The sequence below is a fragment of the Treponema pedis genome, assembly GCF_017161325.1.
Classification (GTDB): Bacteria; Spirochaetota; Spirochaetia; order Treponematales; family Treponemataceae; genus Treponema_B; species Treponema_B pedis.
In genome coordinates, this window is record NZ_CP045670.1 from 2,076,172 (window position 1) to 2,133,842 (window position 57,671).

Genomic DNA, 57,671 nt, shown 5'->3' on the forward strand with positions numbered 1-57,671 from the left:
AACACGGCGATTTATTTACGCAATATGATTTTTCCGTTTTAACATACAATACCGAAGAAGAAGCAAAAAAAATGCTTGTTTCGCTAAAAAACGGAGATATAAAATTCGATGAGGCCGTTATATTAAATACGTCTAAAACTTTAACTACGGATTCCGGAAAACTTATTTCAAACTATAGAACCGATATAAACAGACTGTTCCCGGATAACGAACATCTTAAACAAATCTTGGAGCTTAAACCTTCGGATTTAAGCGGTGCCGTTAAACTGAATAACGGAACATTTGCAATTGTACGCTGCGATTCCGAACCGACAAAACCCGATTTTTCAAGTGAAGCCGTAGTCGCAAATATACGAAGCTATATGAATCGAAGCGAAAAAGGTATTATCGAAGATTATCTTATAAAAGCGGCGAAAAGATTTGCCGAAAAAGCGCGTACGGAAGGTTTTGAAAAAGCCGCAAAGAATTTCACCGAAACGAATCTGACGGTAGAAACTACATCTTCTTTCGGAATCAATTACGGAAATGCCCGGCTTTTACAGCCTCTTCCTTCTCAAACCGTATTTAATATACTTGCGCAAAATGAAAATTTTTTCAAAACCGTCTTTGCATTAAAATCCGAAGAAATTTCGGAGCCTATTACGGCAGGTTCCGAAGTTGCCGTCTTTAAAGTTAATGAAGAAAAAGAAATAGATGAATACACTTTAAACAGCACAAAAACGGGATATGAAGCACAAGCCGGCTCTTGGCACCCTTATTACAACCTTGCAATGATTATGGGAATCAGCGGTATAAACTACCCTCTTCCGATTGCCCAAACAACCTTTATTAACTATATTTTTGACAGTCCCAAGTTTGAAAACAACTTCAGCAAAATTTTTAACTGATGGACAGCGGAATGGAAAAACCCGAACTTATTTCTACAAGCTCGGGTTTTTCGGTTTTTTATAAAAATAAGTACCTTTATTCGCGGTATGCTCCGAAAAAAGCAATCCTCAGTTTAATTGACGGAATTACAATTCCGCCTGAAACATTGGTTTTATGTGTTTCCCCTCTTTTAGGCTACGGCTTATCCGAACTTTTAAAAAAACTGCCTTCTTCTTCTTTTGCCGCTGCAATAGAATACGATAAGGCCTTAATGGATTTTTCTCTTAAAAACATCGACCCTTCGATTTTTAAACACGAAAATTTTTTTTATGCCCGAACCGAGTCGGTACATCTTTTTTTAAAAAAAATAGAAAAAGATACCGCAGATAAAAAATTAAAAAAAATTATACGCCTGGATTTTTCCGCAGGGGCGGCTTTATACGGCGATTTTTATAAAACCGTTGAAGACTTTACTTCGGAATATATTTCCCGTTTTTGGATTAACAAATTAACCCTAATACAATTCGGAAGAAACTACGCGCGCAATGTTTTTAAAAATTACATAGAAATTTTAAAAAATAAAGACAGAATTAAAAAACTCAAACCGAACGGTATTTTTAAACCCATACTTACGGTAGGAGCCGGCCCCTCATTGGACGGCTCGATAAAATTCATCGAAGAAAATAAAAACAATCTTTTTATTTTAGCTGTAGATGCCGCAGCGGCGCGGTTATTGCCTAAAATAAAACCCGATGCAATAATTGTTTTAGAATCCCAATATTGGATACAAAAAGCTTTTATAGGCTTAGCGAATTCGAAAATCCCGATAATTGCCGATTTAACTTCCAATCCTTATGCGGTACAAACCTTAAAAGGAATTTTTACATTTTTTTTTACGGAGTATACGAGTTCATCTTTTTTCGATAAACTTGCGGAAAAAAAACTTTTACCTCCGCTTATCGAACCGATGGGTTCCGTAGGACTTTCCGCATTAAGTATTGCAAAAATTCTTGCAAGTCCAGGTATACCCATTTTTCATACGGGCTTGGACTTTTCATGGGGTACGGGCTTTACACATTCAAAAATAAGTTATCAAGTAAATGAAACATTTTCATCATGTACACGTTTAAAACCGTTATACAGCCTGTCAAGTATTACAGGCGAAAAAATAGAAAGGGTAACGGGTAAAAACGGAAAAAAAGTTCTTACTTCTCCCAATTTAAAAAATTATTCGGAAATTTATAAACGTGTATTTTCACATACCCCCAATATCTTCGACATAGGAAAACACGGACTTTTAATAAATTCAAATATGATAAATGAAAATACCGCAAAAGAAATTATAGATAAAGCAAATAAATTAAATAAAAATAAAGGCTTTCATTTTTATGAAAGCCTTTCTCAAGAATACCATGTAGAAATTTACAATGTTATAAAAACCGAAAAGGAAAAGCTCCTTACTTTAAAAAATATTTTTACGCACAAGGTAAAAGCCTCCGATACGGAAATAGAAAATTTACTGAACTCCGTACCCTATCTGTATTTACATTTTGCAGATTTTTCCAAACGGAATCTTTTAACTGCGAATTTTTTAAACCGTATAAGAATAGAGCTTGAATATTTTTTAAAAATTCTATACCGTATACAAAGTTAAAATCTTTAAGGTAAATCTTTTAAAGCAATCAATTCGGGATTTTCGTTTTCGCCTTCAAGTTCGGATATTTCTTTAAGTAAACTCTTCGATTTTGAAGAAAGCTTTGTAGGAATTTGCACTTGAATTTGAATATAAAGGTCTCCCTTTCTGCCTATCCCCGTAGGAACACCCTCGCCTTTTACCCTCAAAAGCTTTCCGTTTTGAACTCCTGAAGGAATTTTTACCTTTATAGTTTTTCCGTCAAGGGACTTTATATTTACCTCTCCGCCCAATACTGCCTGTGTCATCGAAATAGGCACGGCGCAATAAAGATCTTCGCCGTTTCTTTCAAAATGAGGATGGCTTTGTACAAAGATAAATACAAATAAATCTCCGTACTCTCCGCCGGCCTGTCCTGCATTTCCTTGACGCGGAATAGTTATGCGTTTTCCGTTTTCAACACCCGGAGGAATCGTTACAATAATACGTTGTTTTTTACGCTCAATACCCGAACCGCCGCATTTTGTACAGGGTTTTTCTATTATGGAGCCCTCTCCTCCGCAGCGCGGACATGTAGAAGCAATAGAAAAAAAACCGGTACTTCTGCGTACCTGTCCCGTACCCTTACAATCGGGGCACATCTTACGTCCGCTGCCTCCCTCGCTTCCCGAGCCGCCGCATTGAGTACATTTTTCATTACGCGTATAACTTAACTCAGCTTTTTTCCCGTAAACGGCATCTACAAAGGAAATTTGAAGGTCATAGCGCAAATTGGAACCTCGTGCGGGCCCAGAATGTCTTCCGCCGAAACCCGACGAAGAAAAACCTCCGCCTCCGAAAAGGTTTTCAAAAAAGTCCGAAAAACCTCCGCCTCCGAAAATATCTTCAAATCCCTGAAATATGGAAGAATCAAAACCGCCTGCGCCGGCCATTCCGTCAACGCCCGCATGTCCGTACTGGTCATACATACCGCGCTTTTTTTCATCGATAAGAATTTCATACGCTTCGGTAGCTTCTTTAAATTTATCCTCGGCTTCTTTATTTCCGGGATTTTTATCGGGGTGATATTTAATAGCCAATTTTCTATAGGCTTTTTTAATTTCATCATTGGAGGCGTTTTTTTCCACGCCCAAAACTTCATAATAATCTCTTTTAGATGACGGCACCGGTTTCTCCAAAATAAAAAATTTAATATGCTTTATAAAGCACTTTATAAAATCGGCACCGAATTATCTTGCCGGGAAGCAAAGGATTATTCAGTGCCTAAATTAAGCGGAAAGACTTTAAAATACAAAGGCTGTCCGCCGGTTAAAAGTTTTAAAAACCCTTCTTTATATTAAATAGGGTTTTACCGCTTATTTATCGTTTTCATCGTGTACAACTTCATAATCGACATCATCGGCAGTACCGCTTCCGTTAGCTGAAGAACCTGCATTAGTATCGCCGCCTTGAGCGCCGCTTCCGGGTTGAGCTCCGCCAGCACCCGCATTAGGTCCCTGCTGTTTATACATTTCTTCCGCAATCTTATAAGCAGCCTGCTGTAAAGCTTCGGTTTTTGCCTTAATATCGGCAGTGTCATCGGTGGAAACCGCTTGGCGAAGAGCCGCAATGGAGTCCTCAATTTTTTGTTTATCGGCGGCATTTATTTTATCGCCCATTTCTTTCATTGTTTTTTCGGTTTGATAAATTAAAGAATCGGCGTTGTTTTTAGCTTCAACCTTTTCCTTTTCCAATTTATCACTTGCCGCATTGGCTTCGGCTTCTTTAACCATTCTGTCGATTTCGCTTTCGCTTAAGCCGCTTGAGCTTTCAATACGTATATGCTGTTCCTTTCCGGTACCCAAATCCTTTGCCGAAACGTGAACAATTCCGTTTGCGTCAATGTCAAAGGTAACTTCAATTTGCGGCACTCCGCGCGGTGCCGGAGGAATACCGACAAGGTCGAAATTGCCGAGCGTTCGGTTTTGATTTGCCATTCCGCGTTCTCCCTGCAAAACATGAATGGAAACAGCCGTTTGTCCGTCAGCCGCAGTGGAAAATACCTGACTTTTTCTCGTAGGAATTGTCGTATTTCTGTTGATAAGAGGTGTAAAGACGCCGCCCATTGTTTCAATACCCAAAGAAAGAGGAGTAACATCAAGAAGGAGAACATCTTTTACGTCTCCGCCCAAAATACCGCCTTGAATTGCGGCACCCATAGCTACGGCTTCGTCGGGGTTTACACTCTTTGAACCTTCTTTTCCGAAAATTTCTTTTATAATTTGAAGAACCTTCGGCATTCTTGTAGACCCGCCTACCAAAAGAATATCGTCTATTTTATCCGGAGTAAGACCTGCATCTTTTAAGGCTTTTCGGCAAGGTTCCTTTGTTCTCTCGAATAGGTCTTCAGTCATTTGCTCAAACTTGGCCCGAGATAAACTCTTTTGCAAGTGCTTAGGCCCGTTAGCATCCGCAGTAATAAAAGGAAGATTGATATCGGCATTTGCAACGGAAGAAAGTTCTATTTTCGCTTTTTCGGCAGCTTCACGTAAACGCTGTAAGGCCATTCTGTCTTTCGATAAATCTATCCCGGTGTCCTTTTTAAATTCGTCTACAAGCCAAGTTACTATGCGATTATCAAAATCGTCTCCGCCCAAGTGAGTATCTCCGTTTGTCGATTTTACTTCAAAGACACCGTCGCCCAATTCCAAAATTGAAATATCAAAGGTTCCGCCTCCCAAATCGTATACGGCAATTGTTTTTTCTTTTTTAGAATCCTTATTAAAACCGAAAGCCAAAGAGGCTGCCGTAGGTTCATTTATAATACGCTTTACGTCCAAACCGGCAATTTTTCCGGCGTCTTTTGTAGCTTGACGTTGTGCGTCGTTAAAATAAGCGGGAACGGTAATAACCGCTTCCGTTACGGTTTCGCCCAAATAATCTTCCGCAGTTTTTTTCATTTTTTGTAAAATAAAGGCGGAAATTTCCTGTGTGGAATAATGCTTTCCGTCGATATCGATTCTGACATCATCGCCTTGCGGGATAATTTTATACGGAACCCGTTTTAACTCTTCCGTAAGTTCATTATAGCGGTGTCCGATAAAACGTTTTACCGAATAAACCGTGCGGTCGGGGTTTGTAATCATCTGGTTTTTTGCGGGCTGTCCTACAACGCGCTCGTCTTTTGAAGTAAAACCTACAATGGACGGAGTCGTTCTTCCGCCTTCGGAGTTTTGGATAACTACCGGCTCTCCGCCTTCCATAACTGAAACACAAGAGTTCGTCGTTCCCAAGTCAATACCTATAATCTTTCCCATATTAAAATTCTCCTATCTTATTGTTCGTTTTGTTTATCGACGGTCGAGTTTTCTTCCGCCGTTTTATCCTGCCCTTCCGCAGGCATTAACACCATTACCTTACTGGAACGTATTACCCGTTCCTTAAGCTTATACCCCTTTTGAAGCTCCTCGCCTACAACCGCTTCTTTTACATCCGGCGATTGAATCATCGATACCGCTTCGTGAATGTTAGGGTCGAATTTTTCACCTTTAGCGGGGTAATATAACAGCCCGTATTTCGAGCTTAACATAGACGTCATTTGATTTTTTATCATCATAACGCCTTCCAAAAAAGCATTTTCGCTTCCGTCCGCTTTTTGAACCTTATCCCCGTTTAAAGATGCTTTACCGGCATCGATTGCACGGTCAAAATCATCTAAAACTTGAATTAAATCCAACAGCAGATTAGTGTTCGCATAATCGATAGCTTCCTGCTTTTCTCTAATCATACGCTTTCGGTAATTGTCGAAATCGGCAGCCTTTCTTAAATACTGGTCCTGCCAATCTTTACACTTCGTTTCAAGTTCCGCAAGTTTCGCGGAAAGCTCGAAAGCCTCAACATTTTCCGATTTTGTTTTTTCACCGTCTTCCGTATGGGAAGAGGTGTGTACTTCCCGATGAACCTCGGAAGAAGAGGCGTCCTTCCGTTTGCAGTCATCACCGCATTGTTCATCTTTCTCTGCGGAAGAGCCCTTTTTAAGTTCCTCACCCTTGCAAGGCTCTGTTTTTTTTGAATGCTTTTCCGCATGTTTTTCGTGGTTCTTGCTCACCTTAAACTCCAAATACTGTTCTAACTTTTTAATATATCTTAAATACAAGATAATAACAGATAAAAAAACGGTCAAGAGGTTTTAGATAAAAAAGTAATAATTTCGATAATTTTAAAAATATTTATTCCGACAAACCTCTTGCAACATAAAGATTTTAATAAGTTTTTATTTTTGTGTCATTTAACAATTTTTCAATATTGTTTATACAAATTTCAAGATACCGTTCAGGCACCTCGGAATTTTTCCATGGACAGGTAAGAGAACTTGAACTGTTTATTCTTACCAGACGTAAATCATATCCCGCATTTTCTAAAATGGAAATTACCTCTTTCGCACTTCCGCCCTGAGAGCCGACTCCCGGAATAAGAAGAGGCACATTGCCTTTTTTTGCATAAATTTTTGCAATTGCCGCTAACTCTTCCGTACCCGTAGCTCCCACAACGGCACCGGCTCCCGCATATTTTTCGGCATATTCGGCAATTTTTTCCGCAGTCTTTTCGTAAAGAAATCGGGAAGAACTTAACTTTAAATTTTGAAAATCCGCAGCACCGCCGTTACTTGTTCTGTTTAAAATATATGCACCGTATCCCGAATACCTTTCCGACATAAACGGAAAAACCGAATCGCTTCCCATATACGGGCTTACAGTAACCGCGTCCGCTTTCCAACAATCGAAGGCTTCAATTGCATAGTTTAAACTTGAGCGGGCAATATCGCCCCGCTTGGAATCAAGAATTACGGGAATTCCTTTAAACTCTTTTTCAAGTATATCCATAATTTCGGAAAGAGCAGCCGAACCGTCAAAATTATTTTCTCTCGGCTTATCCGATGCGGTATAGTAGCCTATATTAGGTTTAAATGCCGCAGGATAAAGTTTTTTTTCTTTCATAGATAAAAAAAGCTCTTTAAAAAAACAGGTTATATCTTTTTTTATATTTCCGGTTTTATTGGGAATAAACTCTATTTGCGGGTCAAGCCCCATACAGGCACAATTACCCGTTTTTTCGGCTGAGGTTTTTAACAACTCAAGATAGTTCATATATAAAGTATTATTTTAACGAAAATTTAAAATTATGTCAATCGAAGGCGTTTTTTATTTTACAAACCGTCTTTTTAAGCACTACCCAAATACTTTAAAATATGTTAAGATAAACAAATAAGGAAAAGGATATGGAAACCAAAACGGATAAAAGCTCGGTTTACAGTGCTTCAGGCGTGAATATAGACGCGGGAAACGAAGCGGTAAGGTTAATGAGTTCCGCAGTAAAATCGACTTATACGAATCAAGTGCTTTCGGAACTGGGTTCTTTCGGAGGACTTTTTTCCGCTGCGGAGCTGTTAAAAATGAATAAACCTGTTTTAGTAGGTTCTACCGACGGTGTAGGCACAAAGGTTAAAATAGCGGCTCAGGCGGGAATATACGACACTATCGGGCAGGATATAGTAAATCATTGCATAGACGATATTCTTGTACAGGGAGCGAAACCTCTTTTCTTTTTGGATTATGTTGCAAGCTCGAAGTTAAATCCCAAAATGATTGCCGATATAGTGGGCGGAATGGCAAAGGCGTGCAGGGAATCCGGGTGTGCCCTGATAGGAGGGGAAACCGCGGAAATGCCCGGAGTCTATATGGAAGGAGAATTCGATATTGCAGGGACAATTACCGGGGTTGTAGAACAGGATAAAATTCTTCCTAAAAAAAATATTCAAGCAGGAGATGTTTTAATAGGTTTAAAATCTCACAGCCCTCATACAAACGGTTACTCTCTTATACGCAAGGCTTTTAAGGATATCGATTTAAATACTGTTTATCCGGAATTGGGTAAGCCCCTTTTTGAAGTTTTACTTACTCCTCACCGCTCTTATTTAAATATCATTTATCCCATTTTACAAGAACACCCGGAAATTATAAAAGCTCTCGCTCATATTACAGGCGGCGGTTTTCTCGAAAATATTCCGCGTGTTACCGGAGACGGCTTTATAATAAAGGTGAAAAAAAACGCTTGGCCTGTTCCGCCTCTTTATCCTCTTATTCAAAAATTAACGGGTGCCCTTGAAGATGAAATGTACAGAATTTTTAACATGGGTATAGGAATGATTGCAATAGTTTCACCGGAAAACGTACATTCCTATCAGAGTCTTGTAGGCGAAGAATCTTGGGTTATAGGCGAAATTAAAAACGCTTCAAACCGGCATGAAAAAACAATTACGGTTTTAGAATAAATATGGCTGCAAAGGTTTGTCTTGTTTTAACCGAAAAAACAATCGAAAAAAATCTTTCGGTATTGGAAAAGCATAGGGCTTATATAGACATGGCGGAATTAAGAGCCGACTGTTTAAACCAAAGTGAAATCCTGTATTTACGTAAATTTCCTGAACGGGCAAAGATTCCTTCCATTCTTACGGTGCGCAGAAAAGCCGACGGAGGTTTTTTTACGGGTGGAGAAGGAGCGAGAATGACTATCTTTGCCCGAGGTTTGGCGTTTGCCAGTTCGGATACGGAAAAAAAATTTGCATACCTCGATTTGGAAGGCGATTTTCAAGCTTCGGGAATTGAAGAAGCGGCAAGAGCTTTGGATATAAAAATTATAAGAAGTATGCACAGCAAAACTCCGATAAAAGACATTGTAAAAACCGTAAACGGATTAAGACAAACCTCAGGCGATATTCCCAAACTTGCCTTTAGGGCGGCCTCTTTACACGAGGCGGCGGAAGTTTTTAAAGCCTCAAAAAAAATTGAAGAACCTTTTATTATAAGCGTAATGGGTTTTTTCGGAACACCTGTACGGATTCTTTCAACTAAAATCAATTCGGAAATTGTTTATACCTTTACACAGGAGTACATAAAAAAACACTCGCTTGAAAAAGAGCTTATTGAGCCTGAAACCCTTCAGTCTTTGTACAGGTTTAAAAATATAGATGAGGATACGAAAATTTTCGGAGTTATAGGAAAAGACGTTAATGGAAGTCTGAGCCCCCAGCTTCACAATAAAGAATTTGCAAAACAAAATATAAACGCCGTTTATGTTCCCATTTCGGCGGATAATGCAAAAGAAGCTTTGGAGTTTGCCGAAGCGGCAAACATTCAGGGGCTGTCTGTAACGGCACCTTTTAAAACCGATGTTATTTCCGAAATAAATTCCGTAAGTAACGACTCAAAATCGATAGGAGCGGTAAACACTCTTTTATTGCAAAATAAAAAATGGACAGGATATAATACCGATGTGGACGGCTTCAGACAAGCCTTATTGGAGTTTTTAGACGGAGATAAATTAAATCACTATAAAATTGCAATTATAGGAGCCGGAGGAGCCGCCAAGGCCGCAGCTCATGTTATAAAGTCGTTAAACGGAAAGGCGTGCATTTTTAACCGCACCGCAGAAAGAGCTCAAACACTTGCAGAGCAATACCGCTTTAAATGGGCTCTTCTTGACCCGATAAATATAAAACAGCTTTATTCCTACTCCGATTTAATTATTCAAACTACGGTTGCGGGTATGGAGCCGGATATAGAAACCGACCCTTTAAGTTTTTATACGTTTAAAGGGAAAGAAAAAATATTCGATTTAATTTACAGACCGGAAACTACAAAACTCCTAAAGAGGGCAAGGGCGGCAGGCTGCGAGGTTTGCAACGGTTATAAAATGCTTGAGTATCAGGCACATCACCAATTTAAATTATTTACAGGAAAAGAATATGAAAAAAACAATCAGTATTGAAGAACAGAAAATTCTTGCCGCAAGAAGTGCGGTAGATACTCTTTTTTCGGAAAAGAAAATATTTGACGGAATAAAGATAGGACTTGGAACGGGGTCAACGGCAATACCTGCAGTGCGCCGCATTGCGGAACTTTTAAATGAAGGAAAACTTAAAAATATTTTTGCAGTTCCTACAAGTTTTCAAACTTCAATAGAATGCGAAAATTTAGGCATTCCCGTTTATTCTTTAAGCTCAAAAAAAATAAAAGGAGAACTTGATTTAACGATTGACGGAGCTGACGAAATCGACTGTGAAAAAAATTTAATAAAAGGAGGAGGCGCGGCTCTTCTTCTTGAAAAAATAATTGCATATAATTCAAAGAAATTAGTTATAGTTGCAGATGAAAGAAAAAAGCTAAATTCACTCGGAACATGTTTTCCTCTGCCGGTAGAAATCATTCCGGAAGCAAGATTGAGCATAACAAAACTTTTAGAAAAAAAAGGAATAAGCGTTGTTTTACGTGAAGGCATAAAAAAAAATGGGCCCTGTAATAACCGATAAGGGAAATTTTATTTTAGATATAAAATGGAGTAAAAACGATTTACCGGAACCTAAAAAAGCGGAAATCGAATTAAATAAAATTGTGGAAAACGGCTTTTTTACAAAAAATAAACCTCGTATCTTTATTGCACGAGCTGACGGAACGGTTATTGACTTATAATAAAAACCGTAATGCATTAAAATACATAAACCGTTTATTTTTATTTTAATATAACATTACACGGGAAAAAATTATGAATAACAAGGTAAATTCAATTTTGGAAAACGGAAATTGGTATCCTCAAAATAAGTTATGTTTGGAAGCCCTAATAAAAGAAAAAGCTTTTTCGGATAATTACGCGGTTTTCGATTGGGACTATACTTGTATTTTTTACGATACACAGGATAATTTATTTATATATCAATTGGAAAATCTTTGCTTTAATTTAACTCCGGAAAACTTTTCAAAAACAATCAGAGCCGGGATTCCGCAAAATATTCCCCTTAAACATTGTGTAAATCTTCATGGGAAACAATTAAAGGCTTGTGAACTTTCGGAAGACTTGGACAGAGACTATGAGTTTCTTTATAAAAATTATAAAGGTTTAGCCGGAAACAAACCTCTTATAGAAGTTACCTCTACCGAAGAATACATAGACTTTAAAGCTAAAATGATTTTTTTAATGCGCGGAGCCGCTCCCGCTTGCGGAGTGGATATTGCCCAATCGGTAAGTACGGGAATGACTATAAAAGAATTGGAAGCTCTTACGGGAAAGGCTATAGATAAAGGCCTTTCCGATAAAATTAAAGAGTATACGGTGTTTTCAAGTGAAAAATTAACCGGTAAATCGGGCCGCATTCAAACCGTATACAGAAAAGGAATCCGCGCTCAGACTGAAATAAAAAACTTAATTAAAGTATTAAACGAACACGGTATTGAACCTTACATTTGCTCCGCTTCACAGGAAGATAATGTGCGCGTCTTCGCATCAAACCCTAAATACGGATATAATGTAAAATCCGAGAATGTTTTCGGAAGACGCAGACTTTTAGATAACTTTAAAAAACTTACATGCGAAAATGACAGTTCAATTCCGGCAACACGGAAAGAAGGTAAGGCCGAAGCAATAAAAAAAGTAATAAGAAGTAAACACGGTAACAAGCCTCCCGTACTTATTGCGGGAGACGGAGACGGTGATTTTTTTATGATGAGCGAATTTAAAAATGATGCCGTTATCTTATTATTTAACCGCAAGCCTAAACCCGAAACAATGATTTATCCCTTTTTAATTAAAGGGCTTGAACAAAGAAAAAATAAAACTATAAGTTTAGAGGGTACGGTTTTAGTCCAAAACAGAAATGACGCCACGGGAGAGTTTTCTCCGGAATAGAATTTATAAGTTATTTTTTCTTTATCTTTTTAAAATTTATTATTTAAATCGGAAATACCGTACATATAGATGATATGGAAAAGGCGGTTAATCTTATTTTAAACTATTTACAAAGCCTATAAAAAACATCTCCGCTTGAAATTTAGATTTCAAGCGGAGATATATAATTTTAAAACTATTTTTCAATCAGTTCCGCAAGTTTTTCCGCAGTAAAACCTAAATGTTCGGCAACTTTGCTTCCAGGGGCGGAAGTTCCGAATTGCTCAATCGAAAAATTATCGCATTTACACTTAGTCCAGCCTTCCCAGCCTTGACGTATTCCGGCTTCCGCGGTAATAATTCTGATATCTTTTTTACAACCGCCCAAAACCGAATGAATCGTATCTTTACAGGAATTTTCAAAAAGCTCTTTTGAAGGCACCGATACAACCCTTACCTTTTTGCCGTTTACAAGACTTGCAGCTTTTACCGCAGTGCTTACTTCGGAACCCGTAGCCAGTACGGTAATATCCGGTACACCTTGAACGTCTTTTATTATATATGCGCCGTTTTTAAAATGTTCACGCCAAGCCGAATCGGCTTTTTCCAAGACGGGTAAATTCTGTCGGCTTAAAATTAAACATACGGGGCCGTCAGTATGTTGAAGAGCCAAAGCCCACGCTTCTCCCGTTTCTTCCGCGTCGGCAGGACGTAAAACCAAAACATTCGGAATTGCTCTTAAAGAAGCAAGCAGCTCTACAGGCTGGTGGGTCGGGCCGTCTTCCCCTACATAAACCGAATCGTGAGTAAGAACGAAAATAGAAGGAAGTTTCATAAGAGCTGCAAGCCTTAATGAAGGTCTAAGATAATCTGCAAAGACTAAAAAAGTAGCACAAAACGCTCTAAAGCCTCCGTGAAGCTGAATGCCGTTCGTAATTGTGCCCATTGCAAATTCCCTTATGCCGTAGCGTAAATACCTGCCTTGAGGAGTTTCGTCCGTAAATGAAGGAATTCCGTCTAAACCTACGGCGTTAGGCCCTTCCAAATCGGCGGAGCCTCCTACAAGGTTTGTAAGAGTTTTTGCAAATTCGTTTAAAACTTTTTTTGAAGCCGAGCGTGTTGCAACCGCCTCTTCCTTTTTAAACTGCGGCAAAACAACGCTTTTAATAAGCTCTTTTGAAATTCCGCCCTTAGAAAAAAACATATCCCATTCTTTTCTTTTTTCGGGATATTTACAACTCCATTGCTCAAAAGTGTTATTCCATTCATTTTCGGCACGGGATAATTCTTCCCGTCTTTTTTTAAAGAACGAGTAAGCTTCTTCAAAGACGAAAAATTCTTTTGAAGGGTCAAGTCCTAAATTCTTTTTAGCTTCCGTAATTCCGTCTTTTCCTAAAGGAGCACCGTGAGCCTTGTTTTTTCCCGCAACGGTAGGAGCGCCCTGCCCTATTACGGATTTAAGCATAATAAGAGTCGGCCGCTCATCTTTTTTCGCTTCGGCGGTAAGATGTTCGATATCCTCATAAGAATACATTGAGCCTTGCAAAACCTGCCAGCCGTAAGCCTTATAACGCGCTGCAATATCTTCCGTAAAAGTTATATCGGTAGAACCGTCTATTGTAATTTTATTTTCGTCGTAATAAACAATTAATTTTCCCAGTTTTAAATGCCCCGCCAAACTTGAAGCTTCCGAAGCGACACCTTCCATTAGGCAGCCTTCCCCTACAAGTACATAAGTATAATGGTCTACGATTTTATAACCGTCTTCATTAAATTCGGATGCAAGCATTTTTTCGGCAATTGCCATACCTACGGCAGTTGCAATACCCTGCCCCAGGGGACCTGTTGTAGTTTCCACTCCGGGAGTATCTCCGTATTCAGGGTGCCCCGGACATTTCGAGCCAAGCTGTCTAAAACTTTTAATATCTTCAAGCGAAACATCATAACCTGAAATATGCAAGATTGAATATAAAAGCATAGAGCCGTGTCCGGCAGATAAAACAAAGCGGTCTCTATCCTTCCATTCGGGATTTAATGGATTATGTTTTAAAATTTTTCCGTAAAGAGAAGCTGCAAGCTCGGCAGCTCCGAGAGGCAAGCCGGGGTGTCCCGAATTCGCTTTTTCGATTGCGTCCATCGAAAGACTTCTAATTGAAAGAGCAACGGCATCAAGCTCGTTTTTCATAAAATACCTCCAAGGTGTTGTATTTAATCGTTTTTTTAAGGCATTAAGCCGGTAAGTATTCCCGCAGCGGATTTTAGCATAATAGAATTTTTTTTTCAATACCGGGCTTCCGAATGTTTAAACTTGAAGTAAGGCCTTTAAATGAGTTTAAGGATAATCAAAACTTAATTCCCCAGAATAGTAAACGGTTCACCCTTTTTCGGTTTCTATTATAACGGCCCCTTTTTCCGTAATGCCGGTTAAAACACCCTCTACAGGTATATCGGCATTTTGTCCTTGCATAAATTTAACCGTTTCGTTTTTTTTCCATAATTTTCCGTTTACCTTGTTATGCCAATCTTCCATATTTAAAACGGAATATAAGGTTTTTAAATAACATTTAATAAATTGCTCTACGCTAGGAGCCTTTCCTGCAGCCGAAGCAATTGAAACGGCCCTATTTTTAATATCTTCGGAAAATTCCTTTTGAAGAATATTAACTCCCGTACCTGCCAATAAACAGCCCTTATAAGTCTCGCATAAAATACCGGCAGCTTTTTTTCCGTTTATTAAAATATCATTGGGCCATTTTATTGCGGTTTTAAGTTCTTTCGGCAAAAATATGTCGGCAGTTAAAGCTACGGCAAGCCCTATTTTAAGAGGCACAGAAGTTTCAAAATTTTGTTTAAGCAATACCGTTCCCAGAAGATTTTCGTTAAAATTTGAATACCAAACCCTGCCCTTTAATCTGCCTCGTCCCTCACTCTGTTCTCCCGCATAAATAAAGGTTCCGAACGGAGCCCCTTTATCAACAAGAGTTTTCGCATCATTCATAGTAGAACAAGTTCTTTCAATATAATAAACGGGTGCGTCAAAAATATTTTTAATATCGGCTTGTTTATACATCGTCCTATTCGGAAAAACAGCCTACGGCATGTATTTTTTTCTTTCGGTATTTTACCAATACAGAAGGGTCCCGCTTACATAAATCGGTTATATCATGCAATATTTGAGAACGCATTGCTTCCGCCGTTTTTTGCGGGTCCGTATGTGCTCCTTCTTCAGGTTCATCTATTACCCCGTTAATCATTTTTAAACCTAAAACTTCACGGCTTGTGATTTTAAGCATTACGGCCGCATCTTTTGCCCTGCTTGAATCGCGCAATAAAATGGAAGCACAGCCTTCGGGAGATATAACCGAAAAAATGGAGTTTTCAAGCATATAGATTTTATCTCCTACACCTATCCCCAATGCTCCGCCCGAACCGCCTTCTCCTATAATAAAACAAATAACAGGGGTTTTTACACGGCTTAACTCTCGTAAATTTACCGCAATGGCTTCTCCTATACCGCGTTCTTCAGCCCCGAGTCCGGGGTATGCTCCTTGGGTATCAATGAAGCTTACTATGGGCCTACGGAATTTTTCAGCCTGTTTTATAAGCCTAAGAGCCTTTCTGTAGCCTTCGGGATTCGCCATGCCGCCGTTTCTTTCAATGGTTTCTCTCAAGTTTTTTCCCTTTTGGTTTCCGACAACGGTAACGGGTATTCCTTCGATAAATCCTATTCCTCCTATCAAGGCGGGGTCGTCCCCGAAAAAGCGGTCTCCGTGCAATTCGATAAAATCATCAAATATCATATCGATATAATCAAGGGCGCGCGGACGGTCGCTGTTTCGTGCAAGTTCCACTCTTTTCCATGTTTTAGAGGCAGAAGAACAATTTTGAAATTTTTCGTTTATTTGCTTCAGCTCTCCGCTTATATCAAGGCCGTATTTATCCGCAATATCCTGAAGTTCGTTTAATAATTCTTTTTGCTCTATTTGATTTTTCTCTTTTTTAGCCATAGTTATTATCTCCTATTTTTGCATTTTTATAAGGTACAACCTTAAAAAGGCATAAAATTAAGTCAAGCCCGGTAATTTTTCAATTACACAGATTGATGATTTTTATTTTATTCCGGCGGATTTTTTCCCGACCGGACTTTTTGTATGAGCGTCAATCATAAGTGCAAAAAAATGTTTTTGCTCGGAACGCGGGACAATACAATCTACAAAACCTTTTTTCAGTTGAAATTCCGCACGCTGAAAACCTTCAGGTAGCTGCTGGCGTATCGTTCCCTCTATAACGCGCGGTCCTGCAAAACCGATAAGAGCATTGGGTTCCGCGGCAATGACATCTCCCAGCATGGCAAAACTTGCGGTAACACCCCCGGTGGTAGGATCGCAGAGCATTATAAAAAGCGGTACACCCTTATCGTCCAATTCCGCAGCGGCACTTGAAGTTTTAGCCATTTGCATAAGAGAAAAAAGACCTTCCTGCATACGGGCACCGCCCGATGTAGTATAAATAATGACGGGAATTTTTTCTTCAGCCCCTTTCAACATAAGACGTGAAATTTTTTCTCCTACAACGGAGCCCATTGAGCCTCCCATAAAATCGAAGGACATTACTGCAAGCAGGGCTTCCCTTCCCTCTATTTTGCACAGTCCGGTAACTACGGCTTCGTTCATAGAAGTTTTTGCTTCCGCTGCGGAAACTTTCTCTTCATATCCTGCCATTTGTATCGGATTTTTTGTTTTTAGAGTTTTATATAATTCTTCAAATGAATTTTCATCCGCCAAATAGGCTATTCTGCCGGCGGCATCTATCCGCAAATGGTATCCGCAATTCGGGCAAACCATTAAATCGGCGGCGAGAGTTTCCGGGTCATATTGTGTTTTACAATGAGGACAGTCCATTATTTTTCTCCTGTATTAAATAGTTGCTCATATAATCCGGTACCGAAGGTACCCGATTGAAATTGAGACGAATTTAAGATAAATTTTTGCTCTTCAATATTGGTTTGTATTCCTTCTATTTGTAATTCGTCAAGAGCACATAAGAGTTTTTTTATTGCAAGTTTTCTGTTTTCATCATGAACGATGAGTTTAGCCGTCATGGAATCATAAAACGGAACAACCGTATATCCTTGGTACAAAAAGCTGTCGAATCTTATTCCGTTGCCGCCCGGGACATGCAGCTTTTTAATAAGCCCCGGAGTGCGGGCATTTATACGGGCTTCAATTGCCCAGCCCTTTACGGGTAAAATACCGGACGGAAAATTCATTTTTCCTCCCGTACATACGTTAATCTGTTCTCGTATAATATCCGTGCCTGTTATCATTTCGGATACGGGGTGTTCCACTTGAATACGGGCGTTTACTTCCATAAAATAAAAATCTTTACCGGAAACAAGGAATTCTATTGTTCCCGCTCCGCAATATTTAAGTGAAGAAAAAAGTTTTTGAGCACCCTTACACATTGCGCCGCGCATTTCTTCGGTAACGGCGGGAGAAGGACTTTCTTCTATTAACTTTTGGTGATTACGCTGTACGGAACAATCCCTCTCTCCTAAAACGGCTACACAGCCCTTTCCGTCGCCTACAATTTGTAATTCTACATGCCGGGGGTCGCAGAGGTATTTTTCGATATATACGGTTCCGTCGGCAAAATTTGCCAACGCTTCCGAAGAGGCTATGGTAAAGTTTTCAGCCAAATCCTCTTCTTTCCAAACTACGCGCATTCCCTTTCCTCCGCCTCCCGAAGCGGCTTTTATTATAACGGGATAACCGCATTTTTTTGCCGTTTCGGCGGCTTGGGCGGCATTTTTTATAGCGCCTTTAGAGCCGGGCGTTATAGGTAGACCGCTTTTTTCCGCAGTTTCGCGAGCTCTTACCTTATCACCGAGCATTTCTATAGTATCCGGTTCAGGCCCTATCCACAACATACCGGCTTTTATAACCTCACGAGCAAAATCGGCATTTTCGGATAAAAATCCTACGCCGGGGTGTACTGCATCGCAGCCCGTACAAAGCGCCGCCGTAATAAGGGCTTCTTTATTCAGATAGCTTTTCGCCGAAGGTGCAGGCCCTATACAAACCGCTTGGTCCGCCAATTTTACATGAAGACATTCTTTATCCGCCGAAGAATATACCGCTACGGTCTTTATTCCCATTTCGCGGCAAGAGCGGATAATACGTACCGCAATTTCACTGCGGTTTGCAATAAACATTTTTTGTATCATTATTCTATCCTGATAACAAAAAGAGGCTGGTCGAATTCAACTAAATCGCCGTTTGCAACAAGAATATCTTCTATAATTCCGTTATATTCGCACTCCAAGGTGTTCATCATTTTCATAGCTTCCAAAATACACAAGGGCTGCCCCTTGGATACTTTTCCGCCTTTTTCAACATAGGCCGGAGCGTCCGGAGAAGGAGAGCGGTAAAATGAGCCTACAATCGGGCTTTTTACCGTAACAAGCTCTTTGGAAGTATCGCCGCTTATTCCGCTTTCCGTTTTAACTCGGTTTTCGGAAGACGCTAACCCGCTTACAGCGGAAGGATTTTGAACTTGCTCCGTAATGCTTGTCTGCTGTAAAACAGGCTGAGTTTGAATATATTGCAAGGGGTTTTGTAATCCCTGTATATTTTGCCTGTAGGCTTCTTCTTTTTTAAGCGTTAACTCGGCCTCTCCGTTTTTTATATGTAAAAATACCGAGGGACTTTTTTCAAAGCGGTCAATTAAATTTAAAATAAATTCTTCTTTCATATTTATACCTTACCTTATTCGTATCCCGTCTTTGTCAGGAAACTTCAGTTTAATTTCAGGAATTTGTTTTAAATTCCGTCACAACGTTCAACATCGCAGTCATAGTCTATACCATCAATGTCAAAACCGTTTGCCGCTAAAAAGTCGTGTCTGTATCCTGCCAAGTCGGTTAAAGTTTCGCTGTTATCATCGGTAACTTTTTCCATTATCTTATCAACGGCAGCCTGTACTTCATCGTCCAATTCCCAATCATCTATACGTATACGGTTTTCGCCGTCTACAGGTATTTTACCGTCTTTAGTATATAGCCTTTCGCTGAAAAGCCTGTTTATCTGTTCTATACAACCTTCGTGGTTTCCTTTTTCTTTCATTACTTTAAAAAGACTTGCCAAGTATAAAGGAATAACAGGAATTACGGCACTTGCACGGGTAACCAACCCCTTATTTACGGAAACAAAGGCTTTTCCGTTAAAAGTTTTCATCTTATCGTTAAGAATATGCGCCGTTTTTTCAAGATGTTCTTTCGCCTTACCTATAGTTCCTTTTCTGTAAAGAGCCTGAGTGGCTTCAGGACCTATATAAGAATATGCCGCCGTAATACAGCCTTCCGCAAGAACACCGGCTTCGGAAAGTTGTTCTATCCAGCGCTGCCAATCTTCTCCGCCCATAACTTTTACCGTAGCGGCAGCCTCTTCTTCAGTTGCAGGCTCCGCAGTAATTTCGGAAAGTTTACCTGTAAAAGGGTCAAGGGTTTTTCCGGTAAACGCTTTTCCGAACGGTTTTAATACGGATTTATATGTAACTCCCGTATCGGGGTCGATGCGCAATGGACTTGCCAAACTGTAAATAACCAAATCAAAGTTCATTCCGTGCTCTTTAGCTTTTTTTATAACTTCAGCTTTTACAGCATCGGAAAAGGCGTCTCCTTCTATTGTTATTGAAACCGAGCCTTCAGCCTTTGCAGCGCCGTCAAAGGCAAGATTATTATACCAGCCGGGTGTTCCCCATTTTGTTTCGGAACCGGCTTTTTCAAAAGACACTCCGATTGTAGCGGCTCCGTATCCGAAAGCGGCCGTTATTCTGCTTGCAAGCCCGTATCCGTTTGAGCAGCCTAAAATAAGAGCATTTTTCGGTTTAACCGTTCCTGAGGAAAAATCCGCCGACCTTTTTTTTGTATAAGCTATTTGATGTTCTACAGCTTTTTTACATCCTTTAGGATGAGAGTTTAAACATACGTTTCCGCGTACCATAGGTTTTATAATCATTTTATTTTTCCTTATTTCTTATATTTTTTTAAATATTACAACTCCGTTGTGCCCTCCGAAACCGAGAGAACCGGAGGCGGCGCAAGTAATTGTGCCTGAAACTCCCTTATTGGGAACATAATCCAAATCGCAGCCGGCTTCCAAATCCGGTTCCGTCAAGTTAATTGTGGGCGGGAAAAAGCCGTCTTCCATTGCTTTAATACAGAATATAGCCTCCAGAGCTCCGGCCGCTCCGAGACAATGCCCTATCATAGATTTTGTAGAAGATATTTTCATTTTATAGGCATGTTCTCCGAAAGCCTTTTTTATCATTGCGGTTTCTGCCGGGTCGTTTATAGGTGTGGAAGTTCCGTGTGCATTGTAATACTGAACATCTTCCGGTTTTATGCCGGCATCATCCAAGGCTTTTTTCATTGCGGAAGCTCCGCCTTCACCTGTAGGGTCCGGACTTGTAAGATGATAAGCGTCCGAAGAGCCTCCGTAACCTGCAAATTCGGCATATATTTTTGCTCCGCGTTTTTTTGCATGTTCATATTCTTCCAAAATAAGAATACCGGAACCCTCTCCCATAACAAAGCCCGAACGTTTTTTATCGAAAGGACAGCAAGCCTTTTCAGGATTATCGTTATGCTCAGAAGCCAGTGCCTGTAAAACACTGAATGAGCCTATACCGAAGCCTGTAATGGCGGCTTCAGTTCCGCCTGCAAGACAAACGTCCAATCTGCCTGAGCGGATTATATCGAGAGCATTGCCCAAAGCGTCCGTTCCGGAAGCGCAAGCCGTTACTACAGTCCATGAAACACCGCGTATGCCGAAGTGCATATTTATATTTCCCGCCGCTTCGTTGGGAATAAGAAGAGGTATTGTCATAGGCGGAATACGGGCAGAGCCGGCTTCAAAGTATTTTTTAAAAGAGCTCTCATGTACTTCAAACCCTCCTATACCGTTTCCGAGTATAATTCCGGTACGGTCCGGGTCTATAGTTTCTTTTGAAAGCCCCGCATCCTTCATCGCCTGTACGGCCGCCGCCACTGCAAATTGAGTAAAACGGGCCATTTTGCGGGCATCTTTTTTGTCCATAAATTCCGCAGGGTCGAAATTTTTGATTTCGGCGGCTATTTTTACCTTATGCTCCGAAGTGTCATAATGGGTAATTTTTCCTATGGCACAGCGGCCTTCTTTTATACCCTGCCATGTTTCGTTAATTGTATTTCCTAAGGGAGTTACGGCTCCTATGCCTGTAACAACAACTCTTCTCATATTATCCTCCATAAAAATTTGAAATTTAAGCTCCAAGTCCTCCGTCTACTCCTATTACCTGAGCGGTAATATACAAAGACAAATCGGAGGCCAAGAATACGGCGGCATTTGCAACATCAACAGGTTTGCCGGCCCGCTTTAGGGGTATTCCTTCTACCCATTCTTTGCGCATCTCTTCTTTTACCGCAGCGGTCATATCGGTTTCGATATATCCGGGCGCTATGGCATTTACACGCACACCCCTTCCTGCGGTTTCTTTGGCAAGGCTTTTTGTAAGACCTATAAGCCCGGCCTTGCTGGAGGCATAATTAACTTGTCCGCCCTGACCGTGTAAACCTACTATACTTGTCATATTTATAATGGAGCCCGTTCTCTTTTTTATCATATCCGAAGATACGATTTGAGAAGCTATAAAAGCTCCGGTAAGATTAACGCTCAACACGGAATCCCAATCCTCCCGTTTCATACGGAAAGAAAGGCCGTCTTTAGTAATGCCTGCATTATTTACCAAAATATCAAAACCGCCGGATTTTTCCAAAGCGGATTTTATTGCGGCAGTAAGCTCTTCGGCATTACCGCAGTCGGCATATATTTCACAAAACACTCCGTTTTGCGATTTTGCAAAAGCTTCCATTTCTTCTTTAGCTTGTGAAGGTTTTGTACACAAGCCCCAAACCTCAGCGCCTTCCTCAAGAAAACGGCGGACAATTTCCTTTCCGATACCTCTCGAAGAGCCGGTTACCAATGCTTTTTTTCCTTTTAATAACATATAAACCTCATTTATAAAATTATATGGAAACCGTTAAACTTTAAAAGTTTTAATAATTTCCGACAAATGTTCCGACGTTCCCGTAGGAAGACAAGTTCCGGCATAACCGCTATCCCGCCATAAATTACAAAGCGTATTACCCGGCCCTATTTCCAATAAGCGGCTCTCTTCTCCGGCTGCAAGTTCCGAAACTTCTTTTTCTTCGTTTACCCATAAAACGGGATAAGTTAAATGAAGAACGGCATTTTTTTTAGCTTCGGCTCCCGTTAAAATTCTTTTTCCGGTAACATTGGAAAAAAGAGGAATTTTAGGGTCTTCAAAGGTAACGCTTTCAAGCACCTCGGCGAATTCTTTTGCAGCATTACGCATAAGAGGCGAATGAAAGGGGCCTGCAACCGAAAGCTTAACAAAACGCTTTGCTCCGGCTTCTTTACATATTTTTTCGGCAATATCCAAGCCTTCGGCAGTTCCCGATACAACCGTTTGTGCGGGACTGTTCATATTTGCGGCAAATACAATACCCTTTTCAGTATCCGAATATGGCTTTAAAAGTTCGCACACTTTTTCGGACGGTAATTTTATCACGGCCGCCATACCGCCTGCGCTATCTCCCGCAGAAATTTTTTCGCACCATTTTTGCATAATTTTACCGCGGCGCATAACGATTTCGGTCATAGTTTTAAAATTTAAAACTCCCGCCGCATATAATGCGGAAAATTCGCCCAGACTGAAACCTGCCGCGGCGGAAGGCAAAATACCGTTTTCTTTTAACACGGCACAAATTGCCGTTTCTACAGCGGTTATCGCCAATTGACTTTTATCGCTGCGGGCAAGTTCCGCATTTTCAGTATTCCATAAAAAAGACGCTATATCTTCTCCGGTAATGGAGCTCATCTCATCAACGACGGAACGTGCGGCGGGATACAGTTTGCAGATGTCTTCCGCCATACCCTTAAACTGAGCGCCTTGTCCCGAAAATAAAAAAACAAATTTCATTATTCCCCCAAGTAACAAAAGTAAAATACACTTAAAATCTTACAACACAGCCGCCCCATGTAAGACCGGCTCCGAAGCCCGCCATAATGACGGTCATACCTCTTTTTATTTTTCCGCAACGCATAAGGTCATCAAGGGTAATGGGAACTGAAGCGGCAGAGGTGTTACCGTAATTTTCTATATTGCATACAAACTTATCGGTACCGCTCCCGAGCCGTTTTGCGGCAGCTTCCAATATTCTTTCATTTGCCTGATGACATACGACAAAGTCCACATCGCTTATACGTAAATGCTCTTTTTCAAGCAATTGTTCTACCGTTTCGGTTATAACGCGCACGGCAAAATTATATACCGCCCTGCCGTTCATACGTATATGATTATATTCGTCTAAGTACAGTTTGTCTACACCTTTTCCGTCGGAACCCAAAACGACCTCTCCTATTCCAATCTTATCGGAAGTAAAGGTATTTTCAAGTAAAACGGCTCCGGCTCCGTCTCCGAACAAAACACAGGTAGAGCGGTCATTCCAATCTACAATGCGGCTTAAAACTTCGCTGCCGCAAACAAGGGCAAATCTCCAATTATGCCTTTGCATCATAGCCGCCGCAGTATCCAACGCATACAAAAATCCGGAACATGCTGCCGATACGTCAAAACAAACGGCCTTTTCCGCATTTATACCGCTTTGAATAAGGCAGGCATTTGAAGGAAAGCCGTTAAATTGAGGCGTGGCGGTTGCACATAAAATTAAATCGATTTCATTTGCAGATACGGGAGTATCTTGAGTATTTTTCAATGCTTCTTCGCAGGCCTTACAGGCTAAAGAAGCGCTTGAATCTTCCTTACCGGCAATCCGCCTTTTGGAAATTCCGGTATGGCTTTTAATCCACTCATCGGAAGTATCAAGCTCCGCAGGAAAATCGGCATTTTCCATTTGTTTTATGGGAAGCGCTTTTCCCGTTCCTTTAATCAAAATAGACATTTTTATCTCCGAGGCGGTATGTTATAACATTTTTTGCTTTTATGTCAACAGTGCTAAAACAAGATATTTTAAATTTTGTATGGATTAATATTTTAAACCGTACAAAAGAACTGCCGCTTTCGACGAAATCATATATTTTAAAAGGTTAAATTTTATCGGTTAAAATTTGAGATAAAATTTCGGTATCAGTATCTTCTTCAATTGTAATATTAAAGCCGTTTTTTAAAAGCAAGGATATTTTTCCGTTATCCTCCGTTTTCCAAGAATGAATTTTATCCCAATACAAATGGTCGCCGTAAATAATTCCGTTTTCATATACGCCGGCGGATTTGGAATACTTATAAAGTATGCATAACAGGGTAAGTATTTGTAAACCTAAAGCCGTAAAGGCTAAAATCTTATTTTCCTGTATTATTAAAGAAATATACATTATTAAACATGAAATAAGTGAAAGAGAAATATTTTTCTTATTCATTATCTTGGCAGATTTAAATGAAAGCAGTTTTTTCCCCATAGGCTTTTTTAATTTACCTATCGGTTCCCTGCAAAAATACAAAGGGAAAATATATAAAAAACCCATTAAAGCATAAAATAATACATTAAGTATAATAAATAAAACTATAGAAGTATTCATTCTTTATATCCTCCAAACTTATAAAGATTACTTATTATAACTTTTATACAAATATATTACAAGACACAGGCTCTTAATTCCCTATTGAACAGCTTACCGTTTTTAATTATAATACCTCATTATGGAAAAAATGCAAAGAACCGTAACCTGCGGCGGCTTAAATAAAAATTTTGCAGGAAAAACCGTTGTGTTAAACGGCTGGATTCACCGTAAAAGAGACCACGGAGGAATTACTTTTTTAAATTTGCGCGACCGCTACGGTCTTACTCAAGTTGTTATAGACGATGATGCTTCCGAAGAATTAAAAAACCTTGCCGCCTCTTTAAAGCAGGAATTTTGTATTGCGGTTGAAGGAACGGTACGTTGCCGTCCCGATTCTATGATAAATAAGGAAATGCCTACGGGAGAAATTGAAGTAAAAGCTCTTAAAATAGAAGTACTCTCAAAAAGCGATGTACTCCCGTTCCAAATAGATGAAAAAACAAATGCAAGCGAAGAGCTTAGATTAAAATACCGCTACCTGGATTTACGCTCCCAAGCCATGCAGGAGCATATTATTTTACGCTCAAAGGTAAGTTTTGCCGTAAGGGAATATTTAACTTCAAAAGAATTTTTAGAAATTGAAACACCGACTTTTATAAAATCTACGCCGGAAGGTGCGCGGGACTATCTTGTTCCTTCCCGTCTTTATCCGGGAAAATTTTATGCTTTACCGCAATCGCCTCAGATTTATAAACAAATTTTAATGGTTTCAGGCTTTGACAAATATTTTCAAATTGCACGCTGCTACCGTGACGAAGACGCCCGCGGGGACAGACAACCTGAGTTTACTCAAATCGATATTGAGATGAGTTTTGCCTCGCGCGAAAATGTTCTTAATTTAACCGAAGGTATGATGCAATATGTTTTTAAAAAAACTATGAATGTAGACATTCCTAAAGAATTTATAAGGCTTTCTTATGACGAAGCAATCGACTTATACGGAACGGATAAACCCGATTTGCGTTTTGAAATGAAAATGCAGGACGCTTCTTTTATGGCGGAATTGGGAGACTTTACCGTATTTAAAGATGCCGTTTCTCAAGGCGGAGCCGTTAAGGCCTTGGTAGTAAAAGCGCAAGCGGAAAACTATAGCCGTAAAAAAATTGAAGAGCTGGAAGCCGCCGCAAAAATCTACAAGGCAAAGGGGCTTGCCTGGCTTAAAATAACGGACGGAAAATTCGAAGGCGGCATTACAAAATTCTTTGAAGGAAAAGAAAATGAAATCAAAACCCGGCTGGGAGCTGAAACGGGGGATTTAATTCTTTTCGTTGCGGATAAATATAAAATTGCCTGTACGGCCTTAGGCGCCGTACGCAGTAAACTCGGAAAAGATTTGGGACTTTTAAACCCTTCCGAATTTAAATTCGTGTGGATTATAGACTTTCCTCTTTTTGAATGGAGCGAAGAAGAAAAAAAATGGGAGCCCGCTCATCATATGTTTTCCGCTCCTCAGGAAAAATATATTTCGACGATGGAAGAAAACCCTGAACCTGTAAAAGGAGACCTTTACGACCTTGTTTTAAACGGATACGAAATTGCTTCAGGCTCAATAAGAATTCATAATCCCGAGCTTCAAAAACGTATTTTTAAAATAGTAGGTTTCGACGAAGCGGAAGCCGAAAAGAAATTCGGCTTTTTAACCGAAGCCTTTAAATACGGGGCGCCTCCTCACGGCGGAATAGCACCGGGTCTTGACCGCATTGTAATGATTATGGCGGGAGAAACTTCAATAAAAGAAGTTATAGCCTTTCCGAAAAATACCTTTGCCGTAAGCCCGATGGACGACAGCCCCAGCGAAGTGGACCAAAAACAGCTTGATGAACTTCATTTAGCGGTTAAAAAATAAAACCGCAAAGCGAAACTCTTTATACTCATACGGAAAATAAAGGGGCGGCAAAACTTTGCAAAGTTAATCTTGCACCCGACGCTCGGGCGGCTTTTTAATTTAACCGCCGGAAGAAGTTATAGGAAATATTAAAGAGTTTATCTTTTATTCACATAATAAAAAAGCCCGTTATTATTTTAAAATAATAACGGGTCTTGTTTTTATATCCCAAGTTCAGCTCTTATTTACGGATAAGACTATAGTTTCCAATAAATTTTGCATATTTTTCAAAACGGCGGAATCTTTTATTCCGTATCTTTTTGCAATAACCGCCGTCTTAGTAAAAACTATTCTGACGGTTTTATCCTTGTTTTCAATAACACCTATTTTCATCGGCAGCTCCAGTGCCGCTAAAGGCTCTTGCAGCATTAACTGCGTTCCCGCCTTGGGATTACCGAACACGATTATTTGTGAGGACGGCATTGAAAGCCCTACTTCTTCCGCATTTTTCCTGTGGTCAAAATCCGCAAAGACGGTAAGATTTTTTTCTTTTAAAACGGCTTTAATTTTTGTAACCGTAGTTTTAAAATCGTACTTGCTGGTTACGACAAACAAGTCATCCGATACATTCTCCGCAAACAATGATGTTCCTAAAATAAGCAAAGTTGAAAGAATGAATATCTTTTTCATAAAAACTCCTTACGGGCGGGCATTACACAATGCCTGCCATAAATTGATATGATTTATAAACAAAAAAGATAGGCCTAGGTAACAATTTAAAAAGAATAAGAAGACTACTGCTCTGCCGGCTCCAAGTCCCATTCTTTGTACAGCAAGGTTAAAAAGGATTTCATAATATATTCTCCGCCTGAAATCGTATAGTGAGTTCCGTCATCGCGCATAAGTTTTATTTTCGTTCCTTCGGAATTTTGTACCGTATCCGTATACGGAACCCCTTCTCCTGGAGCTGCGGCGCTTAAAGAAAATTTAACCAATTGCTCATTTGAATATTGCAGGGCAATTTTAGTTTGCACTTTTTCTATATAATTTAAATCTTCGTTATAAACCTTATTGCGCACCACAGGCATTCCGAGCCAATATATTTTTTTTGTGTTTGCAAAAAGAATATCCAAGTGTTTTTTTATTTTTTCGGCATAAGCCTCTTCCCATTTCGGAGTTTCTTTAACTAAGATTTTTCCGTCGGCACCGTAAAAGTTTTGATAATCGTTCATGCCCAAAAAAATTACCGTAATATCAAACGGCGTTTGTTTGTTTTCGGCAAAAACCGATTTAAGTTTTTTAGGCCAATTATAATAATCTCCCCGAATAAAGCCTGAAGACGGTACTGATATTTCAGTTATTTTTACGGAAGAATTTTCCCCCGTAAGCCGCATAAAGCCCCCTGCAATACTCCGCATCTGAGAATCACCTATCATCAGCACACGTAAAGGTTTTTCTTTTGTATATGTGTACTTAACTTCTTTAATTTCGGTAACGGGCGGTAAAGAGTTTTCCGCAATTTCAGTTTCCGCACCGTCCTCTTCCTTTTTTTCCTGAACTGACACTTCAATTTTTTCTTCTTCTTTAATGTCTTTATTCCGAACCTTTTCTTCATCGATAAAAAGCTCTTTTTGCAATAAAACTTCCTCTTTAGCTCTGTCTTCCGCAATCCGCAATTTATTTAAAACATTTTTTAAAGCGTCAAGTTTTTTCTCAAGAAGAGCAATATCGGAACTGAGCCTTGCGGCTTCATTTTTATTTGTCTGAGCGGAAAAAACCGAATCCGAATTTTCCGTCTCATTTTCGGTTACCGTATTCATATAATAAAAATTATCCCAATCGCTGTGGTTTTCAAGCTTTGCCGCACTTAAAAAAAGAGAGCGTATTTTCGGAACTACGGAATCTATCCCGTATTTTGATGAAAAATCGGAAACGGGTTTTATACATTCAAGGTATATTTTGGAAAGGTATACGTTATTTATTTTTACCGCAGCCGCATTTAAAGAGCTGCCGAGTAAAATACTTATACAAATAAGCGTAATTAAAAAAAAGAGTAAAGTTTTATTTGCGGAATAATATCCCCATTTTATTTTGCTTAAAAAAGAGAAAGAAAACATTTTTTTTTCTTTTAGAAGTTTTTCCATTTTATTAACTCCTTTTTAAAACCCGAAATAAATAAACTGCGGTACTCCCGAAGTTGAAAGCGTAAAAATTAAAGCGATAACGGCAGCGGAAAAAACGGCTTTAAAAACCAAGGGAACACGGATATAAATTTCAAATACTTTTTTTCTCAAATTTTTTGAAGGAAGCTGCATTGTTAAACCCGCAAAAAAGACAATCAGAATAAACGGGTTTATAATTTGAAACGGTTTAAAAAAATTCTTTAAAGAATTCAAATACAAATTAAATTCCGAAAGGCTTCCGGAAAAAAAAATAAGCCAACTTATGTTTATAAAAACAAATACAAAAGAAATTTTTAACGCATTTACGAATTTATTTTTATTTTCCATATTTTCAATAGGAATTGTATTAAAGTCTTTTTCAATTTCTCCGTTTTTCTTTATCGTGCCAAAAAGACGCTCAATAACAAGCATTAGCCCCTGTAAGCACCCCCAAATAATAAAGGTTAATTTTCCGCCGTGCCAAAGGCCTGCAATAACCATTGTAAAAAATAATGCAAACAGGGTGCGCGGAAGGCCGAAACGAGAACCTCCCAAAGCAAAATAAAGATAATCTCTAAGCCATGAAGAAAAACTTATATGCCACCTTCTCCAAAATTCGGTTACCGACTTTGACAAATAAGGACGGTTAAAATTATCCGGTGTATTAAATCCGAAAAACAAGCCTACGGAAACGGACATATCGCTGTAACCTGAAAAATCGGCATAAATTATAATTGCGGTACAAAGAATACCGAAAATCAATTCCGCCGTATTATAAAACTGCGGATTTGCAAAAATCTTATCCGTAACAAGTACCGTTAAAAAATTTGCAATTATAATTTTTTTATAAAGCCCGGAAAGAAAAAGTAAAACGGCCCTATCAAGCTCTATAGGCTTTGCCTTTTTTTCTTCATCGCAATTAAGCGCTTTAGGCAGATTTTTTAAAAAGTATTCGGCCTGAACTATAGGACCTAACGAAATTTGCGGGAAAAACGAAACATATAAAAGAATATCCCAAAAGGATTTCGTATGGCGAATTTTACAAAGATAAATATCGAAAATATAACTCATACAACGGAAGGTATAATAAGAAATACCCACAGGCAACAAACACGAGTATATTTTAATTTGTGTCAAAAACGGCGAAGCACCGTACATGTCAGGAAAATATTTATTAAAAACTTCAAGTATTCCGTATAAATATTTAAAAAAACAAAGATACAGAATATTTAAAACGGTTATAATTATAAAAATAAATTTACGAGGATTATAATTTTTTTCTTTTTCTAGAAGAAACCCGTAAAAATAATTTATGGCGGTAACCGAGAACAATAAAATACAAAAACGCCAATCCCAAAACGAGTAAAAAATATATGAGGCAAAAACCAAAAGAATTTTACGCTGCCTTTCCTGCCTAAAAATATACCAGTATAAGAAAAACGTAATGAGAAAAAAAACTGCAAATTGAAATGTAGGAAAAAACATCTTAAGGTTTACGGAAAAGTCTTAGGTTTGTTCGCCATTTTCCGCTGAATTTCCGCAGCGCGTGCAGGAGGCATAAGCGAAAACCAATAAGACACTGAACTTGTCTTTTCTTCTTGAGCCGCTATACTTTCCGCTGCACGCAAAACATCAATTATATCCTGGTCGTCCATTTCCAAAAGATTCGCCACCGCCTTTGCAGGCACCATACCGTTCATATATTTTGCAATCTGAATAATATTGGCATTTCTATCGTTGGTTTCGGTTAATATCAAGTTAAAGTTTTTTTCTTTTCTTCAACCGCACTTTGTCTTGCATCAAGTTCTTCCGCAATTTGTTTATTTTCTATTTGTTTTGCTTTAAGCTCTTCTTCCTGTTTTGCCAATTCTTGAGCTTTTATTTCAAGAGCCATAAGCCGTTTTTCATACCTGTCGTTCTCAAGCTCGGCAAGTTCATCTCCGCTTAAAGGCGTAACTCCCTGCGGGGTTTGTAAGCCGAAAAGAGAGTATACGGGAGAAAACATTCCGCGCGTATTGATTAATCCTAAATAATCGAACCACAAAAGCCCGCCGAAAACAAGCAGAATTATCAAAATTAAGAGAACAATTATCCTTCCGATGGAACCGCCGTGTCTCATCTTAATACCTCCATACACCCAACATAAATTATCGGCATACCGCCCTTTTACTTAAATCGGGCGGATACATAAATTTTTCTTGCTTTAATGCTGGTATAAATATTTAAAATACTCCATATCGGTGGAAAGAATTTTTTCGGTCTTGGGTAAAGAAGTTTTATACATTTCTATACTTTTCCAAAAACTGTAAAATTCCGGAGACTTGCCGTATGATTGCGCATAAATTGAAAGAGCCTTTGCATCGGCATCACCCTTTATCTTTTCCGCTTCCGCATAAGCCTTTGAAAGAATATTTTTCTTTTCGTTTTCCAGTTTACCGAGCCATTCAGCCTTTTTACCTTCGCCCGTCGAACGGAAAGTTTGAGCTATTTGATTTCTATCTTTTATCATTCGGTTAAAAACCGAATTTTGAAGCTCATCGGAGTATTTAATTTGTTTAAAAATAACATCTATTACTTCAACTCCGAATTCTCCAAGCTGGTTATTCGCTCTTTGTAAAATTTCATAAGCTAAAGTATCTCTTCCTTTTTCTATATCCGCAATTTTATTTTTTTCGTTAGGCAAACTCGTAATATCCACTTCTTCCGTATTTATATCGAATTTTTCTTTGTGTTTACTTTCCTTTATAATGTTTGAAGTTCTGACTACATTGTCCAAACTGTTTATACTTATAACGTCTCTTACGGCGGAATCTATAATATCGGAAAGTTTGGAAAAAGCTCCTTCATAAGTTACAACCGATTCATAGAATTTGCGTATATCAACAATACGCCAGCGGCTTGTAGTATCCACTTCGATAAACTGTTGTTCTTGAGTAAGGACTCTTTGAGGGTCTCCGTCAAGGCGCAAAAGTTTTGCACTGTATCTGTTTACCGTTTGAATGAGGGGTATTTTAAAATGAAGTCCTGCAACCTTTTCCGTTCCTACGATTTTACCCAACTGAGTAATAAGAGCAAATTCGCCTTCGTTTAAAATATAAAACGGAGAGGAAAAAAATACAAGAACTAAAATAACAACAAATAAAATAAAAAATTTTAAACCCTTTTGAGATTTTGATTTTTCAGGTTTTATTTTATTTCCGTTGGCGTTTACATTTTCATAATTATCCGTATTCATATCTTATTCTCCTTTTTGTAAGTTTTTAAGAGGTAAAAAATTTTTTAAATTTTTATCGATAACAATTAAATTATCCGTATTTTCAAATACTTCGCCTATTGTTTCAAGATAAAGTCTTCTTCTGGTTACTTCGGGAGCTTTTATATATTCAGTATAAATCGCATTAAATCTTGCAACATCGCCTTGAGCCTTATTGGTACGCTCAGCCGCATAACCTTTTGCTTCCTGAATCATCTTATCCGCTTCGCCCTTCGCCTTAGGAATTTCCTTATTGTATGCTTCCTTACCTTCGTTAATTAACCTGTTCATATCCTGAATGGCGATATTTACATCTTCAAAAGCGGCCTGAACTTCTGAAGGAGGCACAACATTTTGAAGCTGCACGGAAGAAACTGAAATTCCTAAGCCCAGCTGTTCATACCTTTTATTCATTAAGTCCTTAGATAATATCTGAATGCTGTCGCGCTCGGTTCCCATAATATCCATTATTGCTCTGTCTCCCACCAAGGCGTTTATAACAGATTTTGAAACATCTCTAATTGTCTTATTTCTAACTGAATTTTCTACATTAAAAAGCCATGCCTTCGGGTCCACTATTTTATATTGAACGACCCATTCCAAATTGATAATGTTTAAATCGCCTGTAAGCATAAGAGACTCATGCGTTATAGAATTTTGATATTCGTTACGCTCTCCCGATGAAGAAGTCCTAAACCCGAATTCTTCCTTTTGAACAATTGTAACGGGAACATTATAAACCTTATCTACAAACGGAATAACAAATTGAAGTCCCTGCGTAAGAGTGCGGTTATATTTACCGAAACGCGTAACAACTCCGTTATCCGTAGCAGGAATTATTTTTACCCCTGAAAAAACGGTAATTGCAATTACGGCAATTATAATAATACTGCGCAAAGCATTTTTAAGTTTTGCACCGTCAATTTCTTTTTTCATTTTATCCTTCTCCTATGATTTTTTTTAATTATAGTATAAAAGTAAAAAAGTGTATATAGACCGATTTTATAAATAAAACACTGTAGCGGTAAATTCTTACGTTACCGAAAATTTACAAATAGGCGAAAAATTTTTCCAAAAGAAACAGGTTATAAAGCACTATAAGTCTATCGGCACTTCCGCCCGTAGAAATATTTTCTTTTTCACACCAGGACGACAATCTTGCACATTGAAGGTCAAATACGGACTCAGGCGAAGATAAAACTGCTTTCGCTTTTTTTTGAAGTTCCTTTAATTTTTCATACCCCTTTCGCTTTATAACCGTTGTATCGCAAGTTTCGGAAATCAATTTTAAAACAATTTTTTCAACCGTAATTTTAGGCTCGACGTTTAATCCGGTTTTACCGTAATCGGTATTTAAAGCATCTTTTAACATCGGAAGAAGGGTTTTAAAATAAAAATCCAAGCCGGAAAGAACTTCCCCGCGTATTCCGAAATCTCCTACAGTTAAAAAAGTATTAAGGGAAACCTCGGAGCAATTTTTTAATTCAAAATCTTTTTTTACTTCCCGAGAAAATTTTTTTATTTCTTCACTTAAATAATTAAAAGATTTTCCTCGATGAATCAGTCTATAAACACAGGCATTTAAAATAAGGAGTAAAAAAAAAGGCTCCCTTATAAGTATTTACCCCGTTTGTAAGATTAAAAAGTTCCAGCTCCGTTTTTTTTCCGTAATTGCGCAACTCGGAAAATGAGGCACATTCTTTTAAGGTTAAATTCCGCACGGAATTTCCTGCAAGGGGAATACATTTAAGCATTAACAAAAAATCCATATCGCTGTGAGAGCCTTTTCCGTTTGCGGTAACGCAGCCGAATCCGTATATCCTGCAAAGCTCAGTAAGCATTGCAGCTTCGGCAAAACTTGCAAGCTTATCGGTTAAACTTCCTTTAAGAAAATCAAAATAAACTTTTTTATTTATAAAGTTTATAATTTCATTTTTTGAGTGGCGCAAACTCCTTGCACAAAATGCGGCAGGCTCGCCGCACAAAAAACATTTACGTAAGGTTATATCCCGTCCGCTTATTTTTAAATCGGCACGCGAAAAGAGTTTATCGGAAGTTAAAACATCAATATCCGCCAAACGTCCGAGAAAGTGTTCTTCCTCTATTTGAACGGTAAGATTTTTTAATAAATAAGGATTTGTTTTTACAATTAAAAAAAATATAAGCCCTTCTTCATTTGTATATGAATGAAAAATTTTTAAAGGTTTAACTTTTTTTTCACATTCGGAAAATATCTTATAAACAATCAGGCAGGATTCAATGCAGCCTTTTTTTTCTCCCGGTATATTTGCCCGTATTACAACAAGAGTTGATTCGGGAAAATCTTTTAAAAGTTTTTTTTCAAAACCGTCGGTTTTTTCCCTTGCTTCCAAAAGAGGATATTTATTTTCCATAATTTTTATTTTTTAAACCTTGTAAAAAATTATATGTAAAGGAAGAAACATAGTCTTTTATTTCTTCAAGAGAGTTATTTTTATAGGCTCTGCGTACCGCCGTTGCGGAAATAATTTTCTCATTATGTCCTTCTGTCTTTTTGCGCTTAATAATTTTTACTTCGCATTTAGGCGGTAATTCCGCTAAAAGGGTTTTATTATAAAGCCCTGTGCTTATATCAAGAGGCTCTTCTCCTAAAAAACGCACTCCGATATTAAAAAAGGGAACAAAGTATTTTAAAAAATTCTTGCATCAAGCTCCGTTTGATTTTTTTGCACTAAGGCTGTTTCCTTTAAAAAATAAGAAGGAAATGTCGCTTCGCTTATTAAAAATTCCGATGAGGGAAGAACAAAAATATTTTTTAAGTCTTTTACGTTTTCTTTTACCAAAAAAAATCTGTCTTTAAAAGAAAAAAAACTTTTATCGTTTTCCACTACAAAAACAAAAAGAAGTTTTTCGTTGTTACAATACTTTAAAGCTTCTTCTATTAAGTGGCGGTGCCCCAATGTAAAAGGATTTGCATTTATCACAATTGCGGCATTTAATTTTTTTTTTATTTCAGCTTTCGGGCAATATTCTAAAAATTTTTCTTTTAACGTCTGCTCCGCCGTTTTTTCTCCGCGGTAAAGCAGAGCGGAATCGGCCGCCGTTTCCAAAACGGTAAAACCTGCATTGGTAAAAAAATGAGCCGATGTTTTTTTTGTAAAAATAAAAAACGATTTATAGTTTTCGCTATAGGCTTCTTTTAAAAGAGCCGATAAAATTTCATCGGTTAATCCCAAGCCTTGAAACTTTGAATTAACGGCAAAACATTTTAAAATATTTTTTTCTCTGCCGCCGCATGCAAGAAGATTATCGGCATCATCAAAAATTCCGTAAAGACTTTCTAAAGAGTCTTCCCTTAATCCGTTTTGTTCCAAGAGAGAAATAAATTTTTCTTTTTGATTTAAAATATTTAAATTTATTTTTTGTAAATTTGTCATAAGCTATAAAATCGGCAATTTTAAATTTAATCTTGCCGATTGTACAAAAACTAAAGGCTTTTTAAATACTCTTCCCTTCCCAATTTATAAAGATTGTTTCCTTTGGAATCTATAATACAGGTTACGGGAAAATCTTCTACATAAAGCCTTCTGATTGCTTCGGCACCCAAATCTTCATAACAAATAAGTTCCGCAGACTTTATTTTACTTTTGATTAAGGCCGCCGCTCCTCCTATTGCCGCAAAGTAACAAGCTCCGTGTTCCATTATTTTTTCAACAACGGCATCATTTCGTTTTCCTTTTCCTATCATTGCCGCCAAGCCCTCATCTAAAAGCTGCGGAGTATAAGCGTCCATTCTATAGCTTGTGGTAGGGCCAGCAGAGCCTATAGGCTCGCCCGGTTTTGCAGGCGTAGGGCCTACATAATACATAACGGCGCCTCTTACATCAATCGGAAGCCGCTCGCCTTTTTCCAAAAGTTCGCATAAGCGTTTATGAGCCGCATCACGGCCGGTGTAAATATAACCGGACAGTAAAACTATATCCCCTGCCTTTATATCTTTTAAATCTTCCCGCTTAAGCGGTGTTTTAAGTTTTTTTGTTCGCTCATCTTAAATTCCTCTATAGTTCAACTTCCTTATGTCTTGTTGCATGACAGTTTATATTTACACAAACCGGAAGTCCTGCAATATGAGTAGGAAAGGTTTCAATCATAACACGCAAGGCCGTAGTTTTTCCGCCGTATCCTTGAGGGCCTATTCCCAAAGCATTTATTTTTTCAAGCATTTCTTTTTCCAAATCGGCATAAAAGGGGTCGGAATTATAAACATCAAAGGGACGCATTAAAGCTTTTTTTGCAATAAGGGTTACCTTATCCACGGTGCCCCCTATACCGACACCGACGACAATCGGAGGACAGGGATTGGGGCCTGCAAGCTCAACGGTTTCCAAAATGAATTTTTTAACGCCTTCAATACCGTCGGAAGGCTTAAGCATTGCAAGCCGTGACATATTTTCGGAGCCGAACCCCTTGGCCGCAAACATTATATGAAGTTTATCACCTGGAACAATTTCATAATGTACCACGGCAGGCGTGTTATCCTTTGTATTCACCCTGTTATACACAGGGTCTTTTACAACGGACTTTCGTAAATAACCGTCGGAATAAGCCTGTCTTACGCCTTCATTTATTGCATCTTCAATATAACCGCCTTCAATATGAACGTCCTGCCCTATTTTTACAAAAAGAACGGCCATTCCCGTATCCTGGCACATAGGCGAAGCCGTATTTTTTGCAATTTCGGCATTTTCGATTATTTGGTCAAGCGTATCGCGTGCCAAAGTCCACTTTTCCGCTTCCCTTGAAAATTTAAGGCTTTTTAAAACATCGTCGGGAAGATAATAAGCCGCTTCAATTGCCATTTTGCGGACTTCCTCGGTAATTTTTTTTGCTTCTACAATATGCATACTCAACATACTCCAAAGTTAATGCAGGACATTATAATGCCCTTTTTAGGGTTTTCTATTATAGAATATAAATACAAGACCGTCAAGAACGTACAGCCGATATGCAAGAATATAAACCGGCTGTCAACGTAAAAGTAAGAGATTTTTTTATGCAAAAAATAAAGGTTAACGGCTCTTTAAACAAATTAAAATCGGTTCTTTATAAAAACATATCAGATTTTAAAAAAAAATACTTAAGAGTTTTTTCACTATTCCGATATATTTAATAAGCACAGCAAATGGTTAGTGCTTCCGTCTTCTGCCGGAAATGTCAGAGGATCCGGAAATGACATATCGGCAGGGATGCCGCGGTAGTTTTTATCTGCCGAAAATCACCAAAGGAGCAGGAATATGATCATTAATCACAACATGAGCGCTATGTTTTCACAGAGAACATTGGGACACACCCATTTATTAAATCAGAAAAACATAGAAAAACTTTCGTCGGGCTTACGCATTAACCGAGCGGGCGATGATGCATCAGGTTTGGCTGTATCGGAAAAGATGAGAAGCCAAATTCGCGGTTTGAACCAAGCAAGTACAAATGCACAAAACGGTATTTCTTTTATTCAAGTTGCGGAAGCTTTCCTTCAGGAAACAACTGATGTTATTCAAAGAATCCGTGAATTAAGCGTACAGTCTTCCAACGGTATTTATTCCGCAGAAGACCGCTTGTACATTCAGGTTGAAGTATCACAGCTTATTGCTGAAGTAGACAGAATTGCAAGCCATGCTCAATTCAACGGTATGAATATGCTTACCGGAAGATTCGCTCAAGAAACCGGAGAAAACACAGTTACGGCCTCCATGTGGTTCCATATCGGTGCCAACATGGACCAGAGAACACGTGCGTACATTGGAACAATGACGGCAAAGGCCCTCGGAGTCCGCAATGTGGGAAGTGAAGAAATTATGTCAATCGACACTCCCGAAAAAGCAAACCGTGCAATCGGTACCCTTGATGAAGCTATCAAGAAAATCAACAAACAGCGAGCCGATTTAGGTGCATACCAAAACAGACTTGAGCTTACTGTTGTAGGTATTAACATTGCAGCGGAAAATCTCCAAGCCTCGGAATCGCGAATACGCGATGTCGACATGGCAAGAGAAATGGTGGATTACACCAAAAACCAGATTCTCACACAATCCGGTACGGCTATGCTTGCACAGGCAAATCAGGCAACGCAAAGCGTTATGACCCTGTTAAGGTAGACGTAGACAGTTTGACGGGAAGAGCGGCTTTAAAAACGGCCGCTCTTTTTTTTATTTCTTACCGAAATTTTGCACTGAAAATTCATACCTTTAAATACCGGAAAATCATTTTATTTATAAAATCTCCAATTTCGTACTTGATATTTCTTTATTTATGTGATAATATGCTATATTAAATTATTGGAGGATAACTACATGGCAAACGCTACAAGCCGAGGTAAAAAAGTAAAAACAGAGAATGATGAACTTTTAAAATTGGTTACATTTCAGCTCGGTGAAGAACTCTACGGCGTAGAAATTATGGACGTAGACCAAATAGTCAGAGTTCAGGATGTAAGGCCTATACCTAATGCACCCTATTATGTTGAAGGTATTTTCAATTTAAGAAGCGAGATTATCCCGATAATAAGTTTGCATAAACGCTTTCACATCAAAAAAGCCGCAATCGATGAAAACGACCAGTTTTTAGGCGGGTTTATTATCATTAAAATCGAAAATAATAAAATCGGAATTATAATCGATAAAATTGCCCGCGTTGTAGACGTAAAAAAAGAAGAAATTCAGCCCCCGCCTCAAATGATAGCGGGTATCGGAGCCGAATATATTCACGGTGTAGTAAGGCGGGACGCAGGTTACCTTATCCTTTTGGATATTCACAGGTTATTTAATCCCAAAGAATTACAAAAAATTACCACAAATTTATAAGATGAAAATTCCCGTTTACAGTTCCACAATACGCCGCTCCGAAATGGACGCCGTGCTTACCTGTATGGTTGAAGAAAAAATCGGGCCCGGTGAAATGAGTCAAAAGCTGATTAAACAAATTTGCGAAACTTTTTCGGTTTCGGGAGCGGCAGCTTTCAGAAGTCCGGCTATAGCCCTTAACTATGCGCTTTCGGCTCTTAATCTGGAAGAAGGTTCCGAGATAATTATTTCGGCTCTTGCGCCTTCATGGCAATATACGGAATTACAGCGTAAAAAATTTAAACCTGCCGTAATAGATGTTCAGCAGGATAACGCTCTTATAAATTTTGAAGCCGTAGAAGCGGCGGTTCAATCCGGAGGAAGAGCTCTTATTTTACACGAAACTCTCGGATTTTTACCGGATATCGAAAAGATTTTAACTCTTAATATCCCCGTAATAGAAGATATTTCACAAAGTGCGGGTGCCATTTATAAAGAAAGGCCGGCAGGAAGTTTGGGCGTTTTTTCCATTTTAGGTTTGGAAGAAAAAGATATATTAACGGGCGGAGGCGGAGCGGTTTTACTTGCTCCTGAAAGACGCAATTCAATCATTTTAAAGCGGCTTTATGATGAAGCTCCAGTAACCGACCTTTTACCGGATATAAACGCATCCCTTGCCTTCGTACAACTTAGACAAATGGGAAAAAATATGGATTTACGCAAAGAAATGAATGAAGCTTATGTAAGGTCGATAATGCAGGGAAAGCACAAAACGATTCCGCTGACCGAAGGCTCTACAAATCCCGTTTATTCATTTCCCGTTATTTTAAATTCCGGTGCGGCCGATGTTCAAAAGTATGCGGCAAAAAAGAATATTGAAATCGAAGCGGCATTTAAAAATTCCGTAGTCGATTATTTAAAAAAATCGGAAGAAAATAAGGAAAATCAAGAAGCGTTTATAAATGCAGCTTCTCTTTTATTGCGCTGTGTTCTTTTTCCGCTTTACCCCAGACTGGGAGCAAAAAAATCCGCGGAAATCGCAAAGGTTTTGGCTACCCTGCCCTAATTTTTTTTAAGGAAAATGTTTTGAAAAGCGCCTTAATCGTTGTAAGTACCGATAAACCTGAAACCGAAAAATTAAGCGGAGCAATCGGTGCTTTTCTTAAAGAAAACGGAATAGATTTTACCGTTTATGAATATTCGGGGTATTCACACTTACCCGGGTTAAAAAGCGGTTTTGATTTTGCCGTCAGTTTAGGCGGCGACGGAACCGTTTTGTTTACCGCCCGTTACTGCGCTCCTCGAAATATTCCCGTATTTCCCATAAATTTCGGACGTTTCGGTTTTATTGCAAATATAGAACCTAACGAATGGAAAGTCGAACTTATTAACTTTTTAAACGGAAAATCGGAATTGCATGAAAGGAGCTTACTTTCAGTTGCAGTAAAGAGAAAAGAAAAAATAACGGATTCTTTTGAGGCCTTAAATGATGCCGTCATTTCAGGAGCGGGAATCGCCAAGCTGATAAATTTGGATATAGGTTTTAACGGTATTTCCTTCGGAACATTCAGGGCGGACGGAGTAATAGTTTCAACGCCTACAGGTTCCACCGCATATTCGGCAGCTTCAGGAGGTCCTATCTTGGACCCGAGCACTTCTTCCTTTGTACTCACGCCTATTTCTCCGTTTTCACTTTCAAACCGCCCGCTGGTGCTTCCTTCAAACGGCAAAATGATAATACGGGTTTTACCTGCACGTACGAAAGAAGTAATTCTTTCCGTAGACGGACAGGAAATTTTTTCACTTAAAGAAGGCGATAAGATAATAATAAGCGAATCGCCTAACAAGGTTAAAATGGCTGGCTGCTCGCCGGATAATTTTTACAGAGCCCTACGCTCAAAACTCGGCTGGTCGGGCTCCTCAAGATAGTTAAAAGATACGCCTCTTTCTTTTTAAAACTCGATTGAAAATTTTTAAAAAGGTTATTGTATCCGTTCTACAGCCTCCAAAGTATATAAACTGTAAAATATTTTTTTAAGCCTAATTAATTCATCAAATGTTCCGCATTCGCAAACTCTTCCGTCCTGTAATACAAGAATTTTATTATATTGAGCTAATAAGTTTTTATTTAATCTATGTGAAACGGCGATAACCGTTTTATCCTGTAAAGATAAAATTTGCTTTTCAATCTCCTGTGCGGTTTCGGCATCAAGGCTCGAAGTTATTTCGTCCAATATTAAAACCGGTAAATTTAATAATAAACAACGGGCAATAGCAAGTCTTTGTTTTTCGCCTCCTGAAAGTTTACTTCCGTTTTCACCTACCTTAAATTTTTTACCGTCGGGATTTTTTTCAATCAGATGCGAAAGCCCCGAATGTTTTATCGCTTTATCAATTTCGGTATCCTGAAAATTTAAACCCAGCCTGATATTATTTTCAATAGTATCGTCAAACAAAAAAACATTTTGATGAATCATTCCGAATTTTGAATATAAACTTTCGGCTTTTATATCGCATAAATTTTTACCGTCAATAGTTATAGAGCCGGAATAGTTTTTAAAGTATTTTAAAAGAAGTTTTAATACGGTAGATTTCCCCGAACCCGTTTTTCCCACCAGCAAAACTTTTTCTCCCGTGTTAATTTCCAAATTAAGATTTTTTAATACTTGATGTTCAATTGAATTACCGCTTAAATCATTTTCATTTGTTTTAAATGAAAAATTAACATCGGTAAATTTTATTGAATCGGTAAAATCGAATTTTTCGACACAATCCGTATCGGAAGGCTTATTGTTTTTTAAAACATCAAGAATTTTGGCGCTTACGGCTCTTACAGTATTTAATTCCGCAAAACCCTTTGCTATACCTTGTATAGGGCTCAGAATATGATTTACCAATTGAACGGCGGTAATAATCCCGCCTATATAAAATTTTCCGTTAAGTGAAAGATATGCGCCTAAGAGTAAGGGAACAAAAAATAAAAGCCCGCCCAGCGTTGATGAAATATTTTGTACTGCTGAAGTGGAATTATCTTTAGCTCTCTTTTTTTTGTAATTATTTTATTTTGTAATAAAAAATTTGCAGAAACCTTTTTAACGATATTAAAACCTTTAATAACCTCAAAGCCTGAAAGATAATCTTTTACATACACCGTAAATTTTTCCAATGCGCTTGAATAATCCTTTCCGGCCTTTCGTAAAAGCCCCGATAAAATTCCAGGTACAACCATCGGCACTAAGGCGGTAAGCAGAACCGTTATTGCAATAATCCAATTCAAATAAAAAATTGAAGCTATACCGAATAAAAACAAGCATATATTCGATAAAATTAAAAAAACGGAACCGAAATAATTTGTTTCTACTAACGACATATCCGTTAAAAACATAGAAATATATTCATTGGAATTCCTTTCTATAAAAAAACTTATCCGACTGTTCATTATTGAATTAAAAAAATCCGAGCGAACATGTCTTATGGAATTTGTAAGATAGTTATTGTAAAGAACGGAAGTAATAAAATTTAAAGCTCCGGTTAAAGTCATTATAATTGCAGCTTTAATACCTTCCGCATATAAAGCGGAAAGTTTACCGTCAACGGCAACCTGTATTATGTTACCCAACAAAAAAGCAAAATAAACCGTACCGAATGAAGCTGCAACAGCAAATAAAACGGCAAAACAAAAAGAAAACTTTGATTTTAAAATATACTTAAACATAAACCTGTTCCTAAAGTTTTTTGTAATACTCGTAAAGTGCCTGAGTCCCCTTTTCCGCATAACCTTCTTCATTCATTTTATTGAAAAAATTTTGAGCAAGTTCCAATACGGGGATTTTTATATTAAGCTCTTTTGCAACGCTTAAGGCTATGTTTAAATCTTTTAAAAAATGTTTTATGTAAAAACCGGGCGCATAATCTTTATTAAGCATTTTAGGACCGTTATTTAAAATTTGCCAACTGCTTGCAGCTCCGCCTCCTATTGCATCAAGCATTTTTTTCGGATTGAGGCCCGACTCTTCCGCATAGCGTACGGCTTCCACCGCACCGAATAAATTCGCGGCCACTGCAATTTGATTTGCCATTTTCGTATGCTGACCCGAACCCGCGCCGCCCTGCAATGCCCATGATTTCCCCATACAGGCAAAAAAAGGCTCAAGTTTTTTAAAAGCGGCTTCATTGCCGCCCGCCATAATCGAAAGAGTTCCGTTTTTGGCTCCTATATCTCCGCCGGATACGGGAGCATCAACGGATTCCATTCCGTTTTTTTCGGCTTCTTCATAAATCTTTTTTGCCAAAACTGGACTTGAAGTTGTCATATCAATAAAAACGGTGCCAGCCTTTGCCGTTTTAAATAAACCTTTTTCACCGAAATATATTTCCTCCACATCTTCAGGATAACCTACAATAGTAAAAATAATATTGCAATTGGGAGCAAGGTCGGAAGGGCTTTCATACCATACCGCACCTTTTGAAATAATATCTTCTGCGGATTTTTTTGTACGAGTGTACACATGCAGATTCGCTCCGGCTTGACGAAGCCTTTCGGCCATACTTTTTCCCATAACACCTAAACCGATAAAACCGACATCAGAATTCTCTACTTTCATATTTTCACCTCTTTAAAACATTGTAACAAAATAACAAAAAATATTCCACTCCGTTATCTTAAAGAACCCGTATTATAATATTTAAAAATATAACTTATAAGGCAGACTTGAAAAAAAACTATAATAAATGTATTATATTGAAAAGGTTTTTAACTTTAAGTGTTTATTCATAGATTAAAAACTGCAAAAATTACAAGTTACCGAACGGAGAGAGAATATGAAAATAAAACCCGTAACAATTACAGGCAGCGGTTTGACAATTGAAGATGTTGTTGCCGTAGCAAGAAACGGAGCTGAAGTAAAAATTTCGGCGGAGGCGAAAAAACGTATTAAGGATTCAAAAAAGATTGTAGATGAAATCGTAAAAAGCGGAAAACCTACTTACGGTATTTCCACCGGATTCGGAGAGCTTTCTACAGTTACAATTACAAAAGACCAAAACGGAGCCTTGCAGCGTAATTTAATTTTAAGCCATGCCTGCGGTGTCGGGAATCCCTTTCCTGAAGATATTGTCCGCGCAATTATGCTTTTGCGCCTTAATACCCATGCAAGCGGTTTTTCGGGCGTAACGCCAGCCGTGCCTGAAATTCTTGCGGGTATGCTTAATAAGGGTATAACACCTTATGTTCCGGAAAAAGGCTCCTTAGGTGCAAGCGGAGATTTGGCAAACCTTGCGCATATTGCCCTTGTTATGATTGGAGAAGGAAGAGCTTATTATAAAGGCAAACTTATAAGCGGAAAAGAAGCCTTGGAAAAGGCCGGATTAAAACCGGCAGTTCTTTCCGGAAAAGACGGACTGGCTATTATAAACGGAACCCCCGTAATGTCAGGTATAGGAGCCTTGGCATTACACGATGCGGAACAGCTTTTAAAAACCGCCAATATGGGAGCAGCCTTAGTATTTGAGGCTTTTAGAGGCATTACCGCCGCCTTGGATACCCGCATTCATAAATCCCGCCCTCATCAGGGACAAATCGATACGGCACAATTTATTTTAAAAATGCTGAAAGGCAGTTCTTCTGTAAACACACGTGAAAACGATGTTCAAGACCCCTACACTCTACGCTGCGTTCCTCAAGTACACGGAGCAAGTGCAGATGCAATCCGATATGTACGCAAGGTTTTGGAAATTGAAATTAACTCGGTAACCGATAATCCGCTGGTTTTTCCGGATAACTGCGACGTAATTTCAGGAGGAAATTTCCACGGACAGCCTATTGCAATCAATATGGATTTTCTCGGTATTGCGGTAAGCGAACTTGCAAATATAAGCGAAAGACGGATTGAAAGAATGGTAAATCCGCAACTGAACGGAGGGCTTCCGGCATTTTTAATTGAAAACGGAGGAGTAAATTCCGGTTTTATGATTCCGCAATATACGGCAGCCTGTCTCGTTTCCGAAAATAAGGTACTCGCCCACCCTGCAAGCGTTGATTCAATTACCTCATCGGGTAACAAAGAAGACCATGTAAGTATGGGAACTACGGCAGCCCGAAAACTGACCGAAATAATAAAAAATGTCCGCCATGTGCTTGCCATTGAATGGCTCGTAGCGGCTCAAGCCTGCGATTTACGCGGAATAAAAAAATACGGTAAGGGAACCGAAGCTATGATGAAGCTGATACGCAAACACATAACAAAGGTTACGGAAGACCGCATTCTTTATGACGATATGATGAAGGCCTTGGAAATTATTTCAAACGATGAAAATATTGATACAATTGCAGCATCGGTAAAATAAAAATAACTTAAACAGATAAGTTATAACGGGGCATAATATGCATAACAAAAAAAGTATCATTCAAACAAAGTTATTTTCTTTTGAAGATAAGGCATATAAGGACTTTAATAAAAAACTTATTCCGAATATAAATGAAAATACTATGATAGGTATAAGAACTCCGGTGCTTCGTAAATTCGCCAAGGAATTTTTTAAAGCCGAACCGGAGCTTACTGCCGTTTTTATGAGAGAGCTTCCTCATGTCTATTTTGAAGAAAATAACCTTCATGCCTTTTTTATCGAAAATATAAAAGAATATAAAAGTGCAATGGAAGAAACTGAAAAGTTTTTACCGTATATTGACAACTGGGCGACTTGCGACAGCTTTTCTCCGAAAATATTTAAAACCGAACACGCAAAAGTATATAAAAAAATTCTCGTTTGGATAAAATCAAAGCATTGTTATACGGTACGCTATGCAATCGGACTATTACTGTCAAATTACCTTGATGAACTTTTTAACGGCGAAATGCTTGAACTTGTTTCAAAGGTAAGGTCGGAAGAATATTATGTAAATATGATGATTGCATGGTATTTCAGTTTTGCTCTGATAAAACAATATGATAAAGCCCTTCCGTACATTCAAAACAGGCGCCTTGCCCCGTTTACACACAACAAGGCGATTCAAAAAGCAATTGAAAGTTACCGCATTCCGAAAGAAATAAAAGATAAATTACGCACAATGAAAATAAAACAACCTTAATTAAAAATTTATTTAAGCTACCCTTCCGTTTCCCTTATCTTGTAAAATTCTCTTAATTATATACATAAAAATATTTTATAAAAAGTTTAAAAAATATGTAATCGGACCTTGACATTTTTAAAAAACTTCGCTATTATTTCTATGAATAAAAAAGCAAAAATATTCATTGAAAATAATGCAAAAATAAAATATAAGGAGATTTATATGATTCAACTTGAACACATTTCAAAATCGTATAAAAAAATACCCGCATTATCCGATTTGAGCTATACCTTTGAACAAAACAATGCATACGGAATATTGGGTATTAACGGAGCCGGTAAAAGTACTCTTATAGGCTGCCTGACCGGAAACCTTTCGCATTCCGGGACTATACGTTACGAAGGTATAAACTTAAACCAAATAGGATATGTACCGCAGGAACTTGCAATATATCCGGAACTTTCAGTACTGGATAATCTCTTATTCTTTGCTTCCGTATTTAAGGTTCCTAAAGAGCAGGCAAAAAGCCGGGCGACAGGTCTTATTGAAAGAACCGGACTACAGGACAAAACTTATGAAAAAGTAAAAAATCTTTCAGGCGGAATGAAACGGAAATTAAATCTTATTACCGGTCTTATTCATAATCCTAAATTATTGATTTGCGATGAAGTATGTGTAGGAATTGACCCTATTTCCCGTCAAGAAATATTGGAATACTTAAAAGAATTGCAGCTTAACGGAATGAGTATCATATATACTTCGCATTACCTTGACGAAATTGAATTTTTATGCGGAAAAATACTTTTTTTACATCAAGGCAAACTTATTTTAGAAGGTATAACATCCGAACTTGTTAAAACAATAAGCGGTAAAGATAAACCGGATTTATCCGATTTATTTATTCAAGTTATCCGCAAGGACGGTGCTCTGTAATGTGGAAAAAAGAATTAACTCTTATGCTTAAAAATCCCGTATACGCCGTTATGCCGATACTTCCTTTTTTGCTTACCTTTTTTATGAGTGAAGGAACAAAAAATTATATTCTCCGCAATTTTACCGAGCGGGAAGCCGTATATACCGCAGCGGAGGTTATTATATATCGGGGGCCGCTGTTGACGGCGCAAATGCAGTTTGCAATCAGCGAACTTTCTTTTATACTGATGATGTGCGCCATACCGGCAGGTTTAAATATTTTTGAAGAACGGCATAAAAATATTTGGAACCGAGTTGTATGTAAAAGGCGCTTTTTAACCGTCAAATTTTTACTGCATTTTGTTTTTGCAGTTATAATCACGGCCGTATCGCTTGCACTTTTTTATCTTATATACAACATAAAAATTCCGTTTACGGCTGCAACGGTTTTTCTAAGTATACCCGTTTTATCTATTTTATTCGGACTTGCAATGGGGCTTACCGTACAAAACCGTACAGTGCTTTCGAACAGTATTATGATGATTGTAATGCTGTTAGGATACTTGGGAGGGGCATTAAGCTTAACATCGGTATTATCTTCAACAAAATATATGAATGTGCTGATGTATCTTTCACCGCTGACACTTGCCGACACGCTTATTTTCAGGCAGCTTTTAGGATACACAAATTTTAACGGAATTATGCCGTATATTACGGTACACATTTCCGGAACTGTTTTATGTCTTACTCACATAATAAGGAAGGTACGCAATGATTCAATCCTTTAAATATACATTTAAAATATTAAAAAACACTAACGGTTTTTTTGCTTCTATGGTAGTTATGCCGGTAGTTATGATTATACTGGTAAGTATGACACTTGCATATTCAAACACTCCACGTGTAGGTTACATCGGAGACGGCGGCATATTAAGCGGCATAACAGGAATTTCATTTCAACGAATCCATGAAAAAGATACCGTATATTTTTTAGGCTCTACACAAGGAACTTTGGTAATAAAGATAAACGATAAAGGCGGTATTGAAAAATATTACAGCAGCATAAAAAACAATCCTCTCATTTCGATTATTGAAAGCGGTATCGGGAAAAGAGCCGATTCGGTATTCAGAGAAAAGCCCCACATCAGTTATTCAATCGGTATTATTCTATTTAAACTTTTAACGGCGGCAAGCCTGTTGGCAGCATTTTTAGTTAAGGAAAAATCAAACGGCATTTTTGTTCGACTTAAACAAGCCTATGTTTCACCATATGCTTTTATTACAGGAAAAGCGCTTGCAGTATTCAGCGTATATGAAATAGCAAACGGCATTATTTTAGTATTTTACAGAATAGCAGGCTTTGACTTCGGAAAGACAACAGCCTTAAAACTTTTTCTTTTATTCACCGCAGCACTAATTATATCAATAGGCATATATATTTATATCGCCTCATATATCAAAAATGAGGGAAACCTTTGGATATTTTCAACGGGAATACTTTTTCCGCTTGCACTGTGTTCAGGCACCCTCTTTCCAATTCAATATATGCCGCAGTGGATGAAATACATTGCAGCCTGTTCCCCTCAATATTATTTACTGCTTTCCGCAGTTGAAGATAATATTCAAATAATACCGCTTTCAGTTATGCTGGGAGTTTCTATAATATTGGCCGTTACAGGAATAAGGCGATTTATGAAAAAAGAGTAAACACTTGTAAGCGATGGAAAATAACTATTCTTAATTTTATTTTATAATCAAGAGTCTCGCCTTAAGAGAAGCGAGATACGGCACTCAATATTTCATACTGTATATTCTTAAGTTGTATTGTAAAATTTTTTAGGCAAATTAGAGTGATTAAATATGAGCTCATACGGTATAGGATAGTTAAAAAAGGTGTCGAATTGAAAAACTGAGACGTGTAATATGTTCATTTTTTCTTATAATTTATGTATCAATAAGTGTTGTAACTCATATTCTTCCCTATTGACAGCACTATGTATAGTGTGATATTTTGTTGAAATAATAAACTATCACCGGGAAAGGAATAAATATGCGATGCCCGCACTGCGGAAGTTTTGATGATAAAGTAATGGAATCTCGAATGCTTGCTCAAGGGGACTGTATACGCCGCAGACGAGAATGTAATGCTTGCGGATATAGGTTTACAAGCTATGAACGTATTGAAGAAAAACAGCTTATGGTCGTTAAAAAAGACGGCAGGAGGGAGCCTTTCGACCGTAAAAAACTTGAAAAAGGAATAAGCAGAGCCTTGGAAAAACGCCCCGTTTCAGTGAGCGCCATAGAAAATATCATAACCGAAATTGAAGATAAGGCGGTTATGAAAGCAGGAAGCGGCAAGGAAATAGAGAGTACGGCTATAGGTGAAATGGTTTTATCACATCTTCATACCGTAGATAAGGTGGCATATATCAGATTTGCCTCCGTTTATAAACAGTTCGGCAACTTGGAAGAATTTATAAACGAAGTCCGCAGGTTTAAAAATAAAACCGATGAATCCGATGTAAATAAGCAATAGTCCCCGTACAAAACTGCCTTGAGTTTTTACAAGAACTAAATAAGCATTATATTAGTCTTTCAGCTACTCTTATTAAAACCGCTCCGTTGAATTGCGCCGTAGCCCGAATCAGACGGAAGCGGTTGTTAGACAAATTTCATTTTTGATATTTCCTTTAATTTTGTGTATGGCCATTCCGTTTTACTTTTCAACAATCCGTACTTCAGTTTTCGTACATTGTTCAACATATTTTTATCTCGATTTGCCCAGTCTATTGCAATAAGAGCTTCGGAAATTGAATCATTTACATTTCCAAGTTCATTTAATAATAATGCCATATATCCATGATACTTATATTCAATTATCGGAAACGGTGTTTCCTCATGCATTTCTTTCATAATCTTAAGACATTTTTGATATTCGCTTTTTTCTTCAAGCCTTAATACTAATTCCGATAGCCAATAAATATTTTCAGTTATTGTTCCCGTTTTTTTCCTTCTCCATTCGATTGATTCAAAAGCCTTTTTTATTGCTAAAGAATTCTCTTTAAGAGCATAATATGCTTTACTTTCATATAAGCAAAATTCCTGTTCCCAAAATTCATCGATTTTTATTTCACGAGAATGCTGAATAAGTTTTAGAGCTATATTCGGATATTTATTCAAAAGATAAAATGCCTGTATTTTTAAATATTGAGTTTTTTGAGAACGCGCTTTATTTAGCTTATCCGTAAATCTTTTTTTGAATCTCATCATTCCACACTTCGTTTCTATACCAGTTTTCATCAGCCATTTGTTTCCTCCTGTATTGACGGATTTCGGTATCATAATTTAAACCGTTTCTCAATTTTAGCAAAAAAGTTAAAATTTATTAAGACATCTATATTATCCCGTTAAAAATAAATTCCGTTTACATCGAGCGGCCTGACACCGATACATACGGGTTTTTATATCCGTGTTTATAAAATCAGGCAAGTATTATAAATCCGACTCAAGATTCACCGCCTGTCTTATATTTATTAAAATTAAATCCAATATTAAAAAATATTAAAATAGTAGATTCCTACTAATACAGAAGCAATTCCATATGGGAGCATAACAATCGACAGCTTCACACCCTGCTGTAATAAAAAACCTGCAAGCAATGTACCTACAGGCATAGCAGATGTTATAATAGCATCGATTGCCGTATTTGCTCTTCCTAAAAAATTAGAAGGAATAATCTTTTGAAAAAATACGGTAAATAAGATATTGCCGGCACCGAAAAAAACAAATGAAACAAAGTACATTAAAAATAATATAACAGTGTTGCTCCGTGCAAAAATCATGATAAGCCAAGTTATGCCTTGCAAAAATACTCCCAGCGATAGAGTTTTTTTTCGGATTAATATATTTTTCAAAAAAATTGAGAAAAAACGCTCCGGCTAACCCTGCTATGCCTTTTACCACAATTAACGAGCCGAAAATTATAGCGGTATTTTCTATTTGTCTTGATAAAAACGGTACGGCAACTGATGTCATAACAAAGCAAAAATTGATAAAAACTAATGGAATTACAATTTTCTTTATGTCGCCTTGAAACAAAATTTTAACACCGCCTATTAAATCGTTTCCGTATTCTTTAAAGTTGTATTTACCAACGTTTTTTTCGGTTTTACCGATTGGTATTATTAAATTTTTTTATAAAAATTATCGGTATAATAAACAGTATAATATTCAGTTTATATAATACCGAGGCGGAAAAAGATGCTATTAAAAAACCCGATATACCGTTAAAAATTGAGTCGGTAATAGTATAGGATATTTCAAGCAGTGAATTTGCTTTTACCAAATTCTCTTCTGAAACAATATTCGGAATTACGGTATCTTCAACTTCATAATTAATATTGCCTAATAAGGTCGAGATAAAAATAATTGAAAATAACGGTATAACCGACAACTTATTACATGCCAGTAAACCGGTTAATATAATCACTAATATTATTTGTACAGTCGAATTAATAAGCAATATTTTTTTGCGGTTATAGCGGTCAATAAACGGACCGAAAAATATAAGTATGTTTTCCGGAACAGTAAAGCACATCATTGCCAAAGATGTTAAAAGAGCCGATTTCTCTGAGATATACCAAACGGCTGACATGTAAAACAAGCTGTCCGCAATGTTCCTCGTTAGTCTCGCCAGTAATAAATTACTAAAATTCTTGTCTTTCATAAATTATATTAACTTTCATACTTTACTTCTCAGGCATTATAAACCATAAATTACAACTTGTAAAGCTGTGCATTTTTTTATTTTTTATAGACAGCGGTTTTCTATCCGGCTATATACCCTCCCCTTCCTAAATTTACAAAGCAATCCGTACAGGCAATGCTCCGCAAAGACTCTATTATGCCGAACAACTCTCATATCCGTTTGTCCCGAGGTATACCGATACACCGGGGTCAAAACATTTTATAAAATCTTTTCGGGAAATATTATACTGGACATTCCGTAACACTTGTGCTATAATTATGCCGTTACAGAAGATTTTGCCCAAAATAGCAAGTTTCGGCTGCATTTGATGGGGAAGGTTTTACCATTTATGCTCTTTAATACGGTGAAGATTGTTTTATACATAGAAAAATATAGTATGGATATCACAATCAAAAACTGTAACGGTAAGACTTTTCCGGCGGCATTTTAAGGTAAATATTAAAGAAAAAATACCGAAGACAGTACCGTCAGTTCCAAGCTGCTGCTTAAGATAAATAGAAAGAACTTTACCTTTTTGTCTACACTCAAACCCCGTATAAGGCTTTTTAAAAACCTGTAGGAAAACAGGATTTATCGCTCAACCCTGAAAATTTGACATACTGCTTTTAAAAATAACATCATACATATAAAAGAGGAGACCGGTATTCTTATTATGATACCTTTACAGTTTAAGAACTGCTTGGACACGCCTGTATAAAAACCGCTACGGTCTATATCGGTATTTTAAACCGCTTGGGACTCGGCATGCAAACTCCGATTGATATGATGCAGATTTTCATTTTCCGATTTTTATACATACGATGGGCGTGCCGGTTTTTCGCCTCACGGCTCAAAACCGTCGGGCTTTGCGTGGCTTCGGCTACCGCCTCCGGTACGAATGCACCGAAATTGCAGTGCATTCGTGTACTGCAAAAGCATTTTTAAAAAAACGCTTTTGCACCCCTCCAATCCCTCACGCAGTGTACTCTGTGCATTGGCGAATGGACGCGATTTAACGAAGATAGGTCTAATCTGTCAAGTGTATGTTTATACACTCAATTATTTTATGGTAGAAAGATTTATCTTTTAAATTTATTTGGATATTAGGTTGCAAACTAGTGATTTTTATGGTATAATGAAGAAAGGTCGAAAAGATGTTAGATTGACGGTGGTATGCACCGTGAGGAAAAATAATGAAAAAGAAAACATGGCATCTTACTTGCTATCTAATCAAAGACAGAGTCTCATCTTTCAAAGATTGCCTCCGCAATGATTTCGGTTACAGCTATTATAAATTAAATAATGATATTAAATATGAAGGCACGATAATCATCGGTGAATCGAAACAAAAACAGCCTAGATGGGTTAAGTTTCTTAAAGAAGCTTCGACATCAACATTTGATAAAATCAAAAACCAATCAACACGGGCAATTTTATTTCTAAAGACAAAAAACAGAATATTTGCATTTACTTTTGGTTATGGAAGGTATTTGCTTAAAGATGAATTAATTGTTAATGATTTTGGATTTAGAATTGCAATTAATGCTATAGATCCGAAACAAATAAGAAGTTTAGACATTGCAAAACTTGAAGAGCTAACTATTCAATCAAGAATCCAAACAAGTATAGGGGCTGAAAAAGAAACATTTGGAATAGATATTCTTAATGATTTATTAAGAGCTGTTACTGGTGTTCCAAAGAATCAAAGGTTCGCCAAGCAAATTGCAGGACGTGATGGAATAATTATTAATGCTGAGCAATCTGTCCATGATCTTGAAAAAAAGGCGCGAATAATGCTCCATTATTATACTTCATCTAGGTATAAAAAAGACTTTGATTGGGTTGATAATCTTAAAGAAGAACGTGATAAACTATTGATCAACGAATTACAAAAAATGCTTATATCTGATTTGAATTCAAAGAATTCCGAAAAAATGATTCTTGCTCCGGATAAGGTAATAGACTGGGATGATATTAATGGGTTCTGCTATAAGAAAAAGTATGATGAGAATGCTTTGGTTACAGAACTTCATATTGAGCATTTTCTTAACAATATAGTACAATTAAATGATTATGATGAATTCAAAAAAGAAAAAATCTATGTGAATTTTGCTTCAAACGACCTAACTATCAAATGGTCTGTATATAGGTGTCTAACATATGAGACTGATTATAAAAATAGCAAGTATATTTTTACTTTAGGACATTGGTATAAAATTGAAGCTAATTTTGTTAAGGAAGTTATTGATTATGTAAAAACAATTCCATTATCTTCTTTTGCTTTCCCGAATTGTGATGTGAAAACAGAAGGAGAATATAATAATAAGTTTCTAAACACTAAAGATTGCTATGTACTTGATAGAATGACAGTTAAATGTGATTCAGCTAGAACAGAAATAGAGCCATGTGACATATTGACAAAAACATTGCAATTTATACATGTAAAGCAAAAGCATAATTCTGCTAATTTAAGTCACTTATTCTCTCAATGTAGAATATCTGCCGAGTCATTACTGAAAGATGAAGGATTTCGAAAAGCTATAATAACAAAAGGCAAAGATAAGCTAAAATACGATTTATCATTTATTCCTGTTGACAACAAATTTCGAGCTAGTGATTGTGAAATTGTAATAGCAATTATAAGCAAAGGTCGAAAACCAATTGAAGAAACACTTTCTTTCTTTTCCTTATTAAATCTAAGGCAATCTGTAATTACATTGAAAGCATTTAATTATAAAGTAAGTGTGGCACTGATAGAAAAAGTATGACCTAACATAGTTTTCAAAGCCGACAAGTTGCTGTTGCAACTTGCGGTTTAAAACAATGTTAGGTTGACGCCTTCGGCGCAGGAGAGAAAATGAAAAACAAAGTATGCTTTGTAATTACTTTTGTAACTACTCTAATTTATTCAGCTTATGCTCAGGATAAAATAGATTATCTTGTATTAAACAAAATAAAAACAGTTCAAGAAATAATTGTTGAAAATATTAAAACAAAAATTACCGTAAAATTAGATGAGAATCAAAAAAAAGAGTTTCTTAATAATTTGAGTGTTGTAAAAAGCAGAGATTGGGGTAAGTGTCTGCTCCCATATGAGGTTACTATCATATATGATGATAAAAGTATTTCTTTTCGTACAAATGGGAAGGCCCTAGGACAATTTGGAACTATGGCGATGTATGATTTTGAATCTGATTTGAAGCTTTTGATAAACTCTTTTTTTATTATGGAAACTGAATTTCCGCTTTACTTAGAAAAAACGGTAAAAGTAAAGAATCAGGATATTCACTTGTATCAGGTAAATTATTCAAGAAAAAACTTAAAATTTATTCATGGACTTTCTTCAAGTAAAATATTGGATGAAACGCATTGCAGATGGAAAATTGGGCAAGAGCTTATTGATATACAAAGCAGCTTTACTGAAAAAGAATTAAAAAAACATATTGAAAAAGAAAACTTAAAAGAAGTTGCCGATTATTATATAAAAGAATTATGTAAACGGGATTTGTTTTTTTCCACATATGAATTACATCCTATTGATGAGGCAAATGAAAAATGGATTATTTATTTTGTATATGTTGAAAAAGAACATAAAGATAAAAAAGAATATTGGGATGAAGTTGTGTTTATGTTACCAGATGGTACAATTGTAATCAGCGAAAATAATTTCGAAGAAATAACATTTTAGATAAAACTGCCTAACACCCGCTTCAACGCTGACAAACGGGTCAAGCCCGTTTGCAGGTTAAGCGAATGTTATGTGGACGCCCCAGAGGGGCGCTTGATGTGATAGAATTTACCATGTTTTATCGTTTATAAAATGAGGAAATAAAGAAAACAGGAGCATACCAATGGATGTATACGAAGCAATCAACAAAAGACGAACTGTAAGAGAATTCTTGGATAAAGAAGTAGATTTTGAGGCGATAAAAAGAATTCTGGACGCGGGAAACAAAGCCCCGACATGGAATCATAACCGTAATTGGAGTTACATCGTCTTAAAAACGGATGAAGAAAAAGAATACGCTTTTGAATACGCCAAAAAGATAGCGGATAAATTCGATGCCCAAGGATATCTTAACCGCCCAAAACCGTATCCGACCACGCTTGCGCAGAAAATGTATGCTCATGCGATGCCGCGGCAATTTACAATGCTAAAGAATGCTCCTTATGTTGTAATCCCTGTGTTCAAGTCAAAAGAATTGAACGGTGAATATGTTTCCAAATTAAATCCGTTTTCAACAATCTGGTGTGTAATAGAAAACATATTTTTGGCAGCGACGGCAGAAGGGCTGTCATGTTCCATGAGGATTCCATTAAACGAAGAACACGATATTGTAAAAGAAAAACTGAAAGTCCCGCCGACATATATGATTCCTGTATTTATAGGAATCGGTTATGCAGATTCAAACGAAGATCAACTGGAGCAAAACGTAGCAGACCTTGGTAAACAGCTACATTTCGGCAGATGGAAATAGTTCGGCAGCAATATGATGAAACCAGTCGTCCAAAAAATCAAAGTAAAATCGGTTCTCACGAAGTCAAATCTTCCTGTTGCTGATTTTTCCATGAATCCCTATGTCGGCTGCACTCATGCCTGTAAGTATTGCTACGCCTGTTTTATGAAACGGTTTACCAATCATGCTGAAAATTGGGGTGAGTTTTTAGACGTAAAATACTGGGAGCCGATAAAAAATCCGAAAAAATATGAGGGCAAGGAATTCTTTTTTGGTTCGGTTACAGACCCTTACAATCCGCAGGAAGAAGAGTTTCGCCGCACCCGCGCACTGCTTGAAGAATTAAAAGGGAACGACATAAAGATCAGCATACAGACAAAAAGCGACCTTGTTTTGCGTGATATTAATTTAATCAAAACGTTTCCGAATGCGCGGGTCGGTTTTTCAATCAATACGTTGGACGAGGCTTTCCGCGCGGATATGGATAATGCCGTAAGTATTGAGCGCAGACTTTCCGCTATGAAAAAACTTCACGATGAAGGAATCCGCACAACCTGCTTTATCTCACCGATTTTTCCCGGAATCACCGACGTAAAAGCAATCGTGGAACGAGTAAAAAATCAATGCAATCTCGTTTGGCTTGAAAATTTGAACTTGAGGGGAACGTTCCGTCCGGTAATTATGGACTATATACGGCAACAGCACGCAGAGCTTGTTCCGCTTTACGAAGAAATTTATTCAAAAGGTAATCGCGATTATTGGGAAAAGCTTGATACGGAACTCCGCGCGTACGCAAAGGAAAGCGGGCTGTCGTATGTCAGAAATGACGACAGCATGAATCTTCCGTTTGATTCTCCGCCTCTTTTGGTGAATTTCTTTTACCACGAAGAAATTAAAAAGTCAGTGATGAAAAACGCATAACACCGTTTTCAAAGCCGACAACGCAGACAAGCTGCGTTGCGGTTTAAAACAATGTTAGATGGACGCCTTAGGCGGACGAAAAAAGAGAATATAATGAAAAAGAAATATGATGTATTAATTATTACTTGTACAACCACTTTAGTATTTCTCGTTTGGAAGTTTATTGACACACTATTTACAGGAACGAAAAATGATATAATTTTGTGGATTATTGGATTTATATCCTCAGTTGGCGTTTATAAATCAATTGTTTTTTTATTTCATTCATCATTAAAAGTATGTGAACCAATAAAAAGGTGTTTCTTAGGAAATGAATATCTAAATGGAATATGGCTTGGATACTATATTGGTGCAAGTGGAAAAAAGAGATATATTGTTGAATATTACGAACAAGATATGGACACCATGCAAATACGTGGACATTCATACAATGAGAAGTTAGAATTACACTCTTCATGGGTAAGTACATCAATAACTATTGATGGGATAAAAGGGAAAATATTTTACACCTATTCTGTTAATAGCTTTGTAGATTCAACTAACAATATTGGTTGTGCAGAATTTGATTTTGAAAGAAAAAAATGTTGTAAATATCCTTTAATAATTCATG

At 37.7% G+C, this 57,671-nt stretch carries 52 protein-coding genes and 4 pseudogenes (2 of these 56 only partly in view); 23 read left to right on the plus strand and 33 right to left on the minus strand.

Features of this window, described 5'->3' with window-relative positions:
• A protein-coding gene (locus DYQ05_RS09525; RefSeq protein ID WP_206183330.1) for a peptidyl-prolyl cis-trans isomerase crosses the window boundary here: on the plus strand, positions 1-887 show its 3' portion. The gene continues 652 nt to the left of window position 1, outside the view; the window shows 887 of its 1,539 coding nt (coding positions 653-1,539); its start codon lies beyond the left edge, outside the window; its stop codon occupies positions 885-887.
• Positions 888-898: 11 nt separating this feature from the next.
• Entirely contained in the window at positions 899-2,521 is a 1,623-nt protein-coding gene (locus tag DYQ05_RS09530) for a 6-hydroxymethylpterin diphosphokinase MptE-like protein (RefSeq protein WP_252723336.1), read from the plus strand.
• Positions 2,522-2,526: 5 nt separating this feature from the next.
• Here DYQ05_RS09530 and dnaJ read toward each other — a convergent pair whose 3' ends face one another.
• The 4 genes from dnaJ to pyrF form a co-directional block, all read right to left on the minus strand.
• The gene (dnaJ, locus tag DYQ05_RS09535) at positions 2,527-3,666 is read right to left on the minus strand and encodes a molecular chaperone DnaJ (RefSeq protein ID WP_020965785.1); all 1,140 of its coding nucleotides are present in this window, start codon (positions 3,664-3,666) and stop codon (positions 2,527-2,529) included.
• A gap of 189 nt (positions 3,667-3,855) precedes the next feature.
• Positions 3,856-5,796: a molecular chaperone DnaK gene (dnaK, locus tag DYQ05_RS09540; RefSeq protein ID WP_206183332.1), complete on the minus strand. Its 1,941-nt coding sequence runs from the start codon at positions 5,794-5,796 to the stop codon at positions 3,856-3,858.
• Positions 5,797-5,813: 17 nt separating this feature from the next.
• On the minus strand, positions 5,814-6,587 hold the full coding sequence (locus DYQ05_RS09545; protein ID WP_206183333.1) for a nucleotide exchange factor GrpE: 774 nt from the start codon (positions 6,585-6,587) through the stop codon (positions 5,814-5,816).
• A 154-nt stretch (positions 6,588-6,741) separates the two neighbouring features.
• A complete protein-coding gene (gene pyrF / locus DYQ05_RS09550; RefSeq protein ID WP_024466607.1) occupies positions 6,742-7,626 on the minus strand; it encodes an orotidine-5'-phosphate decarboxylase in 885 nt (294 codons plus the stop codon).
• Between the two features lie 131 nt (positions 7,627-7,757).
• Here pyrF and purM point away from each other — a divergent pair, with 131 nt between their 5' ends.
• From purM to DYQ05_RS09570, 4 genes and pseudogenes are all read left to right on the plus strand, one after another.
• A complete protein-coding gene (gene purM / locus DYQ05_RS09555; RefSeq protein WP_024465305.1) occupies positions 7,758-8,810 on the plus strand; it encodes a phosphoribosylformylglycinamidine cyclo-ligase in 1,053 nt (350 codons plus the stop codon).
• A 2-nt stretch (positions 8,811-8,812) separates the two neighbouring features.
• Positions 8,813-10,306, plus strand: a complete 1,494-nt coding sequence (locus DYQ05_RS09560) for a type I 3-dehydroquinate dehydratase (protein ID WP_206183334.1) — start codon at positions 8,813-8,815, stop codon at positions 10,304-10,306.
• Positions 10,284-11,007: pseudogene (rpiA, locus tag DYQ05_RS09565) on the plus strand (ribose-5-phosphate isomerase RpiA). Before DYQ05_RS09560 ends, rpiA begins: the two are co-directional and overlap by 23 nt.
• 73 nt (positions 11,008-11,080) lie before the next feature.
• Positions 11,081-12,217 (plus strand): HAD family hydrolase, encoded by a 1,137-nt coding sequence (locus DYQ05_RS09570; RefSeq protein WP_194075458.1) that lies wholly within the window; start codon positions 11,081-11,083, stop codon positions 12,215-12,217.
• A gap of 175 nt (positions 12,218-12,392) precedes the next feature.
• Here the strand turns inward: DYQ05_RS09570 and tkt are convergent, their stop codons facing one another.
• The 12 genes from tkt to DYQ05_RS09630 all read right to left on the minus strand — a co-directional run bounded on the left by tkt (position 12,393) and on the right by DYQ05_RS09630 (position 24,855).
• Entirely contained in the window at positions 12,393-14,381 is a 1,989-nt protein-coding gene (gene tkt, locus DYQ05_RS09575) for a transketolase (RefSeq protein WP_194075460.1), read from the minus strand.
• Positions 14,382-14,570: 189 nt separating this feature from the next.
• Positions 14,571-15,266 carry a biotin--[acetyl-CoA-carboxylase] ligase gene (locus tag DYQ05_RS09580; protein WP_206183335.1) on the minus strand — a complete coding sequence of 232 codons (696 nt, stop codon included), beginning with the start codon at positions 15,264-15,266 and terminating at the stop codon, positions 14,571-14,573.
• Between the two features lie 4 nt (positions 15,267-15,270).
• Complete coding sequence (locus DYQ05_RS09585; RefSeq protein WP_020965796.1) at positions 15,271-16,203, minus strand: acetyl-CoA carboxylase carboxyltransferase subunit alpha; 933 nt, start codon at positions 16,201-16,203, stop codon at positions 15,271-15,273.
• A gap of 102 nt (positions 16,204-16,305) precedes the next feature.
• A complete protein-coding gene (accD, locus tag DYQ05_RS09590; protein ID WP_024466378.1) occupies positions 16,306-17,097 on the minus strand; it encodes an acetyl-CoA carboxylase, carboxyltransferase subunit beta in 792 nt (263 codons plus the stop codon).
• On the minus strand, positions 17,097-18,422 hold the full coding sequence (locus tag DYQ05_RS09595) for an acetyl-CoA carboxylase biotin carboxylase subunit (protein ID WP_029409720.1): 1,326 nt from the start codon (positions 18,420-18,422) through the stop codon (positions 17,097-17,099). Before DYQ05_RS09595 ends, accD begins: the two co-directional genes overlap by 1 nt.
• Positions 18,422-18,949 carry an acetyl-CoA carboxylase biotin carboxyl carrier protein gene (gene accB, locus DYQ05_RS09600; protein WP_206183336.1) on the minus strand — a complete coding sequence of 176 codons (528 nt, stop codon included), beginning with the start codon at positions 18,947-18,949 and terminating at the stop codon, positions 18,422-18,424. Before accB ends, DYQ05_RS09595 begins: the two co-directional genes overlap by 1 nt.
• A gap of 68 nt (positions 18,950-19,017) precedes the next feature.
• On the minus strand, positions 19,018-20,214 hold the full coding sequence (fabV, locus tag DYQ05_RS09605) for an enoyl-ACP reductase FabV (RefSeq protein ID WP_206183337.1): 1,197 nt from the start codon (positions 20,212-20,214) through the stop codon (positions 19,018-19,020).
• A gap of 18 nt (positions 20,215-20,232) precedes the next feature.
• Positions 20,233-21,474 (minus strand): beta-ketoacyl-ACP synthase II, encoded by a 1,242-nt coding sequence (gene fabF, locus DYQ05_RS09610; RefSeq protein WP_024465299.1) that lies wholly within the window; start codon positions 21,472-21,474, stop codon positions 20,233-20,235.
• A gap of 25 nt (positions 21,475-21,499) precedes the next feature.
• Positions 21,500-22,243: a 3-oxoacyl-[acyl-carrier-protein] reductase gene (gene fabG, locus DYQ05_RS09615; RefSeq protein WP_020965802.1), complete on the minus strand. Its 744-nt coding sequence runs from the start codon at positions 22,241-22,243 to the stop codon at positions 21,500-21,502.
• 33 nt (positions 22,244-22,276) lie between these two features.
• On the minus strand, positions 22,277-23,239 hold the full coding sequence (locus DYQ05_RS09620) for an ACP S-malonyltransferase (protein ID WP_206183338.1): 963 nt from the start codon (positions 23,237-23,239) through the stop codon (positions 22,277-22,279).
• A 31-nt stretch (positions 23,240-23,270) separates the two neighbouring features.
• Complete coding sequence (locus DYQ05_RS09625) at positions 23,271-24,221, minus strand: beta-ketoacyl-ACP synthase III (RefSeq protein ID WP_020965804.1); 951 nt, start codon at positions 24,219-24,221, stop codon at positions 23,271-23,273.
• 145 nt (positions 24,222-24,366) lie between these two features.
• Positions 24,367-24,855, minus strand: coding sequence for a hypothetical protein (locus DYQ05_RS09630; protein ID WP_024466382.1), 489 nt, complete (start codon positions 24,853-24,855; stop codon positions 24,367-24,369).
• Positions 24,856-24,985: 130 nt separating this feature from the next.
• On the opposite strand from DYQ05_RS09630, the gene aspS reads away from it, so the two are divergent.
• Positions 24,986-26,743 carry an aspartate--tRNA ligase gene (gene aspS, locus DYQ05_RS09635; RefSeq protein ID WP_206184130.1) on the plus strand — a complete coding sequence of 586 codons (1,758 nt, stop codon included), beginning with the start codon at positions 24,986-24,988 and terminating at the stop codon, positions 26,741-26,743.
• 213 nt (positions 26,744-26,956) lie between these two features.
• On the opposite strand, the gene DYQ05_RS09640 is transcribed toward aspS, so the two are convergent.
• The 11 genes and pseudogenes from DYQ05_RS09640 to DYQ05_RS09685 all read right to left on the minus strand — a co-directional run bounded on the left by DYQ05_RS09640 (position 26,957) and on the right by DYQ05_RS09685 (position 37,020).
• Entirely contained in the window at positions 26,957-27,412 is a 456-nt protein-coding gene (locus DYQ05_RS09640) for a DUF302 domain-containing protein (protein WP_024466384.1), read from the minus strand.
• A 104-nt stretch (positions 27,413-27,516) separates the two neighbouring features.
• Complete coding sequence (locus tag DYQ05_RS09645) at positions 27,517-28,866, minus strand: SGNH/GDSL hydrolase family protein (RefSeq protein WP_252723337.1); 1,350 nt, start codon at positions 28,864-28,866, stop codon at positions 27,517-27,519.
• A 15-nt stretch (positions 28,867-28,881) separates the two neighbouring features.
• The gene (locus DYQ05_RS09650; protein ID WP_206183339.1) at positions 28,882-30,369 is read right to left on the minus strand and encodes an MBOAT family O-acyltransferase; all 1,488 of its coding nucleotides are present in this window, start codon (positions 30,367-30,369) and stop codon (positions 28,882-28,884) included.
• An 8-nt stretch (positions 30,370-30,377) separates the two neighbouring features.
• A pseudogene (locus DYQ05_RS09655) lies at positions 30,378-31,003 on the minus strand (periplasmic-type flagellar collar protein FlbB).
• Between the two features lie 84 nt (positions 31,004-31,087).
• On the minus strand, positions 31,088-32,119 hold the full coding sequence (hflC, locus tag DYQ05_RS09660; RefSeq protein ID WP_206183340.1) for a protease modulator HflC: 1,032 nt from the start codon (positions 32,117-32,119) through the stop codon (positions 31,088-31,090).
• Positions 32,120-32,122: 3 nt separating this feature from the next.
• Positions 32,123-33,073 carry an FtsH protease activity modulator HflK gene (gene hflK, locus DYQ05_RS09665; RefSeq protein ID WP_206183341.1) on the minus strand — a complete coding sequence of 317 codons (951 nt, stop codon included), beginning with the start codon at positions 33,071-33,073 and terminating at the stop codon, positions 32,123-32,125.
• A 112-nt stretch (positions 33,074-33,185) separates the two neighbouring features.
• On the minus strand, positions 33,186-33,539 hold the full coding sequence (locus tag DYQ05_RS14730; RefSeq protein ID WP_493666643.1) for a triphosphoribosyl-dephospho-CoA synthase: 354 nt from the start codon (positions 33,537-33,539) through the stop codon (positions 33,186-33,188).
• A gap of 163 nt (positions 33,540-33,702) precedes the next feature.
• Positions 33,703-34,530, minus strand: a complete 828-nt coding sequence (gene citX, locus DYQ05_RS14040; RefSeq protein ID WP_252723339.1) for a citrate lyase holo-[acyl-carrier protein] synthase — start codon at positions 34,528-34,530, stop codon at positions 33,703-33,705.
• Positions 34,520-35,553 (minus strand): annotated as a pseudogene (locus tag DYQ05_RS09675) (nucleotidyl transferase family protein). Before DYQ05_RS09675 ends, citX begins: the two are co-directional and overlap by 11 nt.
• Positions 35,554-35,603: 50 nt before the next feature.
• Positions 35,604-36,143 (minus strand): annotated as a pseudogene (locus DYQ05_RS09680) (Fe-S-containing hydro-lyase); the annotation flags it as partial.
• Between the two features lie 31 nt (positions 36,144-36,174).
• Positions 36,175-37,020, minus strand: a complete 846-nt coding sequence (locus DYQ05_RS09685) for a fumarate hydratase (RefSeq protein ID WP_020965816.1) — start codon at positions 37,018-37,020, stop codon at positions 36,175-36,177.
• Positions 37,021-37,410: 390 nt separating this feature from the next.
• On the opposite strand from DYQ05_RS09685, the gene DYQ05_RS09690 reads away from it, so the two are divergent.
• The 4 genes from DYQ05_RS09690 (at position 37,411) to DYQ05_RS09705 (ending at position 40,884) form a co-directional block, all read left to right on the plus strand.
• The gene (locus DYQ05_RS09690) at positions 37,411-38,271 is read left to right on the plus strand and encodes a flagellin N-terminal helical domain-containing protein (RefSeq protein ID WP_024465740.1); all 861 of its coding nucleotides are present in this window, start codon (positions 37,411-37,413) and stop codon (positions 38,269-38,271) included.
• A 195-nt stretch (positions 38,272-38,466) separates the two neighbouring features.
• Positions 38,467-38,976, plus strand: coding sequence for a chemotaxis protein CheW (locus DYQ05_RS09695; protein WP_020965819.1), 510 nt, complete (start codon positions 38,467-38,469; stop codon positions 38,974-38,976).
• A 1-nt stretch (position 38,977) separates the two neighbouring features.
• Positions 38,978-40,021, plus strand: a complete 1,044-nt coding sequence (locus DYQ05_RS09700; protein WP_206183342.1) for a DegT/DnrJ/EryC1/StrS family aminotransferase — start codon at positions 38,978-38,980, stop codon at positions 40,019-40,021.
• Positions 40,022-40,041: 20 nt separating this feature from the next.
• A complete protein-coding gene (locus tag DYQ05_RS09705; RefSeq protein WP_206183343.1) occupies positions 40,042-40,884 on the plus strand; it encodes an NAD(+)/NADH kinase in 843 nt (280 codons plus the stop codon).
• A gap of 53 nt (positions 40,885-40,937) precedes the next feature.
• Here DYQ05_RS09705 and DYQ05_RS09710 read toward each other — a convergent pair whose 3' ends face one another.
• From DYQ05_RS09710 to DYQ05_RS09720, 3 genes are read right to left on the minus strand one after another with little or no spacing between them, the layout of a single operon-like run.
• Positions 40,938-41,852: an ATP-binding cassette domain-containing protein gene (locus DYQ05_RS09710; protein WP_206183344.1), complete on the minus strand. Its 915-nt coding sequence runs from the start codon at positions 41,850-41,852 to the stop codon at positions 40,938-40,940.
• A gap of 59 nt (positions 41,853-41,911) precedes the next feature.
• Positions 41,912-42,670, minus strand: a complete 759-nt coding sequence (locus tag DYQ05_RS09715) for an ABC transporter transmembrane domain-containing protein (protein WP_206183345.1) — start codon at positions 42,668-42,670, stop codon at positions 41,912-41,914.
• Positions 42,671-42,680: 10 nt separating this feature from the next.
• Positions 42,681-43,559: an NAD(P)-dependent oxidoreductase gene (locus DYQ05_RS09720; protein ID WP_206183346.1), complete on the minus strand. Its 879-nt coding sequence runs from the start codon at positions 43,557-43,559 to the stop codon at positions 42,681-42,683.
• 217 nt (positions 43,560-43,776) lie between these two features.
• Between DYQ05_RS09720 and hutH the strand changes: the two genes are divergently transcribed.
• The 6 genes from hutH to nrdR all read left to right on the plus strand — a co-directional run bounded on the left by hutH (position 43,777) and on the right by nrdR (position 49,472).
• Positions 43,777-45,300 carry a histidine ammonia-lyase gene (gene hutH, locus DYQ05_RS09725; RefSeq protein WP_206183347.1) on the plus strand — a complete coding sequence of 508 codons (1,524 nt, stop codon included), beginning with the start codon at positions 43,777-43,779 and terminating at the stop codon, positions 45,298-45,300.
• A 37-nt stretch (positions 45,301-45,337) separates the two neighbouring features.
• A complete protein-coding gene (locus tag DYQ05_RS09730) occupies positions 45,338-46,042 on the plus strand; it encodes a DNA alkylation repair protein (protein ID WP_194075482.1) in 705 nt (234 codons plus the stop codon).
• Between the two features lie 204 nt (positions 46,043-46,246).
• Complete coding sequence (locus tag DYQ05_RS09735; protein WP_029409408.1) at positions 46,247-46,957, plus strand: ABC transporter ATP-binding protein; 711 nt, start codon at positions 46,247-46,249, stop codon at positions 46,955-46,957.
• Positions 46,957-47,724, plus strand: a complete 768-nt coding sequence (locus DYQ05_RS09740) for a hypothetical protein (protein ID WP_206183348.1) — start codon at positions 46,957-46,959, stop codon at positions 47,722-47,724. Before DYQ05_RS09735 ends, DYQ05_RS09740 begins: the two co-directional genes overlap by 1 nt.
• Positions 47,708-48,643 carry an ABC transporter permease gene (locus DYQ05_RS09745; RefSeq protein WP_206183349.1) on the plus strand — a complete coding sequence of 312 codons (936 nt, stop codon included), beginning with the start codon at positions 47,708-47,710 and terminating at the stop codon, positions 48,641-48,643. The genes DYQ05_RS09740 and DYQ05_RS09745 overlap by 17 nt, the downstream gene beginning before the upstream one ends.
• Positions 48,644-48,986: 343 nt before the next feature.
• On the plus strand, positions 48,987-49,472 hold the full coding sequence (nrdR, locus tag DYQ05_RS09750; RefSeq protein WP_206183350.1) for a transcriptional regulator NrdR: 486 nt from the start codon (positions 48,987-48,989) through the stop codon (positions 49,470-49,472).
• 125 nt (positions 49,473-49,597) lie between these two features.
• Here the strand turns inward: nrdR and DYQ05_RS09755 are convergent, their stop codons facing one another.
• Together DYQ05_RS09755 and DYQ05_RS09760 are read right to left on the minus strand one after the other, a co-directional pair.
• The gene (locus DYQ05_RS09755; protein ID WP_206183351.1) at positions 49,598-50,236 is read right to left on the minus strand and encodes a hypothetical protein; all 639 of its coding nucleotides are present in this window, start codon (positions 50,234-50,236) and stop codon (positions 49,598-49,600) included.
• Between the two features lie 251 nt (positions 50,237-50,487).
• Positions 50,488-50,802, minus strand: a complete 315-nt coding sequence (locus DYQ05_RS09760; protein ID WP_206183352.1) for an MFS transporter — start codon at positions 50,800-50,802, stop codon at positions 50,488-50,490.
• Between the two features lie 83 nt (positions 50,803-50,885).
• Here DYQ05_RS09760 and DYQ05_RS09765 point away from each other — a divergent pair, with 83 nt between their 5' ends.
• A complete protein-coding gene (locus DYQ05_RS09765; RefSeq protein WP_206183353.1) occupies positions 50,886-51,029 on the plus strand; it encodes a hypothetical protein in 144 nt (47 codons plus the stop codon).
• Positions 51,030-51,104: 75 nt separating this feature from the next.
• Here DYQ05_RS09765 and DYQ05_RS09770 read toward each other — a convergent pair whose 3' ends face one another.
• On the minus strand, positions 51,105-51,662 hold the full coding sequence (locus DYQ05_RS09770) for an MFS transporter (protein ID WP_206183354.1): 558 nt from the start codon (positions 51,660-51,662) through the stop codon (positions 51,105-51,107).
• Between the two features lie 1,214 nt (positions 51,663-52,876).
• Here DYQ05_RS09770 and DYQ05_RS09775 point away from each other — a divergent pair.
• The 5 genes from DYQ05_RS09775 to DYQ05_RS09795 form a co-directional block, all read left to right on the plus strand.
• Positions 52,877-54,451 (plus strand): DUF6119 family protein, encoded by a 1,575-nt coding sequence (locus tag DYQ05_RS09775; RefSeq protein ID WP_020965834.1) that lies wholly within the window; start codon positions 52,877-52,879, stop codon positions 54,449-54,451.
• Between the two features lie 89 nt (positions 54,452-54,540).
• The gene (locus tag DYQ05_RS09780) at positions 54,541-55,371 is read left to right on the plus strand and encodes a hypothetical protein (protein WP_020965835.1); all 831 of its coding nucleotides are present in this window, start codon (positions 54,541-54,543) and stop codon (positions 55,369-55,371) included.
• Positions 55,372-55,534: 163 nt separating this feature from the next.
• Positions 55,535-56,161 (plus strand): nitroreductase family protein, encoded by a 627-nt coding sequence (locus DYQ05_RS09785; protein ID WP_020965836.1) that lies wholly within the window; start codon positions 55,535-55,537, stop codon positions 56,159-56,161.
• A gap of 15 nt (positions 56,162-56,176) precedes the next feature.
• Positions 56,177-57,061, plus strand: a complete 885-nt coding sequence (locus tag DYQ05_RS09790; RefSeq protein WP_206184133.1) for a radical SAM mobile pair protein B — start codon at positions 56,177-56,179, stop codon at positions 57,059-57,061.
• 93 nt (positions 57,062-57,154) lie between these two features.
• On the plus strand, positions 57,155-57,671 hold the 5' portion of the coding sequence (locus DYQ05_RS09795; protein WP_024465783.1) for a hypothetical protein. 137 nt of this gene lie beyond the right edge of the window; the window shows 517 of its 654 coding nt (coding positions 1-517); the start codon lies at positions 57,155-57,157; the stop codon falls past the right edge of the window.

Coding starts and splice junctions, on each gene's coding strand:
- DYQ05_RS09645 (WP_252723337.1), bottom strand. CDS start 28,866: ATGGAAAAACTTCTAAAAGAAAAAAAAATGTTTTCTTTCTCTTTTTTA.
- tkt (WP_194075460.1), bottom strand. CDS start 14,381: ATGAAAAACGAGCTTGATGCCGTTGCTCTTTCAATTAGAAGTCTTTCG.
- DYQ05_RS09530 (WP_252723336.1), top strand. CDS start 899: ATGGAAAAACCCGAACTTATTTCTACAAGCTCGGGTTTTTCGGTTTTT.
- fabG (WP_020965802.1), bottom strand. CDS start 22,243: ATGTTATTAAAAGGAAAAAAAGCATTGGTAACCGGCTCTTCGAGAGGT.
- fabV (WP_206183337.1), bottom strand. CDS start 20,214: ATGATTATAAAACCTATGGTACGCGGAAACGTATGTTTAAACTCTCAT.
- citX (WP_252723339.1), bottom strand. CDS start 34,530: ATGGAAAATAAATATCCTCTTTTGGAAGCAAGGGAAAAAACCGACGGT.
- fabF (WP_024465299.1), bottom strand. CDS start 21,474: ATGAGAAGAGTTGTTGTTACAGGCATAGGAGCCGTAACTCCCTTAGGA.
- DYQ05_RS09780 (WP_020965835.1), top strand. CDS start 54,541: ATGAAAAACAAAGTATGCTTTGTAATTACTTTTGTAACTACTCTAATT.
- dnaK (WP_206183332.1), bottom strand. CDS start 5,796: ATGGGAAAGATTATAGGTATTGACTTGGGAACGACGAACTCTTGTGTT.
- DYQ05_RS09695 (WP_020965819.1), top strand. CDS start 38,467: ATGGCAAACGCTACAAGCCGAGGTAAAAAAGTAAAAACAGAGAATGAT.
- DYQ05_RS09785 (WP_020965836.1), top strand. CDS start 55,535: ATGGATGTATACGAAGCAATCAACAAAAGACGAACTGTAAGAGAATTC.
- DYQ05_RS09720 (WP_206183346.1), bottom strand. CDS start 43,559: ATGAAAGTAGAGAATTCTGATGTCGGTTTTATCGGTTTAGGTGTTATG.
- nrdR (WP_206183350.1), top strand. CDS start 48,987: ATGCGATGCCCGCACTGCGGAAGTTTTGATGATAAAGTAATGGAATCT.
- DYQ05_RS09650 (WP_206183339.1), bottom strand. CDS start 30,369: ATGTTTTTTCCTACATTTCAATTTGCAGTTTTTTTTCTCATTACGTTT.
- DYQ05_RS09595 (WP_029409720.1), bottom strand. CDS start 18,422: ATGATACAAAAAATGTTTATTGCAAACCGCAGTGAAATTGCGGTACGT.
- accD (WP_024466378.1), bottom strand. CDS start 17,097: ATGGACTGTCCTCATTGTAAAACACAATATGACCCGGAAACTCTCGCC.
- hutH (WP_206183347.1), top strand. CDS start 43,777: ATGAAAATAAAACCCGTAACAATTACAGGCAGCGGTTTGACAATTGAA.
- DYQ05_RS09685 (WP_020965816.1), bottom strand. CDS start 37,020: ATGCATATTGTAGAAGCAAAAAAAATTACCGAGGAAGTCCGCAAAATG.
- DYQ05_RS09790 (WP_206184133.1), top strand. CDS start 56,177: ATGAAACCAGTCGTCCAAAAAATCAAAGTAAAATCGGTTCTCACGAAG.
- DYQ05_RS09770 (WP_206183354.1), bottom strand. CDS start 51,662: ATGAAAGACAAGAATTTTAGTAATTTATTACTGGCGAGACTAACGAGG.
- DYQ05_RS09745 (WP_206183349.1), top strand. CDS start 47,708: ATGATTCAATCCTTTAAATATACATTTAAAATATTAAAAAACACTAAC.
- DYQ05_RS09715 (WP_206183345.1), bottom strand. CDS start 42,670: ATGTTTAAGTATATTTTAAAATCAAAGTTTTCTTTTTGTTTTGCCGTT.
- aspS (WP_206184130.1), top strand. CDS start 24,986: ATGCAAAGAACCGTAACCTGCGGCGGCTTAAATAAAAATTTTGCAGGA.
- DYQ05_RS09630 (WP_024466382.1), bottom strand. CDS start 24,855: ATGAATACTTCTATAGTTTTATTTATTATACTTAATGTATTATTTTAT.
- DYQ05_RS09740 (WP_206183348.1), top strand. CDS start 46,957: ATGTGGAAAAAAGAATTAACTCTTATGCTTAAAAATCCCGTATACGCC.
- DYQ05_RS09570 (WP_194075458.1), top strand. CDS start 11,081: ATGAATAACAAGGTAAATTCAATTTTGGAAAACGGAAATTGGTATCCT.
- DYQ05_RS09700 (WP_206183342.1), top strand. CDS start 38,978: ATGAAAATTCCCGTTTACAGTTCCACAATACGCCGCTCCGAAATGGAC.
- DYQ05_RS09730 (WP_194075482.1), top strand. CDS start 45,338: ATGCATAACAAAAAAAGTATCATTCAAACAAAGTTATTTTCTTTTGAA.
- accB (WP_206183336.1), bottom strand. CDS start 18,949: ATGAAAGAAGAATTTATTTTAAATTTAATTGACCGCTTTGAAAAAAGT.
- DYQ05_RS09625 (WP_020965804.1), bottom strand. CDS start 24,221: ATGTCTATTTTGATTAAAGGAACGGGAAAAGCGCTTCCCATAAAACAA.
- DYQ05_RS09765 (WP_206183353.1), top strand. CDS start 50,886: ATGCCTTTTACCACAATTAACGAGCCGAAAATTATAGCGGTATTTTCT.
- DYQ05_RS09620 (WP_206183338.1), bottom strand. CDS start 23,239: ATGAAATTTGTTTTTTTATTTTCGGGACAAGGCGCTCAGTTTAAGGGT.
- DYQ05_RS09560 (WP_206183334.1), top strand. CDS start 8,813: ATGGCTGCAAAGGTTTGTCTTGTTTTAACCGAAAAAACAATCGAAAAA.
- hflK (WP_206183341.1), bottom strand. CDS start 33,073: ATGAAAAAAGAAATTGACGGTGCAAAACTTAAAAATGCTTTGCGCAGT.
- DYQ05_RS09735 (WP_029409408.1), top strand. CDS start 46,247: ATGATTCAACTTGAACACATTTCAAAATCGTATAAAAAAATACCCGCA.
- DYQ05_RS09640 (WP_024466384.1), bottom strand. CDS start 27,412: ATGAAAAAGATATTCATTCTTTCAACTTTGCTTATTTTAGGAACATCA.
- DYQ05_RS09580 (WP_206183335.1), bottom strand. CDS start 15,266: ATGTATAAACAAGCCGATATTAAAAATATTTTTGACGCACCCGTTTAT.
- hflC (WP_206183340.1), bottom strand. CDS start 32,119: ATGAATACGGATAATTATGAAAATGTAAACGCCAACGGAAATAAAATA.
- DYQ05_RS09690 (WP_024465740.1), top strand. CDS start 37,411: ATGATCATTAATCACAACATGAGCGCTATGTTTTCACAGAGAACATTG.
- DYQ05_RS09755 (WP_206183351.1), bottom strand. CDS start 50,236: ATGAAAACTGGTATAGAAACGAAGTGTGGAATGATGAGATTCAAAAAA.
- purM (WP_024465305.1), top strand. CDS start 7,758: ATGGAAACCAAAACGGATAAAAGCTCGGTTTACAGTGCTTCAGGCGTG.
- pyrF (WP_024466607.1), bottom strand. CDS start 7,626: ATGAACTATCTTGAGTTGTTAAAAACCTCAGCCGAAAAAACGGGTAAT.
- DYQ05_RS09775 (WP_020965834.1), top strand. CDS start 52,877: ATGAAAAAGAAAACATGGCATCTTACTTGCTATCTAATCAAAGACAGA.
- DYQ05_RS09585 (WP_020965796.1), bottom strand. CDS start 16,203: ATGGCTAAAAAAGAGAAAAATCAAATAGAGCAAAAAGAATTATTAAAC.